Below are 54,030 nucleotides of genomic sequence, written 5' to 3' on the forward strand. Positions count from 1 at the left end.
CGAACGCGGACGTGGAGGCGAACGGGAACCCGACGCTCAGGGGCGCGTTCGTGTTCGAGCGGCTCGATCTCGGCGGCGCGTCCTCGATGGCGTACGACGCCGATCTGCGCGACCTCGAGTTGACGATCTCCGGCGGTCCCGGACAGAACCCGATCACGTATCTCCACGTGAGCCGGAACGAGGTCGCGGTCCGGTTCGACTGACCGCGCGGCTTCGGCGGCCCGCGGCCGAGCCTCGTCGGCTCACCGCCGGTAGGAGACATCCACCACGATCACGCGCACGTACACCGCCGAGTCGCGGTCGACCTCCGCGACGACGACGTCGCCGGACGTTTCCCCTGGGTCGATCGTGAACCCGTCCGTTTCGGCGAGGTACTGCTTCCACGCGTCGGCCCGCGGCGATTCGATCCGAACCCGGATCGCGTGGGGATCGAGACCCGACTCCGGAAAGGCCATCCAATTCACTCCGCCGACCTCGGCGGCTATCTGTACCGTCCCCCCACCGTTGATCGCGGATGGGCCGTTCTCCGAGTGCGTAGTCCGGACGATCGGAATGACCGTGCGGTTCGCCGTTGGGGAGGAAGCGAACCGGGGCGTCGAGCGAAACAGCGTCGTCTCTCCGTCGGTTCGGAACTGCGCGCCGGCGTCGTATCCGATCGTCGTCTCACCGCGAGTGTACGTCACGGCGTCGACCTCCGCGGTGGAATTGTTGCCGATCCGCGTCCCGCTCGAATCGACCTGTTCGACGGTGATGGTCGTCGTCGACGACAACGAGAGCTCGCCGCCGCTGAGCCGGATCTCGGTCGCCCGGCTGGGATCGCCGTACCGTTGGATGTCGCGAAGATTGTCGTCGAGGACGTCGAACGCGCGCTCGACGTTCTCGACGCGCTCGGCGTTCCGTCTGTCCTCCAGCCCCGCCATACCGACGGCGAACACCGACGCGATCGTCGCCGTGACGAGCGCGAACACCAACACGTAGCCGACGACGTCGCTCACGCCACGGTCGTCGGAAAGAGAGGGGCGTCCGCGGATCCCCTCCGACCCGGAGTGACGGTCGGGGCTCACCGTTCCGTCACCTCTAGCGTACCGGCGCTCGGGTCGTCCCCGTCGGCGACGTACGCGATCCGGACTGGCCCACCCCGAACCGTCGTCCCCTCGACGGTCGTGTTCGACCGGTACGGAACCCGGAGGCTCGCGTCCGGCCGCGTCGTCCGGAGGATCACGGCGGAGTCGGCGTCGGGATCCGGACCGTCCACGATCTCGACGGTGTACGGGACACCCGCCACCCGCGTCGGGAGGTCGACGTCGACGGTCGCGACCGCGGTCCCGTCGGCAGGGTCGACGTCCGGGTCGGTCCGGCCCGCCTCCGCGAGTCGGGCGAGCCGGTCCGCGGCTTCGAGGTTCGCGGCGAGCGACTGTCCCGTGACCTCGAGGTCGCCGTGGACCGCCCGTTCGGTCTGTGCGTCGATCACGCCGCCGACGCCGATCACGACGCCCGAGAGCAGCACCGCCCCGATCGCGAGCGTCAACACGTAGCCGACGGTCGTGCTCACGCCCCGGTCGTCGCGGGAGATCGAGTCGCCCGAGCCGAGCGGCCCTCCCGAGGGGATCCGGTCACGCACGCGGCTCACCCGGCGCGACCCGAACGGTGGTCTCGAACCGGAGGTCGGCCGTCCGGTAGCGGAGGTCGACCGTGGCGTCGTAGACGGCGGGCGAGGTCCCGTCGTGGTCGGCACCGGGATCCGACCCCGCCGGCCGCGGTCGAACGGTCGCGGTCGCGGTGCCGTCGGCCGCGTCGGCGTTCCCGAACCGGATCGCGTACGCGTCGGACGGAGCGAACAGTTCCGCCGGCCAGACGCCCGGACAGGCGGTCTCTCCGAGCCGCTCGGCGGTGAGATCGAGGGTCGCGTTCTCGTCCGACGCGGCCGCGATCGAGCACCGGACCGTCGGGTCGCCGCCGCCGGTCCCGTTCGCGACGACCACGTCGTCGGTCGCGTTCCGATAGACGTACACCTCCCGACTCTCCGAGAGCGCGGGTCCGTCGAAGACGACGTGGAACGCCTCGCCGGTCGCGTCGCTCGGGGTCGTCGTCGCGAGGTCGTCGGCGGAGAGCGACAGCGAGAACCCCCGCGTGCGGTCGATCCCGTCGACGAACGCGTACGCCGTCGCGTCCGTGTCGTTCGCGAGCGACGTGGCGTTGCCCGCGGTCGAGAGGTACTCCCCCCTGGTTACCCGTGATTCGTTGGTCTCGAGATGGACCACGCCCCCACGCTCCGCGTAGCTCCGCGCCATCCGCGCGTCCAGGGCGGCGACCCCGTCGGTCACGTTCGTCACCTCGTGTGACGCCCGTTCCTGCCGGTTCGTCGCGTCGACGAGTTCGCCGACCCCCCCGACCGCGGTCGCTCTGACCTCCGTCGCCTCGCCGTCGGCCGCCTCGATCCCGCGAGTCGCGAGGTTCTCGGTGAATATCGTCGCGTTCAACAGGACGACGAGTGCCACGAGCGAGACCGCCATCACGAGTCCGGCGACCACCAGCAGCTGGCCGCGGTCGGCCTCGCGAAGTCGCCTCCCGTCGGGAGGGCCGAGGCTCACATCCGCCATACGACGATTCGCACCTCCAGGTGGTTGTATATCGGGCCGTCGTCGACCGGTGGCGCGTAGAACCGCTCGTTCGGGTCGGCGTCCACCGCTTCGAGAGTTCGCTCCTCGAACCCGTCGGCGGTCAGCGTGGCGTCGTTCGACACCGTGATCGACCGGCTCGCCGTCACCGCGTTGTCGCTCGGTGACCCCATGTCCACCATGACCTGTCGTTTCACCGGCTTGTCGCCGCCCTTCGCCGAACTGTCGTGATACTGAACGTACACGTTGAACGCGATCCGCCGGTCGAGAAAGGTCCGGTCGAGGGCGTCACCGAAGGCGTTCGGCGGGCCGCCCCCCGTGTAGTATGCGCGCTCCTCGGTGCTCGCGTCGAACCCTCGCTCGACCGTCGCGTTGCCGGGATGCCAGTCGAGGACCGCATCCCGCAGATCCCCGTTCGCGGCGCTCGTCTCGAGGAGGCCGGTCGCGGCCGCGCGCTGCTGGTTCTCGATGTGCTGGTTCGACGTGCTCGCCGACAGGGGCGTCACCGCCGTCGCCTGGAGCGCGAACGTGAGCCCGGCCACGAGCAGGATCGCCGCCACGAACGCCTCCAAGGTGTGCGCCTGGCCGCGGTCGTCGGGGGCGGTCGGAGGGCGGGCGAGAGGCGAGCGGGACATCGTCACCACACCCGCACCGTCAGGCGGTACTGGTCCCCCCGGAGCGAGACGACGCGGCCGGAGACGGTGACGTCGTCGGCCGTCGCGGTCGGGTCCGCGGTCGATCGGTTCAACGTCGTCCCGACCGTCCCGTGTCGGGTCTCGAACTCGACGGTCGCCGGGTTCCCGGCGCTCTCGTCGAGTTCGTGGATCACCACCTGGACGTCGTCGTCGACGCCGAACGGCGCCGCTGGACCGGTCTCGGCGTCGAACGGGCAGCCGGCGTCGTCGGCGAGCGTTGCGTTCCCTTCCGCCTCGAAGAACGCGACCGTACACGCCGGCGAGAGGACGCCCGGCTCGGTCGGCGCGTGGACGGCGGCGGGGTCTCCCGAGGCGTTCGCGGAGACGCCGAGTGAGTCGACCGTCCCGGCGGCGATCCGGTCGGCGACGAGCGGCGAGGCGGTCTCGCCGGCCGCGAAGGGCTCGAAGAGCGTCGGAACGAACGCGACCACGAACGCGAGCGCGATCAGGAACACGCCCGCGCCGACGGCGAAGTCGATCTGGGTCTGCCCGCGGTCTCCCCGACGGATCTCGCCCGCAGCGGCGTCCCTGCGGGATCGGTCACCCGACATAGATCCACACCCCCAGCGCGAGCGTCATCAGGACGACGGCGAACTTCAGCCCGGAGAGGAGCCGAGCGTCACGGATGTAGCCGGCGATGAATCCCGAGAGAACGGCCTGGATCGTCACCGCGTGAAAGAACAGCATCGAGAGGACCTCGGGGTCGACGCCGCCGCCACCGCCGCCGAACCCGCCGCCGGCGACGCCGCCGGAGGTCCCCGACGCGCCCTGTGCGAGCCCGCCCATCACGTCGATGAACTGCGTCTGGAGGATCGCCATCACGCCGAGGAGGGTCACGTACGTCATGACGATGATCGCCACCTGCATCCGGGTCCGCGACCGGCGCTCGCGCTCGATGTCGTCCTGGTTCTCGGAGGCCTGCGCCGCGGTGGTCAACACGTCCGTGATCTGCGAGGACGCCTCCTGGGCCTCCGAGATCAGTTTCACCGTCCGTGCGAGCCGCGGGACCGCGTACGTGTTGTTGAACTCGACCATGGCGTCGCGCAGGCTCATCCCGTAGTTCACCTTCGCGTGGATCACCTCGAACTCCTCGGCGAGCGTCCCCGAGGAGGTGTCCGCGACCGTCCGGATCGACTCCAAGAGCGTCTGGCCCGTGTCGTTGGCGGAGGAGAGCTTCCGGAGGTTCTCCGAGAGCTTCCCCGTGACCGACCGCTTGGCGCGCTGGTCCCACTCGTAGAACGCCGTGAGCGGCACGAGCGTCAGATACGCCGGGACGTACACCCAGATGAACGCCGACCAGACGGGGCTGTCGATCCAGCCGTCGACGGTCGTCGGCGCGGACCCCGACGTGACCGCCACGACGACGAGCGCCAGCGCGGCGGGGACCGTCATCGCGAGGGTGTACAGCGGGTTGTCCCGCAGGAAGTGGTGCGGGGCGGCGAGGATCCGCTTCGTCTTGTAGGTCCCCTCGCGGTCGCGGATCCGGTCGAAGACGCTCGCGCGACCGACGAACGCCTCGATCAGCCCGAAGTGGAGCAGTCCCTCGCGGCTCGTCTGCCGGAGCCGGTCGCTGCCGCCGTCGGGCCGGAGGTAGCCGTCGCCCGGCTCGTCCTGTTTGACGGTCGAGACCAACACGAGGAAGCCGATTCCGGTAAGCGGGATGAGGAGGTACACCGTCGCGTACAGCAGGAAGTCGTCGGCCTCGCCCATCATCCCCATAATGACGAGGATGATGATGAGAAGCAACGGAAAAAGCGAGAGCGTCATGTACATCTCCCCGAACAGCTCCAGCGTCTCGAGGGTCATCTCGCGCTCCTGTTTGGACGTCCGGAGGTGTTTCTCCTTTTTGTCCTTCAGGAACGGCTCCATCTCCCCGCCGGAGTTGACGATGGAGAGCATGTCCGCGAGGAACTGTGAGAGCTCCTCGGAGGGCGTCTCCATCGACTGCGTCCGGATCGCGTTCCGGTAGTCGGTCCCGAAGTACTCCGTCTCGTTGATGATGTTCTGGAACTCCCGCGACACCTCCCCGTAGGTGTCCTCGGCAGTCGCCATCGCCCGGAGGATCTCCAGTTGATTGAGCCCGCCGACCGAGAGGGCGTACATGAAGGAGACGGAGTCGGCGAGAAGCAGGTTGATCTCTCGCTCCCGGCTCGCCGACCGCGAGTACGGGACCGCGAGGAGTCCACCGAACCCCGTCGCGAACCCGATCGACCCGAAGACGACCCCGCTCGTCAGGACCGCGACCGGCACCACGAGCGACCGTAGCAGCTGCCGGGTCCCCTGGTTCGGAACGGGGATCCCGAGCGAGAGCGACTCGGCCGAGATCACCCCGAGCGCGAACACGCCGTATCCCAGGAGCGTTCCGACGACGGCGAACGCGAACCCGACCAGCACGCCGACCCCGAGCGCCCTGGAGACGTACATCTCGACGGGGTCGGTCATTCGCGCCTCCGCGAGCTTGCGCTCGACGTCGCCGACGAGGTCGCCGTCGGGGTCGAAGAGCAGTCCGAAGGCGGGGTAGAACAGCTGCCCGAGGAGGTCCCCGTCGACCGAGTCGCCTCCGACGCCCGCGTCGAGACTCATCGACGCCTCCGATGGGAACTCACGGCGTCACCCCTCCTCCTCGGTGGGCTCGACGGACTCGAACCCCCACCCGTCGTCGGCGGGGCCGGCGTCGTCCGCGTCCTCGTCTGCGCGTTCGGTCCAGTCCTCCTCACCTTCGGTCCAGTCCTCCTCACCTTCGGTCCAGTCCTCCTCACCTTCGGTCCAGTCCTCCTCACCTTCGGTCCAGTCCTCCTCACCTTCGGTCCAGTCCTCCTCACCTTCGGTCCAGTCCTCCTCACCTTCGGTCCAGTCCTCCTCACCTTCGGTCCAGTCCTCCTCACCTTCGGTCCAGTCCTCCTCACCTTCGGTCTCGCTCTCGTCCGAGTCCACGTCTCCCTCGTCGGTCGCGTCGTCCCACCCGCGATCGATCGAGTCCGCCGGCGTTCCCTCGATCGACGCGCCGCCTCCGACGAGGTCGTCCGCCCCGGCGTCGGCCTCGGGAACCGGTCCGACCACGTCGATCCCGTCGCCGAACGGGCGGCCGAAGTCGATGTCGCCGTCGGCGGAGCCGTCGTCGGAGGGAACGTCGCTGCCGCCGGTCGGCCCGCTCGCCTCGGACGGGGCGCCCGCTCTCGCCTCGGACGCCTCGTTTGCCTCCGCCTCGATCGCGGCGGCGTCGGCCGCGATCGCCTCCAGGGCCTCCCGCTCGTCGTCGGGGCGGGCCTCGACGCCGCGGGCGGGATCGACCGCGAGCAGCGCGTCGGCGACCGAGTCGGGGACCGACCCGCGGTAGGTCTCGAACACGTCCTCGGCGTCCGCGAGGATCGCCGCCGCCTCCTCCCGTCCGTCCTCGTCGGGATCGGGTCGGGGGACCATCTCCTCTTTGTCCCGGTCGACGTCGATCAGGACCGACTCCATCTCCCGGAGGTCCTCCAGCGAGCGCTCCAGCTCGTCGTTGGCCATCAGCGCGAGGACGGTCTCGGGATCGTTGATGAACGCCTGGAACGTCGCGGCCACCTGCGCATAGCTGTTGAGTCCGCGGTCGATGAGGTACGCCAAGACGATCCGGCGCTTGCGAAGCTCCTCGTCGAGGGTGGCCCGGCTCCACCCCCGGTCGAACATGATCTCCTCGAGGACGTTCGAGTCGCCCATCCGGAGGAACTCGTCGGTCTCGGCCTGCCACTGGAAGACGTCCTGGACGTTGATCTCGTCGTTCTCGGCGTCGTAGTGGTTGATCTCGGTGAGCGACTTGTTCCGACGGACCTTCCGTCCCTTGACCCGCGTCGACGTCTGGATCGACACCAGATCGAGCGCCGTGAACATCGTCTTCGAGACGTTGATCGGGTCGGTGGTGAACCGCTTGAGCACCTCGCCGACGGAGTCGGCGTGGAACGTCGTGTAGGTGGTGTGGCCCGTCGACATCACCTGGAAGGCGGTCCGGCCCTCCTCGCCGCGGATCTCGCCCATCACGATGTAGTCGGGGCGCTGCCGGAGCGCGGCCTCGAGCAGGTCGAACTCGTCGACGTCGCCCTTGTCGTCGTCGGAGAAGGACGGGCGCGTGACGGAGGCGATCCAGTTGCGCTGGGGGAGTTCGACCTCGCGGGTGTCCTCGATCGAGACGATCTTCGCGTTCGAGGGGATGAAAAGCGAGACCGCGTTCAGGCTCGTCGTCTTCCCGGAGGCGGTCCCGCCCGCGAAGATCAGGTTCTTGTTGTTCTCGATACACAGCCAGAGGAACGTCATCTGTTCGAGGGAGAACGTCCGCCAGTTGATGAGGTCGATCGGCGTGAAGGGCACGTCGTTGAACTGCCGGATCGTGTAGTTGGTTCCGTGATCGGAGACCTCCCTGCCGAGCGTGAGCTGCGCCCGCGAGCCGTCAGGAAGGGTCGCGTCCACCTGCGGTCGGCGCTTCGAGATCCCCTTGCCCGAGCGCTGAGCGAGCTTCACCACGAAGTCGTCGAGCTCGTCGGTCCCGTGGTAGACGTTGGTGATGATCTGCTCGTAGTCGGCGTGGTAGACGAAGACCGGCGAGTCGTACCCGTCACAGGAGATGTCCTCGACGTTGATGTCGTGTTTGATCGGGTCGATCCGCTCGTACCCGATGAAGTCGCGTTTGAGGTAGTACAACAGCTTCTCGACCTGGTACGCCGAGAGGGTCCGTGCGTCCTCCTCGAGCACCGCCGGCTCCGGACGCGCGCTGATGGTCACGGGGGCGCCCTCACCCGCGGCGTTCCCGTCCTCCGGCGGACGGTAGCCGACCGCCCCGGCGAGCCGTCCCGGAAGCCCCTCGGTCGGGTCGATCCCGAACCGGTCGAGGTCGATCCGGCCGAGGAGGTCGCTCACGAACTCGTTCGTCCCGGACGTCTCCTCGTAGAGGCCGTACCGGTCGAGCAGGGTTCGGGTCTCCTCGGCGATGACGCCCTCGCGGAACGCCTCGTCGCCGCCCGCGATCGACTCGTCGGCGTACTTGATCGACGTCCGGAGCTTCCCCGTGAGGAACTCGATCAGGTCCGTCTCGATCCGCGTCAGGTACGGCTGGACCGCGTAGTACTTCCGCTCGTTCTCCTTCGTCGAGCGGAAGACGATCACGAACGCGTACGGCTCGTTCACCCAGTAGCGCTCCTCCTCGCGGAAGTGCGTCTTCTTCGGCATCGGGACCGCCTTCTCGAGGTCGTACCGGTTCACGAAGGTGGTCGCCCCGTCGGCCGTGGAGAAGAACGCGTCCTCGTCGACGTCGGGGTTCACGTCGACGGTTCGCTCGTCGACCAGCGCTGCGAGGTCGCTCGCGGCGTCCCCGCCGGCAGCGAGCGCCTCGCCGATCCGGTCCGGATCGAACCCCAACGCGTCGACCTTGTCCTCGTGGGTGAACGCCAGCGGCTCGCCCTCCTCGTCGGTCGGGGGGGTCCCCTCCTCGTCGTGGAAGTACTCGTCGGCGTAGTCGTCCCACGTGTAGTACCCCTTGAGGACCGGCATCTCGTAGAGGTCGTACCGGGCGTGACACCGGTCCCACAACACCTCGCCGACCGCGGCGGCCGACCGGACCCGACCCGCGGCCTCCGTCGGGTGGAATCCGAGGAGTTCGGCGGGATCGAACGCGACGCGGTCCCAGTCGAGATCCGTCGGCGGGCCGGCCGGAACCGGCTCGACGTCCGTGCCGGAGACGACGACCGACTCAGACGCGCCGTCCGTTTCGGCCGGCTCGTCGTCGGGGTCGGGATCCCCGTCGTCGGGGTCGGGATCCGACCCGCGGGCGTCCCCGTCCCCGGAGCGGTCGTCGAAAGCAGTGCCTTCCTCGAAGGCGGCGCGGTCCTCGAAGACGGCACGACCGTCGACGACGACATCGCGGTCGCCGACGACGAGCGTCCCCTTCTCGGGCGTTCCGTGGCCGTCGACAGCGGTCTTGCCGTCCGCCAGGAAGGGCTCCACGACGCCGACCGCCCGGAGGGTCCCCGTACGGTTCGCGTCGTCGAACCGCCCCTTGACCGCGCTCGCCGGCACCGAGGGAACGTTCGGGACCCACTCGTACAGCGTTTCGGCGATCCCGTCGTCGCCGCGCCCCTCGAGGAACTCCTGCCAGGTGTACCGGCCGACCCTGACGGGGTCGCCGGAGGTCGGCACCGTGCTCGTCCTCCGTGTCGTACTCGTCGTGTTCGTCGCACTCGTACCGTCGTCTGACGCGGGCGTCGCTTCCGCCCTCTCCCCCCCGTCACCGTCCCCGTCGGTGACGGGGTCGTTCCCCGCGTCCCCTCCGTCCATAGAGCGAACCACTCGTCTCCCGTTGAAAAAGGTGTCTCGCAAATATCCGGGTTTGATAACCTCGGTGTCGGGAGCGTGAACTTTTAGCCGTTCCTCCGCGCACTCGGGGACGTGACTCGTCTCCGTCGGCTGCGCGATCGGGCGGTTCGCCGACGGGTGCGCGACGCGATCGCGGAGGAGCTGCTCGGGGATCCCCGCAGCCTCGCCGTCGTGTTCGCGCTGACGGCGTTCATGTTCCTCATCGGCGTCGACTACTACGCCGGCACCCTCGGAGAGGTCCCGACGGTCCTGTGGCCGCTGTACGCCGACTCCGCGGTGGCGGTCGCGCTCGGCGCGCTCTCGCTCGCGACGCTGCTTCCGACCGTCGGCTCCGGCGAGCCGGTGACCGAGACGCCGACGAACCGTCCCCTCGCGTACCTCCACACGCTCTCGTTCGTCTGGCTCGTCCAGTTCGGGCTGTGGCCGCTGGTCTCCCTGAACCTGGCGTTCGAGTCGTACGTGACCGCCCCCGACGCGTGGATCTACTACTGGGGCGTGTTGGGGACGCACCTGTGTTTCGTCGGCCTCGCGCTGCTGTTCCCCGCGTTCGGCCGGACGACTCGCGGTGCGCTGGCTGTCGCCGGCGCGCTCGGCGTCGCGAACGTCGTCGTCGACTACTGGGCCGGCTACTACCCACCGCTTTTGTACGAGCCGGGCGTCGGCCTGGCACTCGCCACCCTCGGGATCGCCGGGCTCTGCGTGTGGCTCGCGAGCCGGTCGTTCCGGCGGCTGGACGCCGAGTCGGCGTGAGACGCGAGCGGCGCGGTGAGACTCGCTTACACTAGCGGTCGATGCGTTCAACGAGGACGACCATCGACGCGAGATTCGCGCCTTGAAGAAAGATAATTATACGGCGTACGTCATATGACAGGAGACAGCAGTTCTAACCGGGTCCCCAGTCAACCGGTTGTCGTCCAAGAGGATACTCATCAGAACGAGATCCCAGAGAACAGTGACTCAGCGCTGTATTCAGTGGACGGCCCGGCCAACTCGTTCCACGAATTCAAAATCGAGCCCGACGATGCGCTCGTTGAAACACTTCGTGTTGACATCCTCCCGCGCCCGAAGACGCGGGAGTCCCACGGCACCGCTGAGATGGGATATTACCCACGGTAAGTGACCTCCCTTGCCGAGAGTTCACTCACCCGCCCCCAATTCGACCGACCACTTGCGGCAGACATTCTTCCTCCGGTTGAACGTACGAGTAGTGGTCCGCAACCAGATCGGTGACGTCGACATCCGCGTGCCCGGCCGGCGCGGTCGCCGACGCTGCGAGACTCCCATGACCGATTGCGCGAGTCCGATCCGAAGCGCGATACCCTCACTCCACGACTTCGACGATCCCGCGCATTCCCTGCGTCTGGTGCGGCGTACAGACGTACTCGACGGTCCCGGTCTCCTCGAACGTGTACTCGAAGGTGTGGCCGGCCTCGTCGGTCAGTTCGGACTCGAACGCGTCGTCGACGTCGACGACGTTGTGCCCGCCGCCCTCGCCGGTCCACTCCCAGATCACGGTCGTCCCGACGTCGACCCGGACGTTCGCGGGAGCGAACGAGAGCCCGTTTTCGGCCCCGACGGCGACCTCGACCGTCTCCCGGCCGGTCCGGTCGACCGGGTCCGCGTCGGTCCCGTCACCACCGCCCGATCCGCCGGTCAGTCCGGCACAGCCGGCGAGAAGGGCGATCGAGGCGGCACCGCAGGATCCGACGAGCGCGCGACGGCTTCGTTCGACCATGTCGCGGGGGAGGGCGGCGATCGAGTAAAACGTCTCGACCGCTCCCCGGCGATGGGAACGGGTTTTTCACCGACAGCGCCGAAGGAGCCGGTATGAGCGAATGGACCGACGCGATCGTCGGCGAGCGGATGACCGTCGACACCGAGTTCAACGACCGCGTGATGGCCTCCCGGTTCTCCAGCCAGGAGTGGGGACTGATCATGACCGCGGCAGAGTTCGAGATCGAGAACTCCGAGGACCCCGAGGCGGCGCGGATCGTCGCCGACACCTCGAACCTCCCGGCGATCATGCCCGAACTGGAGAACGTCCGGTCGCAGGTCGCCGCGATAGGCGGCGGGGGCGGTCCCGACGGCGCGAGCCGCGGCTCCGGCGGCACGGGAGACGGGATCCTCGACTCGATCAAGGGCGCGCTCGGCCTCGGCGGGAGCGGCGGGAGCGGCGGCACGACCGACGAGGAGCTGGAGGCGGCCGAACGGCTCCTCGAGGAGTACGCCGAGGAGCTTCAAGCGCACCTCGAGCAGGTCGGCAAGTGGGATCAGGTACGGGTCGCCTACCAGGAGTGACCGACGTCTGCGGCCCGCTGCCGCGGCCGACGGATACAACCGCCGAGCCGGCGAACGGCTCCCCATGACCGATATCCCGCTCGAACACGTTCACGTCGCTCCCGATGACGACGCCGCTCCCGCTCCGGCGGTCTTCGTGCTCCACGGTCGCGGTGCCGACGAGGAGGACCTCCTTCCCGTCGCGGAGTCGCTCCCCGACGACCTCCACGTGATCAGCCTCCGCGCGCCCGACCCGCTCCAGGGCGGCTACACGTGGTACGAGCTCGACCTCTCCGGCGGCGGGCTCCACGAGAGTCAGCCGCACGCCGCGGACTTCCGGCGGAGTCTCGATCTGGTCGACGAGAGCGTCGCGGCCGCGATCGACGCCTACGGCCTCGACGCCGACCGGATCGGCTTGCTCGGGTTCAGCCAGGGTGCGATCACGAGCCTCTCGCTCCTCCTCGAGGGCCCCGACTCCTACGACTGGGTCGTCGGGCTCCACGGCTACCTCCCCGACTCACACGCGGAGCTGGCACCCGACGGGATCGAGGGGAAGCCCGTCTTCGTCGGTGCCGGCACGGGCGATCGGGTGATCCCCGAATCGAGAGCCGAGGCGGCCGTCGACCGGCTGACCGAACTCGGCGTGGACGTGACCTACGAGACGTACGCGACCGGTCACGGGATCGGCCGGGAAGAACTCGCCGACGTGGTCGCGTTCGTCGGCGCGCGGGTCGCGTGAGGACGCACCGATGCCAGGCGGGAGGACGACGACGCGCGGGAGGGTGAGGGACGGCGGATCCGGGTCACTCCGCCGGCCCGTCGGGAGCGTCGAGCGGCTCGGTACACCAGTGACAGAAGTCGAGATCCGCGTCCGTTTTGCGCCCGCAGTTGGGACACTTGATCGTCGACGGGACCGCCCCCGGCGGCTTCCCCTCGGCGTCGGTGCCGGTTCGCCTCGCCCTTCTCTCGCCTTCTGGACCGGCGGACCCGGCGTCGGACTCGTCGGTCACGGTGCCGTCCGCCCCGGCCCGCTCGACCGTCCCGGTTCCCGTCTCCCCGGCTCCCGTCCTCCCAGCTCCCGTCTTCCCTCCCGTCTCCACGGTGCGCTCGCCGCCGGCTCCCCGTTGTCGGTCGTAACGCCGGTTGTTCCGGACCGCGAGGACGTACGCATCGACGACGCTGGCGAGCACCGCGAGCAGGCCGGGCGCGATATCGGCGAGCGGCGGTGCCTCGCGGGCCAGCAGCCGATCGACGGCCGCGTCCGGCACGAGGAGGACGAGCGTCGCCGTGATCACCACGTACCACCCGAACGCGCGGGCCCACCGTCGGAGGTACGCGTGGCCGAGTCCGGATATCAACAGCGCCAACAACACGGCGAGCCACGGTCGCCGTCGACGGATCTCGCTCATGCGTCGCCGGTACGGACTCCGGGGCCGTGTAGTTGTCCCTCCCTCGGAGCGTTTATGCCTCCGAGACGCCGAGTCGACGTATGGTCGGGATCCCGACGACGGAGCTCCTCACGGGGTTGCGGATGGCTCTCCTCGCCGTCGCCTACTGGGGCGGCGGGTTCGTGGTGGCGTACCTCCTGTACAGGCGGTGGCGCGGCGACGGACCGCGCGACACCGACGGCGAGGCGGACGACTAGCCTCGACGCGGCCCGCGGACCGCGGAGACGATCCCCGATTCCGCATCGGCCACGCTTTTGTCGACGCCCGCCGGAGGGGCGGTATGACCGACACGGCGCTCGTCATCGGCGGCACGCGGTTCATCGGCCGACACGCGGTCGCGGACCTCACCGAGAACGGCTACCGGGTCACGACGCTGACCCGCGGGAACCGAGAGGACCCGTTCGCGGACGACGACCGGGTCTCTCACGTCGAGGGCGACCGCACGAACGACCGCGACCTGGAGGCCGCGAGGCGCTCCGCGGAGCCCGACGTCGTGATCGACTGCGTGGCGTACCACCCCGCCGACGTGGAGGCGGCGACCGATATCTTCGCCGACGTCGACGCCTACGTGTACGTCTCCTCGGGAGCCGCCTACGCGGCCGAGCACGTCCCGAAACGCGAGGGCGAGACGCCGCTCGAGGGGTGTACGCCCGAACAGGCGACCGACGACGGCGACGCCACCTACGGCAACCGGAAGGCCGCCGGAGACCGGGCGGTCTTTTCGGCCGCCGAGGACGGCGTCAACGCCATGGCCGTCAGGCCGTGTATCGTGTACGGTCCCCACGACTACACCGAGCGGCTCGACTACTGGATCGACCGCGTCCTCACCTACGACCGCGCGGTCGTCCCCGGCGACGGACAGAACCTCTGGCATCGGGCGTACGTCGAGGACGTGGCGAGCGCGCTCCGGATCGTCGCGGAGCGCGGCGAGGCGGGGACCGCCTACAACGTCGGCGACCGCCGGGCGCTCACCCTCGAGGAGACGTTGGAGACGATCGCCGCGGTCGCCGACACGACGTGTACGGTCGTGCCCGCGAGCGCGGACGCGCTCGCCGCCGGCGGCCTCGAGCCGACGGACTTCACGCTCTACCGGGAGTACCCGCACCTGCTCGACACCTGCGCGCTCGCCGACCTCGGCTGGGAGTCGACGCCCGTCGAGGAGGCGATGGCGCGGAGCGTCGCCGACCACCGCGACTCGGACCGCGACGGGAGCGAGTGGGACCCAGGACGCGACGCCGAGGAGCGAGTACTCGGCGTGAAAGACACGTTGTAGCTCTGCGGTCGGCGTCGCCGGACGTAGTCCGGCTTCCAGAGGCGCGTAGCGCCTCGCTGTCGCCGGCGGCTCTACCGCCGGATTTACGCGAGAGCGAAGCTCTCTCCCTGCGCCTGCGAGCGCCCGGTAGGGCACGAGCAACGAGGCCGGGGAGGCGTGAGGTGCGGGGCCGTGCGGTCGGGTGGGGCTTTGGTGGAGTCGACCGCGCCGGCAACCGCGTACAGCCGAGCGGCCGGGGCCCTCCAAACCGCCATCGAGCGGGCAACCACGGAGGAGATCGGAGCGGCGTCGACTCGTCAGTACGCCGCGTCCCACCGCGCCGCCTTCCGTCGGTTCTCGCAGTCGAGACACTCGACGGCGTCCATCGTGTCGATCGCGACGTTCGTCCCCTCGCAGTTCCCGCAGAAGTAGCCGTAGCGAGTCTCGTGGTCGGCGTCGGCGTACGCGACGTAGAAGGGCGCTTTCGAGCCGCGCTCGCTCTCGTCGAAGGCGACGTACACCGTCTCGCCGTCGGCCGTCTCGTAGATCCCCTCTCGAAGTCCCCCCTCGCGGCCGATCCGCTTGCGGTAGAGTCGTTCGCGGAACTCCTCGTCGCCGATGTCGACGACGCGCTCGCCCGAGAGGTCGTACCCCTCGCGCTCGTAGAAGGCGGTCCCGGCCTCGTTGTCGACGAGGACCTTCCCCTCGATGCTGTCGACGTCGCGGTCGCGCAGCTCGTCCTCGACGCGTTCGAGCAGTGCCGAGCCGATCCCCGACTCGCGGTGGTCCGGATGGACGTGGAGCCAGTCGATCTCGCCGACTCGCTCGCGGCGGTCGACGACGTAGCTCTCCGCGAACGCGACGACCGCGGCGTCGACGACCGCGACCGGAAAGACGGTGTCCGGGTCGGCGACCGCCTCCCCCACGTCGTCAACCCCGTACCAGTTCTCGACGGCCTCCGACAGCAGCGCCTCGTCGACGGCGTGGCCGTACGAGGCGGAAAGCGACGCTAGCGCTACCTCGCGGATCGATCCGACGTCGTCGACGGTTGCGGCTCGCAGGTCCATACGGAGGCGTGTCGCCGCGGCTACAAAAAGTTCCGCGCCGAAACGAATCCCGGCGTCCGGCTCACGACGGGCACCGTCGTTCCCGCGACGCGCTCACGGGACGCTCACGAGATCGAGTAGGCGGCCGCGGCCATGAGCAGCATGGTCAACGCGAGCGCGAGCCCCATCAGGTACGTCAGCGAGGGGTTCTCCCAGCGCAGGTGCTGGAAGTACGCGACGATGAGCACCGTCTTGATCACGGACAGGAGCATCGTTCCGGCGAACGCCTCCCAGTACGTGAAGCCGAACAGCTCGACCTCGAAGAGAACGAAGTTCAGAATCGCCGCGAGCAGGAGCGCGACGTATATCGCCGAGTACAGTTTGACGGAGTCGGACGACATTTCTTGAGAGCACCTTCGTCCGCGTGCTTAAAGAAGTAACCATCCGAGGGGAGGAATCGCCCGGAGGTGGCGGTGGCCACGTCCGTGGAAGACGGGCCTCGTCCGTGAGCGATCGACGACCGACCGCAGGCCGCCGCCCGAAACGCCTATGCCCGAGACGCACCGATCCGTCATCGATCGCGAACCCGGAGACCCCATCGTGGACCCGATCGAACCCGACGACGACCTGCTCGAATCGCTCTACGTGGTGAACAAGGTCGCGAAGCGGCTCGCCGACGAGGCGACCGCCGCCTACGACCGCGGCGACGTCACCGAGAGCAACGTCGCTTCCGCCCGGAAGGACGCGCTGTACCGGACGAAAACGGAGGTGTTGAATCGTATCGTCGCCCGCAATCCGGACGCCGTGGCCGGGGAGTACCACGCGGTCCACGGCGACGTCTGGCTGCTCGTCACCGTGAACGGCTGGGAGTTCCACCAGCCCCCCTACGCGTTCGGGAGCGACCTCACGGACCGGATCGAGATCGCGAACTCGGCAGCGGAGCCGCGGGACGTGCCGTACGTCCGCGACGCCAGCGTCGAGCGGTCGGAGCGCTCGCTCGAGGAGGCCCTTCGGGGACTCGCCGACCGCGGCGTCGACGCCAACGACCACCTCGCGCGGCCGACGATAAGCGGGGAGCGCGACCAGCTCGTCGACGTGCGGTGGGCGTTCCTGCGGTAGGTCTCCAGGAAACCGACGCCTACTCCGGCGTCGGCGCGCCCGTCTCGAGCTCCGGAAGCCCGGCCTCGATCTCCTCGCGGCGGCCCTCCAGCCAGTCGGGTAAGACGAGCCGCTCGCCGAGCGACGACCGCGGCTCGTCGACGTCGTAGCCGGGCTCGGCCGTCGCGAACTCGAAGAGCACGCCGCCGCGGGTGCGGGCGTACACCGACCGGAACCACTTCCGGTCGATCACCTCGCTCGGGCTGAGCCCGTGTTCCCGAAGCAGCCCCCGCCACTCCTCCTGCTCTTCGTCCGTGACGCGGTAGGCGACGTGGTGAACCGTCCCGGCACCCGGGGTCCCCTGCGCGGTCGCGGGATCGGTCACGACGTCGACGACGAAGCCGCGGTCGCCGTCGGCCTCGAACCGACGGCGGTGGCTCGCCTCGTCGCCGTCGGTCTGCTCGTATCCCATCGCCTCCAGGAGGTCGATGGTGGCGTCGGCGTCGGAGAGCGAGAGGTCGACCGAGAAGAACCCCCGGATCGCGTGTTCGGCGGGAACGGGGCCCGCCGGCGGATCCCCCGCGGGAGCGTCCTCGCGGCCGACGATCTCGAGCGGGAGCCCGTCGGGATCGGCGAAGGCGACGACCGCGTCGCCGAACCGCTCGCCCGTCTCGACGTCGACGCCGCGGCCGGCGAGCCGCTCGGCCCAGTAGTCGACCGACGCGGCCGGGACCGTGAACGACACCGTCGAGGCCTGCCCGGTGCCGACGCGGCCGGATCGGGCCCCGACGTACGGGAAGAACGTCATGCTCGTCCCCGGCGACCCGGCGTCGTCGGCGTAGAACAGGTGGTACACGCCCGCGTCGTCCTGGTTGACGCTCCGCTTGACGAGTCGGAGGCCGAGCGTCTCGGTGTAGAAGGCGTGGTTGGCGTTCGGGTCGCCGGCGATCGCGGTCACGTGGTGGATCCCTGGCGTCCCGAGGGTCTGGGTCATACTCGTACTACGCGCCGAGAGCACTTGTACACGCGCTGACGGGATCGAAACCGGCTGACGTCGGTGTTACCCCGCGACTTCGCGGCGGCCGTCGATCGACAGGTTTCGACTACTCGACGATCTCGATCGCACCGTGCATCCCGTTGGTCTGGTGTGGGGTACAGTAGTACAGCTGGATCCCGGCCTCCTCGAACGTCTGCTCGAAGGTCGTCCCCTCCTCGTCGACCGCGTCGCCGCTGTCGAAGTCCGACGCGGATCCCTCCGCGGAGGTGACGTTGTGTGCGCCGCCCTCGCCGGTCCACTCCCAGACGACCGTCGTTCCGGCGTCGATCCGGATCGCGGCGGGGTCGAACGCGAAGCCGACCTCGCCGGCACCAACGTCGACGACGACCTCGTCCTGCCCGGTGTAGTCGGCGATCGTCCCCTCGTACAGGCGCGCCTCGTTCTCGGTGAGGTAGTCGTCTATCTCGCCCGGCACGTCGTCGGCGGGCTCGCCGGCGGAGCCGTCTCCGCCGCCGTCCCCTCCGCTCCCGTCGCCGCCGCCCGAGCAGCCCGCGAGCGCACCGGTGGTCAGCGCCGCGCCGGTTCCGACGACGTACCGCCGTCTGGACAGTCTTCGTGTCATCTGCCGATCGTAGGGTCCGAGGACAGACAAACCCCTTGATACCCCCACTTCGTGAGAACCGCCATCGCCGAACAACCATCTACACAGAGTATCGATCTGGGGAGCGATCGCCGGCCCGTCAATCGACGGGCGTGGCCGCCACGGACCGAAGCGGACGCTTAAGCGTCGCCGCTCCCTGACCCGATCCATGCGGGAGGACGACCTGGCGGCGCGGATCGTCGACCACTACGAGGCCGTCCACGACGACCCGGAGATCCGGCTCGAGGAGCCGTACGACGCGGAGGGGCGTCGCGGGGTCGTCGACGTCCACGTCCGGCTGCGAACGCCCGAGCCGGTCGACCACGTCATCGAACTCAAATGCGACGCCGCCGTGCGCCGCGTCACCGGCGCGAACGAGGTCCTCAGACAGTACCGCCGGATGGAGCGGTACTTCCACGCGGACGAGGCCCACCGGCTCCGCCCGAAGCTCGGCCGGTCCGGTCCGGGCGCGTGCTACCTCCTGTTTTTCGCGCCGACGCCGACCTGCGTCCACCACGTCGCGACCCACCGCACCCTGTACGCCTCCGTCGACCCCGCCGGGAGCGTCGGCGACGTGCCGACCGCGCGAACCGTCGGCTTCCTCACCGGCCTCGACGGCGACCCGGCCGATCTGGGATACCTCTCCGTCAACGGCGAGGCGTCGTTCGGCTCGCCGGCGTTCCTGGCGTCGGTCCCCGAGGACTCGCGGCTCGCCGAGAGTCTGCGGGCCGTCGACGACGACCTCGTCGCCTTCGACGACGGGTCAGGTACCGACGACTGACGCCGCCGGCAGGACGCCGGCCGGGTCTAGAGGCCGAGCTCCCGGCCGAGCACGACGTGTTGGATCTCGCTCGTCCCCTCGCCGATCTCCATGAGCTTCGCGTCGCGGTAGAACCGCTGGGGGGCGAAGTCGGTGGTGTAGCCGTAGCCGCCGAGGGTCTGGACGGCCTCCTCCGCGACCTCGCGGGCGGCCTCGCTGGCGTCGAGCTTCGCGAGCGCGGACGCCTTCGTGACGGGCTCGCCGGCGTCGTACCGGGTCGCCGCCTTGTGCGTCAACAGTCGTGCGCGCTCGGTCTGGCGGTACATGTGGACGATCTTGTCGCGGATCGCGTCGAACTCCGCGATCGGCTTCCCGAACTGCTCGCGTTCGCCCGCGTACTCCCTCGCCGCCTCGTAGGCGCCCTGTGCGAGCCCCACGGAGAGCGCGGCGATGGAGATCCGGCCGCCGTCGAGCGTCTTCATGGTCTGTTCCCACCCCTCGCCCTCCTCGCCGAGCAGACGGTCGGCCGGGAGCCGGAGGTCGTCGAGCCGGATCTCGCAGGTTGGCGAGCAGTTCAGCCCCATCTTCTCCCAGACCGTCGTCACCTCGAAGCCGTCGTCGTCGGGGTCGACGATGAACGTCGAGATGCCGTCGTAGCCGGCGTCGGGGTCGGTGACCGCCTTCACCAGTACCGAGTTCGCGACGCTCGCGTTCGTGATGAACTGTTTCGTCCCGTTCAGGACGTACTCGTCGGCGTCGTACTCGGCGGTCGTCTCCATGTTCGAGGCGTCCGAGCCGCTTTCCGGCTCCGTCAGCGCCCACGCGCCGATCCCGTCGCCCTCCGCCAGCGGGCGCAGCCACTCCTCCTTTTGCGCCTCGGTCCCGAACGCCTCGATCGGCTTCGCGCCGAGGGAGGTGTGGGCCGCGTACGAGAGCCCGATCCCCCCGGAGACGCGACCCAGCTCCTCGGTCACCAGCGCGTACGTGAGCTGGTCGCCGTCGAGCCCGCCGTACGCCTCGCTCACGGGTACCCCCATCATATCGAGGTCGGCGAGCGACGCGAACACCTCCTCGGGGAACCGATGCTCGTCCTCGATCTCCTGGGCTATCGGGCGTATCTCGGCCTCGCAGAACTCCCTGACCGCGTCCCGTATCATCCGGTCTTCCGCGGACGGCTCGAACTCCATGGCGGAGGAGTTCACCCGCCGCGAGCATAAACGACACGACGGTCACGATCGATCGTCGGCATTCTGACGGTTCGTCGATCGTCGGCATTCGGACGGTTCGGACCGTTCGCGATCATTTATCAGCCGCGGGCGCGTGGACCGGATCGTATGGAGTTCCGCCGACTCGTCCGCGGGACGGTGAGCTGGCCCGAGCTGGAGCGGGTCGTTCGCGAGTTGGCGGATCGCTACGACCGCGAGAGCGTGCGCGTCGAGTTCCTCGACGCCGACAACTGGCTGTCGATCCCGTTCGTGCTCGACGACGATCTCTTCGTGAAGGTGATCACGAAACAGAACACGCTCGTCCACACGCTCTTCACCACCGGACGCAACCTCGGGGCCTTCTCCGCCGGCACCGAGGGCTTCTTCGAGCGCCACGAGACGCCCTACGAGATGGCCCGTCACGAGCTCGAGGCCACCCGGAGGGTCCGCGAGATCGGCGTGAACGCGCCGGAGCCGATCGAGGCGTTCGAGGTGGGGGAGTTCGGCGTCCTCGTGTTGGAGTACCTCCCCGAGTTCCGCACGCTCGACGAGGTCGACCACGAGCGGGAGCGCGAGCTCGCGCCGGAGCTCTTCGCCACCCTCCGGCGGATCCACGACGCCGGGCTCGCACACGGCGACGTGCGCGCGGAGAACGTCCTGGTGCTCGACGGGGAGATATACGTGATCGACGCGACGAACGTGAGCGGGGACGGTCGAACGGACGCCCGCTCGTACGACCTCGCGAGCGCGCTCGCCGCGCTGGAACCCCTCATCGGCGCGCCGGCCGCGATCGACGCCGCGCTCGCGAGCTACGACCCCGTGGAGCTGCTCGCGGCCCGCCGCTTTTTGGACTTCGTTGCGATCCGGCCGGACCACGACTTCGACGCCGCCGAACTCAAAGGCGAGATCGAGAAGCGCGCGGCCGCGGACCGCGAGACCGGAGGGGCGGGGAGCGGCACGGCGGACGCCGAGGGGGAGATCTCCTCCGGAGCCGACGGCTCGACGTAGTCCGACGGTCGCGTCGGCCGGTCGTCGACGCGTCGACGACGGTCACCCGTCGAGCGACTCCCGCACCGCGTCCGCGACGCGCGAGAGCGGCGGACCGCTCAGCGGGGCGGCGGCGACGACCCGCTCGCGCGGGCGGCCGACCGGCCGAGCGACCCGCTCGGTCTCGACGAGGCCGGCGTCGATCAGTCGGCGCTTGATCCGGGTGAACGTCGAGGGACTTCCCAGTCCGGCGTCCTCGCAGGCGCGCCTGAGAGTGCGGTCGTGGGCTCCGTGGCGCGCGCCGACGACGTACGCGCGGAGCCGCGGACCGACCGGATCGCTCGCGGGGAGGGGGGGACCCGGATCGAGCAGGCGGACGACGTCGACGGCGACCGCCTCCCCGAACCGGTCCTCGAAGGCGGCGTACACGCGACGCCGGCTCGGCGTGCGGACCCGGTAGGGGTCCGCGTTCGCGACGGTCCCCTCGTACCGGTCCCGGAGCGTCGGGTCGTCGCCGACGCGACGCCACCGCGCGTCCTCCTCGCCGGCGACGCCCACGAGGACGCAGCCGGTCTCGTCGCCGGCGAGGAGGGCGTTCGGCTGGGGCTCCGCGAGCGTCAGGAGGTCGAACGCGTCCGCGTCGGCGAGCGCCGCGAGGCGGCTCGCGGCGCGGAACCCGCCCGCGATCGACCCGAACGCGGCGGGGGTGGCGAGGACGGAGATCCGCGGGAGTTCCGGCGGCGTCGTGGACGCCCCCGACTCGCCGCCGCTCGACTCGTCGCCGTCGAGGGCTCGAAGCGCGGCGACGTCGGGATCGACGAGATCCGGCGCGGCCTCGCGGTACGCCTCGACGACCGCGGAGAGGAGCGGCGGCTCCGGGTCGACGAGCAGCGGGTCCGCGAACGACTCGAGCGACAGCGACCCCCCCGCGATCGGGATCGCCGGTTCGGGAGGCATGGCTCACGGTTCGCGGCGGTCGAAGTAAACGCGACGGTGGCCCCGACCGGCGTGCCGGCGAAGCGGGAGTCGAGACGACCCCGCTACTCCTGGACGGTACCCCTTCGTTTCGACCGTCTCGCTCTCGAACGCGCCGTCGGCGCGTGAGACGTCGTGGTCGCCGCCCCCGCCGGTCCACGCCCGGACCACCGTCGTGCCGGGCGCGACCGCCACCGCGGCCGGGCCGAACGACGACCGCTTCGGGAGGGGGTTCGCGGGCGAGGAGGTCCGGTCGGTCGCGACGGAGCACGACGTCGAGCGACGATGCGGCCGCTCCGCCACCGCCGACGGCGGTCCCGGATCGGCACGTAAAAACTCCGGGACGACGTGCGATCGAACGATGGACGACGATACCGGCGGAAACGCCGCCGCCGAGGAGCGGCTCAAACGACAGCGGGACGACCTCAGACTGTTGAACCAGGTGATGCGTCACGACATCCGCAACGACCTCCAGCTGATCGGGGCGTACGCGGAACTGCTCGAAGAGCACGTCGACGAGGGCGGAGAGGAGCACCTCGAGATCATCCGGGAGAACACCCAGAGCGCGGTCGACCTGACCACGACGGTTCGGGACCTCGCGCAGGTCATGCTCCGGGACGACGCGGAGACGCGGCGCGTTCCCCTCGACCGGATCCTCACTCAACAGCTCGAGGAGGTTCGATCGGCGTACTCGACGGCGGTGTTCACCGTCGAGGGATCGTTGCCGGACGTGGGAGTCCTCGCCGACGAGATGCTGAGCTCCGTCTTCCGGAACCTCCTGCGGAACGCGGTCCAACACAACGACGAGACGCCGCCGAAGGTGGCGGTCTCTGCCACCGTCGTCTGCGAGGAAAACGGCGACGGCGGCGGAAACGACGACGGCGCCCGCGACGTCGTCGAGGTGCGTATCGCCGACAACGGGCCGGGGGTCCCGGAGGACCAGCGCGAGGAGATATTCGGGAAAGGCGAGAAGGGTCTCGACAGCCCCGGTGCGGGGATCGGACTGTACCTCGTCCGGTCGCTCGTCGAGACCTACGGCGGGGCGGTCCGGGTCGAGGACAACGAGCCGAAGGGGTCGGTCTTCGTCGTCGACCTCCGGCCGGCGGCGTGAACGGTCACTCCCCGTCGAACTCCATCGCGACGGAGTTGATACAGAAGCGCTTGCCGGTCGGTTCCGGCCCGTCGTCGAAGACGTGCCCGAGGTGCGAGTCGCAGGACGCACACCGGACCTCGGTGCGGCGCATCCCGTGGCTGGTGTCGATCGTCGTCGTCACCGAGTCCTCCTCGGCGGCGTAGAAGGCGGGCCAGCCGCAGCCCGACTCGTACTTCGTCTCGGCGTCGAAGAGGACCTCGCCACAGGCCGCACAGCGATACTCGCCGTCCTCGGGAAGGTGGTCGACGTACTCGCCCGAGAAGCGCGCCTCGGTGCCGCTCTCGCGGAGCACGCGATACTCCTCCTCGGAGAGCCGCTCGCGCCACTCCTCGTCGGTCAGCTCCGTGGAGTCCTTCTCGCCGGTCGAGGCCGCGTCGGTGTCGCTCATGGGTACCGGTACGGTCCGCGTCGGTAAGGCTGTTTCCCGCGGCCGTCGACGGGAGCGTCGGCGACTCGAGGATGCGTTTCCATCGAGACGGCGACTGTGGATCTCGAAGCGTGGCAGGATCGCCGATCCCCGACCGTGGACACCTCGCCGCCTCCGCGACCCGAGGGATTCAAGATACTGCCGAACGCCTTCTCCGACGATGCGTCAGGACCACCTCATCACCGCGACCCAACTCTCGCGGGATGACATCGAGGCGGTGCTCGATCGGGCCCGCGAGGTCGCCGCCGACCCCGAAGCGTACGCGGGCCGACACGCGGGGACGATGCTCGCGCTCTGTTTCTTCGAGCCGAGCACGCGCACGCGGATGAGCTTCGACGCCGCCGCCCAACGGCTCGGGATCGACACGATCGACATGGGCGACGTGGACTCTTCGTCGGTCTCGAAGGGCGAGTCGCTCGCCGACACCGTCCGCGTCATCGAAGGGTACGCCGACTCGATCGTGTTGCGCCATCCCAGCGAGGGCGCGGCGACGCTCGCCGCGGAGTTCGTCGACGTCCCCGTGATCAACGCCGGCGACGGGGCCGGCCAACACCCCTCCCAGACCCTGCTCGACCTCCACACGATCCGGGAGAACCACGGCCTCGACGACCTCACCGTCGGGATCATGGGCGACCTGAAGTACGGCCGGACGGTCCACTCGCTCGCGACCGCGCTGACCAACTTCGACGCCCGCCAGCACTTCGTCAGCCCGGAGTCGCTGCGGCTGCCCCGGTCGGTCCGGTTCGACCTCCACGAGACGGGCGCGCAGGTGCGCGAACACGACGACCTCGAGGCCGTCCTCCCCGAGCTCGACGTGCTGTACGTCACCCGCATCCAGAAGGAGCGGTTCCCCGACGAGAACGAGTACCACCGCGTCGCCGGCGAGTACCGGATCGACGCCGACACGCTCGAGGCCGCCCCCGACGACCTCACCGTGATGCACCCGCTGCCCCGCGTCGACGAGATCGCCCCCGACGTCGACGACACCGACCACGCCCGCTACTTCGAACAGGCGCACAACGGGATCCCCGTCCGGATGGCGCTTCTCGATACCGTACTGGAGAACGCCGAGGCGGACGAGGGTGTGGAGGTGGACCGATGAGCGACCACGAACTGCGCGTCTCGAAGATCCGCGACGGCACCGTGATCGACCACGTCGAGGGCGGCCAGGCGCTCAACGTGCTCGCGATCCTCGGCATCGACGGCTCCGAGGGGCTCGGCGTCTCCGTCGGGATGAACGTCCCCTCCGACCGGCTCGGTCGGAAGGACCTCGTCAAGGTCGAAGGACGGGAACTCTCCCAGTCGGAGGTCGACGTCCTCTCGCTCATCGCGCCGGAGGCGACGATCAACATCATCCGCGAGTTCGAGGTGGTCGAGAAGAACCGCGTGACCCGGCCCGACCGCGTCGCGGGCGTGCTCTCGTGTCCGAACCGGAACTGTATCACCAACGCCGACGAGCCGGTCGAGACCCGGTTCGAGGTCGTCGCCGACGGCGTCCGCTGTGACTACTGTTCGACGGTCCTGCGGTCGGACATCGCCGACCACATCGACGTCTAGCTCACGGCCCTCGCACTCGTCGGCTCTCCTCGCCCCGTCGCGCTCGTCGGGTCTCCCCATCCGACCGGCCGAACGTCGGTAGTTTTTAGCGGCCGCCGGTCGACGGTACGCACATGGGAACGAAAGCGAAACTCGTCGTCGTACTGTCGCTCGTGGTCCTCGCGTACGTCCTCCTGTCCGGCGATAAACAGCCGGTCGAAGTGGAGTAAAGGACCCGCGGAGGCGTCGATGCGGCCTCCAGGGAGGTATCGCCGCGAACGCGCGACCGCTCGGGCGCAAGCCCGCCGTTTTTACCTGTCACCCGCGTAGCGACTCGTATGTACGGGGTCGTCACGCGGAACGCCGACGAGGTCGACATGGATCCGTTCGATCTCGGGTTCTACGAGGTCAAGGACGTCACCGGACGGGCGGCCGCGCCCCTCCCGAACGCCGTCAACATGGTGTCGTGTTTCGGGGACAACGCGGCCGCGGGCGAGAACCCGGAGCTGGTCCCGGTCGACGACCGCGGCGAGCCCGCGACCCGCGACCGCGAGTACTTCGACTGGGCGTACGTCTGTCCGACCCACCCGGAGTACCGCGAGGGACTGCTCGAGATAATCGAGGACTGCGCCGACGAGAGCGACGACGTGCGCCTCGACGACGTGGGGTTCCCGCGGGAGGGGTTCTGCCGGTGTGACCGCTGTGAGCGGCTGTTCGCCGAGAGCGACCGCGAGGAGTGGGTCGACTGGCGCGCCGACGTCATCACGGCGTTCGTCGCGGACGCGGCAGAGCGGGTCCCCGGCCGGACGCTGCTCACCCTCTATCCCGACCCGTATCCCGGTCACCTCCGCACGCGCTCCGGGCTCGAACTCGACGCCCTGACGGCACACGTCGACGAGTTCGTCGTCCCGCTGTACGACACCGAGTACGCGACCACCTACTGGCTGGAGTCGATCCTTCGCGGCTTCCGGTCGCGGCTCGGCGGCGACTACGACGTCCACGGCGCGCCGCCGGAGACCCCCGTCTCGGCCGAGCTCTACGCCGTCGACGTCGGCGTCGACGAGTTGATCCACGCCGCGGAGGTCGCGGAGACGTACGCGAAGGACGTGTTCTTCGGCTACGACGCCAACAACGCGGCCGCGGCGCTCCGTCGGAAGGACGCCGACGGCCGCGAGGGGAAGGTTCACCGGCCGGACTGACATCCTCCCCCGTTAGCGCGAGGCGTTCCCCTCGATCTTCTAAGGATGGTCGGGAGAGCTCCCCTCGCCTCGCGGGTGACTCGGATTTATGCCTCCTCGCCGGCATCACCCGACATGACCGACCTCCCGACGGTGATCGGGATCGCCGCGGTGACCGGACTCGTGACCGGACTCGGCGCGCTCCCGGTGTTCGTCCGCGCCCGCGTGAGCCACCGGACGTACGACGCCGCCCTCGGCCTCGCCGCCGGGCTGATGGTCGCCGCCAGCGTCTTCGGGCTGATCCTCCCCGGCACCGAGGAGGGAAGCCTCACGGCGGTGCTCTTCGGGCTCCTCGTCGGCGGGTTCGGGCTCCTCGTCGGCAACCGACTCATCCCGCACCTCCACGCCCGCTACCGGGGCTGGCGCGCGGAGGGCGGGGCGACCCGCGCGGACGTCGCGGGGATGGCGGGTACCGGAGGGGCCGCCGAGGACGGGCCCCGTGAGAACGGCGACTCGACCGCGACCATCGACGCCACGCTCCGCCGGGCGCTGCTCGTCGGCGGGGCGATCACCCTCCACAACGCGCCCGAGGGACTCGCGATCGGCGTCGCGTTCGCCTCCGGACTCGAGGAGGTCGCGCTCGTGTTGGCGATCGTGATCGGTCTCCAGAACGTCCCGGACGGGTTCGCGTTCGCGATCCCGATGGCCGAGACGGGGATGAGCAACCTCCGAGTGTTGGCGTACACGGCGCTCTCGGGGACGGTCCCGCAGGTGATCGCCGCGACGATCGGCTTCTCGCTCGTCTCCCTGTCGACCGGGCTCTTTCCCGCCGCTGCCGGGTTCGCCGCGGGCGCGATGCTCGCGGTCGTCTTCCGCGAACTCGTTCCCTCCTCGCACGGCCACGGGTACGCCGACGCCGCGACCGCCGCCTTCCTCGGCGGGTTCGTCCTGCTGGTCGTGGTCGACGCCGTCGTGACGGTGTGAGCGAGCGACCCCTCAGTCGCGATCGACGCCGGTGAACTCGAAGCGGGCGCCGCCCGCCTCGCCTTCCGTCACGGAGACCGTCCACCCGTGCGCCTCGACGATCCGCTCGACGATCGCGAGCCCGAAGCCGGTCCCGTCCTCGGCCGTCGTGTGACCGGACTCGAAGGCGTCGTCGCGCTCGTCGTCCGGGATGCCCGGACCGTCGTCCTCGACGTAGAACCCGTCCGGGAGGTCGTCGACTGTCACGGTCGCGTTCACCCCGCCGTGTTCCACGCTGTTTCGGAACAGGTTGCCGAACAGTTGCCGAAGGCGAGCCGGGTCGGCGCGCACCGTGCCCGACGCCTCGTTTCGAAGCGTCACGCTCCGTGTGGCGACCGTTTTCCAGCAGTCGGACACGAACGCGTCGAGGTCAACCGACTCCGTCTCGTCGATGACCTGTCCCCGTTTCGCGAGCGAGAGGACGTTCGTGATCAGGTCTTCCATCCGCGTGTGAGCGTTCGCAACCGCCTCCACGTGCGGATCGTCGTCACTCTCCGGTTCGATCATCTCCAGGTGGCCGATGGCAGTGTTCAGAGGGTTCCGGAGGTCGTGGCTCACGACCTCCGCGAACCCCTCGAGGTGGCGGTTCGTTCGGCGAAGCTGCTCTTCCGCTCGCTTGCGGTCGGTGATATCGAGGTACGCACCGAGCGCCTCGTCTCGGTCGTCGCTGGCGAGGTGAGTCGCGACGAGCAGGAAGGTGCGACACTCGCCGCTCGCGGTTCGTCGGACGACCTCTCGGTGGACTCGCTCACCCTCCCGGATCCGCTCGTTGATCTCGTTTGCGATATCCGTACCGTCCTCGTCGACGATGTACTCGTCGAGCGACGAGCCGGCTAGCAGTTGCTCGTCGAAGCCGAACTGCTCTCTGAACGCGCTGTTCGTCTGCTCGACCAGCGGTTCTCCGTCGCTGAACTCGGACAACACGATCGGCACCGGCACCGCGTCGAGAAGCCGTTCGAAGCGGTCGCGCTCCTTTTCCGCGCGCTCCCAGGACGCGCGCAGTTCAGTGATGTCCTCGTTGATCGCGACGAACCGAACGATCGTTCCCTCGGAGTTCGTGACGGATGAGATCGTCTGTTTCACGACGTAGCGTTCGCCGTTCCGCCGTTCGTTGATTATCTCTCCGTTCCAGACCTCGCCGGAGAGGATCGTATCCCAGAGCCGCTCGTAGAACTGCTGGTCGTGTACGCCCGACTGGAGGAGGCTCGCGTTGCTCCCGACGGCCTCGTCGGCGCTGTACCCGGTCTGTTCTTCGAACGAGGCGTTTACGTACTGGATCGTGCCGCTGGTGTCCGTCCAGTATATCGAGTGTCCCGCGCTGCGCACGACCTCTCGGAACGTTCGAAGCTCCACCGCCGTCGGCTCGTTTCCGGGACCGCTCGATTCGTTCCGTTCGACGGAATCGCACTCGCTCCGGACCGCGCCGTTCTCGCCGGGAGAGGCACCGTCGCCGGCGGAGTCGCCGCCTGGGTGCGGGGGATCCATCGTATTGGTGCGCCGTTTCGGCCGGAGATCTATACAACCATTCATTTCCGCGAGGGGACGTTTCCCCGTCCGCCGGTCGAGCTACTCGTTCCGCGGGCTGCTCGGGTGGTACTCGGTGTGGTACTGGCCGGGGTTCGCGTCGACGCGGTCGGGATTGATCCGGCCGGCGAGAAGCATGAAGTCGAGGACGGTACAGTAGAGCATCGCCTCGACGACGGGGACGGCCCGCGGCGGGAGCACGGGGTCGTGTCGGCCGACGACCTGGATCTCCTTCTCCTCGCCCGTCTCCCAGTCCGCGGTGTGCTGTTTCTTCGGGATCGAGGTGGGCGCGTGCCATGTCGCCTCGCCGTAGATCGGCTCGCCCGTGGTGATCCCGCCCTGGAGCCCGCCGTGGTCGTTGCCGACGGGCACCGGGTCGCCCTCCTCGCTTTCGACGTGCGCGAACGACTCGCCGTCGTCGAACGTCCAGTCCTCGTTGCGGTCGCTGCCGGAGACGCCGACCGCGTCCTTTCCGAGGCCGAACTCGACCGCGGTCGTCGCCGGGATGGAGAACATCGCCCGTCCGAGCCGGCTCGGGAAGCCGTCGAACCGCGGCGCGCCGAGCCCGCGCGGGACGCCCCGGCACTCGAAGTAGATCGAGCCGCCGATGGAGTCGCCGCGTTCCTGATACTCCCCGATCAGCTCCTGCATCTCGGCGGCGGCCTCGGGGTCGGCACAGCGCACGTCGTTCTCCTCGCTGTTCTCGAGGAGCTGCTGGAAGCTCACCTCGTCCGCCTCGACCTCGCCGATGCGGTTGACGTGGGCTTTGATCTGAACGTCGTACTCGGACGCGTCGAGGACCTGTTCGGCGACCGCGCCGGCGGCGACCCAGTTCACCGTCTCGCGCGCGGAGGAGCGGCCGCCCCCGCCCCAGTTGCGCGTGCCGAACTTCGCGGAGTAGGTGTAATCGCCGTGGGAGGGGCGCGGTGCGGTGACGTACGGTTCGTACTTGCCCGATCGCGCGTCCTTGTTCTGGATGGTCATCCCGATCGGGGTGCCGGTGGTGTAGCCGTCCTGGACGCCGGAGTTGACGACGACCTCGTCGGGCTCCCCGCGCGAGGTGGTGATCATCGACTGGCCCGGCTTTCGCCGGTCGAGCTGCGCCTGGATCGCGTCCTCGTCGAGATCGACGCCCGCGGGCACGCCCGAGACGGTCACACCCATCGCGTCGCCGTGGCTCTCGCCGTAGGTGGTCACCTGAAAGAGGCGACCGAACCGGTTCCCGTTCATACTCGTCCGTGAACGCGAGGGCATATAGGGGTTGCAATCCGCGAACACGCTCGCGCCGGTCGTCCCCGACGAACCAATGCCGGTTTATCGGGCGACTCCGTGGGTCGTATCATGCGCGACCGACTCACCTCCGATCTCGGCGTCTACGCGCTGTCGGGACTCCTCTCGTTTCTGGTGTTCCTCGCCGCGCTCGTCGTCCTGTCCGCGACGCTCCCCGGCGGGCTCGACGCGCGGCGCACCGTCGGGCTCGTCGTCGGCTACCTGCTGTTCTTATCGGCGTACACCGCGGCGTGGTACATCTACACCGGGATCGACGCCCGCGAGGAGGTCTGAGGTCGTCGTCGATCCCTGCCACCGCTCCGCACGAGACCCCGCAACCGCCACGCTTTATTAACCGCCACGAGTACCGGCGACATGGACCAGTTGCGGCAGTCGCTCCTCGACGCGCCGATCATCGAGAAAGGCGAGTACCAGTACTTCGTCCACCCGATCAGCGACGGCGTTCCGATGCTCGAACCCGAGCTCCTCCGGGAGATCGTCATCCGGATCATCCGGAAGGCGGAGCTGGAGAACGTCGACAAGATCGTCACTCCCGCCGCGATGGGGATCCACATCTCGACCGCCCTCTCTCTCATGACCGACATCCCGCTCGTCGTCATCCGCAAACGCCAGTACGGCCTCGACGGCGAGGTCCCGCTGTTCCAGGAGACGGGGTACTCGGAGTCGGAGATGTACATCAACGACGTCGAGGAGGGCGACCGCGTGCTCGTCATCGACGACGTGCTCTCGACGGGCGGCACGATGAAGGCCATCCTCGACGCGCTCACCGACGAGGTCGGCGCGGAGGTCGTCGACGTCGTCGCCGTGATCAAGAAGGCCGGCGAGAACGAGCTCGACGACACCGACTACGACGTGAAGACGCTGATCAACGTCACCGTCGAGGACGGCGAGGTCGTGATCGTCGACGCCCAGGGCGACGAGTAGAACGCGGACGGTCCTCCTTTCGAACGGACGGTGGTCGATGAGGGGCAAAACCGATCCGAACGCACCCACATCGCTCGCGGCTCACGTCTTGCGGCTTTCCGCTCGGGTTCGCCGCGTCCCTCGCGCGATGCCGCTCGTAGCGGCGTTCACACTGGGGCCGAACCGAGCAGTCGTCGGGGCCCCGCCGTGCCGGATCCGGGTACCGCCGCGCGTCTCGTTTCGACCGCGTCGGAGCGGAACGAAGTTGTCACCGGCCGGAACACGATCGCGTTCGACGGGAGTCAGGACGCGTCGACCGCGCTGCCGGCCGCGATGAGGAACCCCGTGATCGCGGTGATCAGCGCGACGGTGCCGACGGCGACGACGCCGATCCGGAGCGTGTCGCCGGAGAGACGGTTGACGATCAGAAACAGGAAGACGGTGGTGACGAAGCCGATGAGCGCGAGCGTCCGCCCGAACCGAGCGAGATCGATGCCGGGCTCGACGTCGCTAGACACGGTTCAGCAGCTCCTTGAGGACGCCCTGGTACTCTTCCTCGGTGGCGGCGTTCCCGAGCGAGTGGATCGACTGAGCGATCCACAGCCCGGCGGTGAAGTTGATGAACGCCGTCATCGAGATGATACCGAGCTGTCCCTCGACGAACAGCCCCGAGACGACGGCCCCGACGAACCCCAGCGCCATGAACGTGTGCGTGAGCAGCGAGCGGGTACCGAAGTCGGCGAGCTGTAACGACAGACGGGTGCCAACGGCCATGCGTACGGTTGCGGCCGGTGACGTAAAGAGGTACCGCGACTCGCATCCGCCACCGACCGATCGATCCCGCCCGCTTACCCCTCGCGCCGCGTAGTGGCGGACGAGCATGACCGACACCGACCGGACCCACGACGTCGTCGTGTGGGGCGCGACCGGGGTAGCGGGGCGGTTCGCGGCCGAGTACCTGACCGAGCGATACGGTCCCGACGAACTCTCGCTGGCAATCGGCGGGCGGAGCCGGGACCGGCTCGATGCGCTCGCCGCCGACCTCGCCCGCTGCAGCGACGCACGGGACGACGTGCCGGTCGTCGTGGGCGACGCGACGGATTCCGAAAGCCTGCGCGCGGTCGCCAGGGAGGCGCGCGTCGTCTGTACGACGGTCGGCCCGTACACCCGACTCGGGACGCCGCTGGTCGAGGCCTGCGTCGAGACCGGCACGGACTACTGCGACCTCACCGGCGAGGTGAACTGGGTGCGCGAGACGGTCGACCGGTTCCACGAGCCGGCGGTCGACGCGGGCGCGCGGATCGTCCACAGCTGCGGGTTCGACTCCGTGCCTGCCGACGTCGGCACCCTGCTCGTCCAGTCGTTCGCGAGGGAGACGTACGGCGCGGCCTGCGACACGGTGCGGATCTACTTCGACGGCGGCAGCGGGAGCGTCAGCGGCGGCACGCTGGCGAGCGTCGGCGAGCTGTTCGAGGCGGCCGCGACCGACCCCCTCGCGCGGGAGGCGCTCCGGAACCCGTACTCGCTGGCGCCGCGGGGCGAGCGGAGCGGCGTCGATTCGGGAACACAGCGTTGGCCGCGGCGCGACCCCCTCCGCGGGACCTGGACCGCCCCCTCGCCGATGGCCCCGGTGAACGAGCGGGTGGTCCGGCGGAGCAACGCGCTCCTGGGCTATCCGTGGGGCCGCGACTTCCGCTGTAGCGAGGTCGTCCCGACCGGCGGCGGCCCCGCGGGCGCGGCGACCGCGGGGGCCGTCGCGGGCGGGCTCGCCCTGTTCACGGTCGCGATGTCCGTGGGACCGCTGCGCTCCGCGCTCCGCCGCTACGTCTTCCCCGCTCCCGGCGAGGGGCCGACGCGGGAGGAGGCGGACGCCGGGAGCTTCCTGATCCGGATCCTCGGACGCGGTACGGGCGCCGACGGTCCCTTCGCGGTCGAAGCCGAGTTCGGCGCCGACCGCGACCCAGGGTACGGCGCGACCGCGCGGATGCTCGGCGAGTCGGCCGTCAGTCTGGCGCGCGGCGACGTCGACTCGCCGTTCGACGGGGGCGTGTTGACGCCGGCGTCGGGGATCGGACTCCCGCTCGCGGACCGGCTCCGCGATGTCGACTTCACCGCATCGGTCCGCGAGACCGCGGCGAGCGAACGCGGATAGTCGACCGCGGGCACGGGCTCCTTTTCCGTCGGGCGCCCGAACGGCCGGGTACACATGAGCAGCGCGCTGTTCGTCGTGAGCGAGGAGGGGTACTGGGCCGAGGAGTGTATCGAGCCGCTTTCGACGCTCGAGAGCGAGGGCGTCGACGTGACGGTCGCGACGCCCTCGGGCTCGCCGCCCGTCGTCGACGAGCGATCGCTGGATCCGGACGCGGCGGGCGGCGAGGACACGGCGGCGGAGTACCGCGAGGTCGACGAGAGCCACCCGGAACTGAACGATCCCGAGCCGCTCGCGACCGTCGAGGCCGCCGACCACGACGCGGTCGTGTTCCCCGGCGGCCACGGGACGGTGTGGGACGTGAACCAGGACCGACACGCCCGCCAGCTGCTGCTCGACGCGGTCGCCGGCGACGAGGGCGTCGCGCTCGTCGTCTGTCACGCGGTCGGCATCCTCGCGTTCACGCGCGAGGCCGACGGGACGCCCCTCGTCGAGGGGCGCGCCGTCACCGGCTTCCCGAACGAGTGGGAGGAGGGGATCGTCGACGACGCGGACGTGCTGCCCGACGGCCGGAAGCTCCCGTACTGGGTCGAAGACGAGGTCCGGCTGGCCGGCGCGGAGTGGGACGCCGAACTCGACGCCGACGAGAGCGTGACCGAGGACGGCGATCTGCTCACCGCCCGCGGACCCGGATCGTCCTCGGCCGCCGCGGCGGCGCTGCTCGAGCGGCTGTGACCCGCGGGTAGCCTACCGGATCACGAACGCCGGCTCGTCGATCCGCTCGCTCTTACACTCGGGACATCGCGAGGGCGCGTTGAGCGGGTCGTCGAAGCCGTCGAACCCGCAGTCGCGACACGTCGGCGGGGCCACGAGGAACTCCTCGTCTTCGTCGTCCTCGCCGACCGACCGGGAGACGTGTTCGAGATGTTCGTAGACCGTCGGCGTCGGCAGCGAGAGTTCGACCGCGATCTCGCTCGCGGTCGCCGGCTCCGCTCGAAGTCTCGCCGCGATCCGCTGGCGGGTCGTCTCCATGGCTCCCGCTGGCGGGCGGGAAATAAAACGGCGACGGAGTCTCTCACCGTTGGCACAGACACAAGAAGTATGTCGCTCGCCCTCACGGGTACGTGTATGAAAGCAGTGGTACTTGCCGGCGGATACGCGACGAGGCTCTGGCCGATAACCAAGGACCGCCCGAAGATGTTCCTCCCCGTGGGCGAGCGGACCGTCATCGACGAGATCTTCGCCGACCTCGAGGGCGACGACCGGGTCGACGAGGTGTTCGTCTCGACGAACGAGCGCTTCGCCGACACCTTCTCCGCGTACCTCGCCGAAAGCGAGTTCGAGAAGCCGACGCTCTCGATCGAGGAGACGGTCGAGGAGGACGAGAAGTTCGGCGTCGTCGGCGCGCTGGCCCAACTGGTCGACCGCGAGGGCGTCGACGACGACCTGCTCGTCGTCGCCGGCGACAACCTGATCAGCTTCGATCTGGCCGAGTTCACCGACTTCTTCGAGGAGAAGGGGACGCCGACGCTCGCCGCCTACGACGTGGGATCGCTCGAGCGCGCCAAGTCGTACGGGCTCGTCGAGCTCGAGGGCGATCGGGTCGTCGACTTCCAGGAGAAGCCCGAGGACCCCAAGAGCACGCTCGTCTCCATCGCGTGTTACGCGTTCCCCGCCGGGACGCTGCCCGACCTCGCGACGTACCTCGAGGACGGGAAGAACCCCGACGAGCCGGGCTGGTTCCTCCAGTGGCTCCAGTCGCGCGAACCGGTTCACGCGTTCACCTTCGACGGCGCGTGGTTCGACATCGGCACCGCAGACAGCTACCTCGACACCGTCGAGTACGCGCTCGACGGCGGCAGCCTCGTCGCCGACGGCGCGACCGTCGAAGACTCCGAGATCGGCGACGTCGTCCACGTGATGGACGGCGCGGAGGTAACCGACTCCTCGCTCGAGCGCGCCGTCGTCTTCCCCGAGGCGACGATCACGGACAGCGCCGTCAAGAACACCGTCGTCGACGAACACGCCGTCCTCGAGGAGGTCGACCTCACCGGATCGCTGATCGGTGCGTACACCTCGATCACGAGCGGCGACGACTTCTAGCGGACGTTCCTCCCGACCGGTTCATTCCACGCGCTCCTCGCGAACCGCGTCGGCGACGCGGCACGCCGTCCCGTACTCCGCCTCGGAGTGGGCGATGAAGCGCACGTCCCGCAGGGTCTCCGGGTCGTACCCGCGGATCTCCTCCACGACGATCCGTGCGCCCTCCTCGAGGTCGAACCCCGCAACCCCACAGCCGAGCGCGGGGATCACGAGCGACGCACAGCCCCGCTCGTCGGCCGCCGAGAGCGCGTTTCGGGTCGCCTCGCGGATGCTCTCTTCCGTCGCGCGGCCGTCCCCGTAGTGGGGCATCGCCGCGGCGTGGATCACGACCTCGGCGTCGAGGTCGAACGCGTCGGTGACGGCGACGCCGCCGAGATCGACAGGCCCCTGCTCCGTCGCCGCGTCGGTTATCGGGCCGTTCGCCGCGCGTCTGAGCGCGCCCGCGACGCCGGAACCCATCCGCAGGCTCGTCCCCGCGGCGTTCACGAGCGCGTCCGCCGACGCCTCCGCGATGTCGCCCTGAACGACAGTGAACTCCATGCGCGGACGGTCGATCGCCGCGGTCAAGAGCGTTCCGCGGGGACGACCGCGTCGGCGTCGGTGTCGGGATCGGCGTCGGCGGAGCCGCGTTCCGCCGCGTCGCGCGTCCCCGTCCCCGCGTCCGCGTGCGTGTGGTGGTAGCAGTCGAGCGCGGGGTCGCCGTCGGCCGTCGCCGGGTGGAAACACACCCGCCGGTAGCGCCCGTTGTCGAGTAAGTTGACCGCGAAGCCGCCGGCGTGCCGCGACACCGACTCGTAGGGGTCGCCGCAGGCGGGACAGGCCGCCGGTGGATCGTCGGGGACGTACACGCGTGTCACCGGGTGTCGGATACGGTCCGCGGCGACTAAACGGGTTCGGCGACCGGGTCGACGGGGCGGTCGGCGGGGCCGCGGTCGGGCTCCGGGTCGGGCCCTCACTCCCGACGCGCCTCCCGGAGGCGTCCCGACCGCCAGCTCTCGAGGAAGGCGCTCACCGGGTGGTAGTCGGGCTCGACGGCCGGCGGCTCCGGAGCGACCGGATCGCCGCCGGCGGCGGGCGCGAGACGCTTCTCGTACCAGACGCCGGCCGGCCCGCGATAGTCGTCCGCGAGGTCCACGAGACGGCCGTGCCACCGATCGAACCGGTCGACGTCGACCGCGACCGGGTCGTTCCCGGCGTCGACGGTCCCGTGGCCCACCGCAGCCGCCTCGACCGCGTCCGGATCGACCCTCCCCGCGTCGGCCCGCTCCGCCAGCGCCGCGGCCGCGCCGATCCCCTCGGCGAGCGCCCACCCGTAGCGGTCGGGGACGAGGACGTCGCCGTCGGCCTCGACGGTGTAGACGAACCCGTCCCCCGTCCAGCCGAGGTCGACGGCGGCCGCGAACAGCTCGGCCGCGCGCGACGCCCAGCCGCCCGCGGGCGCGCAGCCGGCGTCGTACCGGTCGAGCAGCGCGAGGAGCGTCGCCCACTCGGCGTGGTGGCCCGGCTGGTAGCCGGGCGGTCGGAATCGGTGTCGCGGCGCGTCAGCGTTGTACGCGAAGTCGTGGTCCCACCCCTCGGTGTAGTGTTCCCAGAGGAGCCCGTCGGTCTCGGCGGCGAGGTCGACCGTGATCCCGCGGGCGACCCGTCGGGCACGTTCCAGGTATCGCCGGTCCCCGGTCGCCTCGTGGGCGGCGAGGTACGCTTCGCAGGCGTGCATGTTGGCGTTCTGTCCGCGGTACGGCTCGCGTTCGGTCCAGTCGGGGTCGCAGTCGCTCCGGAGGCGGCCCGTCCCGTCGTGGAACCGCTCCTCGAGGAGGGCGGCCGTCGCCTCGAGTCCGGCCTCGGCACCGTCGACTCCAGCGGCGGTCGCGCGGGCGTACGCGAGCAGCACGAAGGCGTGGCCGTACGCCGACCGGGTCCGGTCGACCGGGTCGCCGTCGGCGTCGACGACGAGGCGGTAGCCGCCGGCGTCGGCCCGATGTGCCGACTCGAGAAAGTCGATCCCGCGTTCGGCGGCGTCGACGCACCAGTCGGGGCCGCCCGCGACCGCGCCGGCCGCGAAGTTGGCGACCGACCGGCAGGTCGCGACGAGGTGCCGCCGGCCGTCGGCGCAGGGCTCGCCCGTGACCGGGTGGAGCGGCCGGAATCCCGCCCCGCCGAGCACGTCCGGGTACTGGACGCGGAGCGCGGCGAGGAGCCGACCGCGGGCGGTCGCGGACGCGCGCTCGATCACGGCTCAGGTCCCGGATCGCCGGCGGAACCGTCGTCATCGTCGCCCAGTTCGGAGTCGTCCGCCCCGTCGTCATCGCCGCCGACGTCGTCGCGATCGGCGACGCCGTCTCGGTCGGCCGGTTCCGGGTCGGCCGGTTCCGGATCGGCCGGTTCCGGATCGGCCGGTTCCGGATCGGCCGGTTCGAACCCGGCGCTCCCGAACTCGCCGCGCGGGTCGTGACCCGTCTCTCGGAGCCGCTCCCTGACCGCGTCGCGGTCGATCGTTCCCGAGACGGTTCGCGGGAGTTCGTCGGTGTACGCGACGGTTTTCGGGATCTTGAAGCCGGCGAGCCGGTCCCTAGCGAACTCGAGAAGTGAGTCGTCGAGGTGGTCTGCGGTGGCCGAACCGGCGTCTCCAGCGGCCGCGGGACCGGCGTCGCCCCCGGTCGGCGTATCGACGTCACCGTCCGCTTCGGAGGCGCTCTCGACCTCGACTTCGTCCTCGCCGCCGTCGCCAGTTCGCTCCGGACCGTCCTCGTCGATCGCATCAGTCGCCGATTCCGCGTCGACTCCCGATTCCGCGTCGACTCCCGATTCCGCGTCGGTTGCCTCCGTCGTCTCGATCGCGGCGGGTCGGTCCCCGACGGCGACGAGCGCCGCGACGCGTTCGCCCCACTCGTCGTCCTCGAGGCCGACGACGGCGACGTCGTCGACCGCGGGATGTCCCCCCAACACGTCGGAAACCTCGCCCGGCTCGACGTTCTCGCCGCCGGAGATGATCCGGTCGTCGAGCCGGTTGAACACGTAGAGGTAGCCGTCCTCGTCGAGGGTTCCGACGTCGCCGGTGTGAAGCCCGTACGGTCCGAACTCCTCACCTGCCGCGTCCGGACCCAGATACCCCGACGTTATCGTCGGGCCGTCGACGACGATCTCGCCGGTCTCGCCGGCGTCGACCGGGTCCCCGTTCTCGTCGACGACGACCACGTCGGTGCCGAAGACCGGGCGACCGACCGTGTCGGGCCGGTCGCGGGTCGCACTCGGCGTGGCCGTCGCGACCTGCGAGGCGGCCTCGGTCATCCCGTAGGTCGGGTACACCGGAACCGAGTAGTCTCGGCAGCGCTCGATCAGCTCCTCGGGGGCCGGCGCGCCGCCGAGGAGCACGACCCGCAGCGTGTCCGCGAGCGTCCCGCGGCGGTCGAGCATGCGCTCGAGCATCGTCGGCACGAGCGAGACGCCGGTCACGTCGTACCGGTCGATGTCGTCCGCGGTGCCGCCGGGATCGAATCCCTCGCGAAGCACGAGCGTCGAGCCGTAGAGCACCGCCCGGTACACCGGCGCGAGCCCGCCCATGTGGTGGAGCGCGAGCGAGACGAGCCAGCGGTCCTCGGGGTCGACGCCGAGCCGAAACGCGGACGCGACCGCCGACGAGTAGACGTTGCCGGCGGTGAGCGGGACCGGCTTCGGCGCGCCGGTCGTCCCCGACGTGAAGAGGATACACAGCGGATCCTCGAACGTCCACGCGGCGGGTTCGACCGGCTCGGGATCGACGTCGTGGACGGCGGTGACCGTCGCGTCGGTGGGCTCGTCGACGGAGAGGACCGGAACGTCCTCGACCGCGTCGAGCGCGTTCGACTCGGTCGACTCCGCACAGACCACCGCGTCGAGGCCGACGCGATCGACGCGTTCGCCCAGTTCGCGCGGAGTGAGCTCCTCCCCGAGCGGAACGAGCGTCGCACCGAGACGCATCGTCGCGTGGACGAGCCCGACCGTTCCGACGTACGGCGGCGTGAGCACGCCGAGGCGGTCCCCCTCGGCGATCCCGTGTGCGGCGAGCCGACCAGCGGTCTCCGAGACGAGTCGATCGAGGTCGGCGTACGTCCACGCCTCCCCGTCCTCCGCGCGGATCAGTCCGACCTCGTCCGGCGAGGAGACGACCCGGTGTGAGAGCCAGTCGCGCATGATCAGGCGAACGGAAGCCGACGACGTGGGTCACTCATCGTCGTACCTACTCATCGCTCGGCTGTCGGACGGTCAACACCGGGACGTCGGCGGTTCGAACCACCCGCTCGGTCACGCTCCCGAGCAGGTACCGGTCGAGCCCCTTCCGTCCGTGAGTCCCCATCACGATCATGTCGATCCCGTGTTCGTCGACGTACTCGCGGATCGATCGGTAGGCGGTCCCCGACGCCACCGTCGTGGTCGCCTCCACGCCGGCGTCCGCCGCGGCGTCGGCGACGCGCGCGGTCGCCTCCTCTCCTTCCGACTGTAGCGCGTCGATGACGATCTCCGAGCCGGCCTCCAGCGTCGAGTACGCGGAGCCGTCGACGACGTAGAGCGCGTGGAGTCGGGCCCCGTACCGGTCAGCGAGGTCGATCGCGTGTTCGATCGCGGCGTCGGAGGCGGGACTCCCGTCGGTCGGCACCAGAATGTCGTCGTACATCTCATCGAGCGATACGCCGGGTGCCGATTAAAAACCCGATCCTCCGGCGGCCGCCGGCGAGCGATCGACCGCGAGCTAGCGGAAGCCCATCGCTTCGATCTGCTCCTGATAGCGGTTGCGGATGGTGACCTCGGTGACCTGGGCGACGTCGGCGACCTCGCGCTGGGTCTTCTTCTCGTTACACAGGAGCGAGGCGGCGTAGATCGCGGCCGCGGCGAATCCGGTGGGAGACTTCCCGGAGAGCAGTCCCTGCTCCGCGGAGACGTCGATGATCTCGGTCGCCTTCGACTGAACCTCCTCGCTGAGTTCGAGCGAGGAGGCGAACCGCGGGACGAACTGCTTCGGATCGACCGGTTTGAGCTCCAGTCCGAGCTCCTGGGAGATGTAGCGATACGTCCGGCCGATCTCTTTTTGCGGAACCCTGGACACCTCCGCGACCTCGTCGAGCGAGCGGGGGATCCCCTCCTGTCGACAGGCGGCGTAGAGCGCGGCGGTGGAGACGCCCTCGATCGACCGGCCGCGGATGAGGTCCTCGCTCAGCGCGCGTCGGTAGATGACCGAGGCCACCTCGCGGACCGACCGGGGAACGCCGAGCGCGCTCGCCATGCGGTCGATCTCCGAGAGCGCGAACTGGAGGTTCCGCTCGCCCGCGTCCTTCGTCCGGATCCGCTCTTGCCACTTCCGCAACCGGTGCATCTGCGAGCGCTTCTCCGAGGAGAGCGACCGACCGTACGCGTCCTTGTCCTTCCAGTCGATCGTCGTCGTCAACCCCTTGTCGTGCATCGTCTCCGTGATCGGGGCGCCGACGCGGGACTTCGACTGCCGTTCGGAGTGGTTGAACGCCCGCCACTCCGGCCCGCGGTCGATCGTCTGTTCGTCCAAGACCAGCCCGCAGTCCTCACAGACGAGCTCCTGGTCCGCGTCGGTGACGATCTCGGCGGAATCACACTCGGGGCAAGCGATCGCTTCCTCGTCCGATTCTCGCTCGGTGTCCCGCTCCCGTTGGCGCTGCCGGCTCGGACGTTCCATTATAAGGTTTCTGGTCACTGCCGTATTTAAGACTTGTTCACAAATATTGGAGAGGAAACACGATCGAACGCCGAAGATGAGAGCCGAATACCCGACGTACAGCGTCTCTCGATCCGTATTACGCCCGATCAGTGTGAAAGTCGAAGGTGCGGCGGTACTCGAAGGGCGGCTTCCGTCGTCCGCGTCCGAACACGAAACGTGACCGACGCTCCGTGACGCACGAATTATTACTATCAAACATTCAAAAAGGCTTTTGTATAACTAGAAACTATGACGTGTATGAGCACGACGGAGCCCCACGGGATCGACGCCGCGATAGACGGCTGTCGCCCCGCCGAGATAGACCCCATCGTCGTCGACGCGGCCGACCTCGAGAGCACCGCGCCCGAGTACCTTCGAGACCTCAAATCCGGCCTCTCCGCGCGCGGATACCACCCGGCGACGCTCTCCGTCGACGCCTGCTTCGCCGACGACTGCCCGCTCGCCGCCGGCGAGGAGGCCGACCGGCTGCGCGGGTTCGTCCGCGCGGCCGCGTTCCTCGGAGCCGGCCGGATCGAGGTCCGCCTCGACGAGGTCGCGAACGCCGAGACGGTCGAACCGACGCTGTCGGCGCTGGCCGAGCGCGCCCGCCGCGAGGGAGTCGAGTTCGTCCGGGTCGACGACATCCCGACCGACGGCGACCCGACGGCGGCCTGAGCGCATGGCGACGAAGCGATCGCTCGCGACGAAACTCGGCGTCATCGCCGGATTCGAGAGCCCCCGCGCGGCCCTCGAGCAGTACCCCACCCCGCCGGACCTCGCCGCCCACGTCGTCCACCTCGCGGACCTCCAGGGCGACGTCGACGGCCGGACGGTCCTCGATCTGGGTGCCGGAACGGGGATGTTCGCGCTCGCTGCCGCGCTCCGCGGGCCCGCGCGAGTCGTCGGCATCGAACTCGATCGCACCGCCCTGACCACCGCGCGCGACAACGAGCGCCGTGTCGCCGCGAGCGCCCCCGTTCACTGGATACAGGGGGACGCGACGCGAGCGCCGGTGAGCTTTCGAGAGCCGGTCACCGTCGTGATGAACCCGCCGTTCGGGGCGCAGGACGGCAACCGCAACGCGGACCGGTCGTTCCTCGCGACCGCGAGCGACCTCGCGAGCGTCTCCTACTCCGTCCACAACGCCGGCAGCCGCGACTTCCTCGAGGCGTTCGCCGCCGACAACGGCGGCGAGGTGACCCACGCGTTCGCGGCCGACTTCGCGGTCGACGCCCAGTTCGACCACCACGCCGAGGACTCCCGCGACCTCGACGTCGAGGTGTACCGGATCGAGTGGGAGTCAGTGACCCACGACTGAAGTCGTGGGCTTTCCTTGGTCCTCCGTGAACCGCCCGCTCGTCGATCTCTCCGCCCGCCGTCAGCTCCGTTCGCGCCCCTCGTACCGCTCCCGCTCCGCGATCCGAACCCTCGAGTCGCCGCGTTCGGCGTAGATCGCTTCCGTCTCGCGGTGGAACTCGACCTCCTGGAGCGTCACCGACCCGTTTCGCGGAGGGATCGACGCCGTCGCGTTTTCGCCCTCGTGAGCGACGCGGAGGTCGAAGCCGCCCTCGACGGCCGCGACCGTGACGTTCCGACCGTCGAGGACGGGTTCCGCGTCGACCGCATCGCTCACGAACAGCGTCGATCGGCCCTCCTCGCGAACCGCGTCGACGCGGTAGGTGGCGTTTCCGCCGACGGCGACCCACCCGGTGCGCTGTACCCACACCGTCTCGCGCCAGCCCGTCCCGCCCACGTCGACGGCGCGGTACCCCCAGAAGGCGAGGTTCCCCTTCGAGACCGCCGTGGTCCAGATCTCCCGGTCCGGGTTCGCGACGATCACCCCCGAGGTCCGCACCGACGTGGAGCGACCGAACGCCTCGACGTCGATCGCGCTCACCGTCCGGTCCTCGACGTCCTCGGCGTAGGTCACCTGGTACCCCTCGACGTCGACCGGATCGCCCGGAAGGCCCGCCTCGTCGACCGCGACGAGGTTGGGAACGACCGCGGGGCCGGCGACGGCCGCGAACGCGGCGAGGAGCAGGAACAGTCCGAGCGCCGCTGGCGTCGCGGACGCGACGCTCTCGCGTATCGTTCTCGGGTTCGGCACCGCGATCGCCGGACGGATCGGCCGCTCTCGTCCCGCGACGGCGACGGCGACGATCGCGGCGAGCGCGAGGACGCCGGCGAGTCCTAGCGCGCGGTACAGCTCGTACCGCTGATCCCCCAGGTACCAGTAAACCGCCCACAATCGGCGCGACGCCCCGAACAGCGCCACGGCGGCGAAGACGGCGAGCGCCGAGACGTGCGAGGGACCGGCGTGCCCCCGCGATCGTCGGCGGAGGAGCCAGACTCCGACGAGCGCCCCGGCGATCAGCCCGAGCGCGTGTCCCTGGATCGCGACGTTCGCCCAGCTCGGCGGGCCGAACGAGGGGGTCGCCTCCGCGATCTCCACCGGCGTTCGGACCGCCTCGTAGACGACGCTCACGAGGGTCGCCGCCGTCAGCGACGCGATCGTGCCGATCGGGTAGTGAACGAGCGCGAATCCCCACAGCGCGAAGACGACGCCAGAGAACCCGATCACCGGTCCGAGCGCGAAGAGCGAAGAGACGACCCCGAAGGCCAGTATCGCGCCGGGGACGACACAGAAGGCCCGAACGTACGGGTTCTCTCGGAGCGATCCGAACGCCTCGCGTCCGCGCTCGCGCGGGAAGTGACCGTACGCGTACTCCGCGAGCGTCCCGGCGACGAGCGTCGACAGCAGGTTGCCGGTGACGTGCCCGCGGCTCGCGTGTGAGAAGCCCGCCCAGAGCATTCCCTCCGGGTAGAAGTACGACCACGCGCGGAACGGGATCACGACCGGGCGGTTCGGGTTCTCGATCCCGCTCTGTACGAAGAGGTAGACGCCGATCACGAACCCGACGGCGACGAGCGTGCCCCACGGAACGCCCAACAGCAGCCGCGACCGGAGCCGCCGCCCCCACGATCCGGCGGGGCGGTCCGAGGCGTACACCGCCGCCAGCGCGGCGATCGACGCCGCGCCCGCGAACAGCAGGTGAGCGGCGTCGACCGGTAGCGCCTCGAGGGCCATACACCCACTACAGCGACCGATCGCATATCAATTCGCGGGTCGCCGCGGCGAGTGCGCGGGGCGCGGCGGGTGCGAGGAGCGTGACGAGCGCGACGGATGGAGTCGACGTGGGGGGATGCGGGGGGCGCGGTGAACCCTCCGAGAGCTCCCTCAGATCTTGTTCTCGGCGTCGTCGGCGAGCTCCTTCATCCGCTTGCCGACCCGGCCCGCGGGCGAGAACTCGTCCTCGCTCATCGCGTTCGCTAAGGCGTTCCCGAGCACGAACACGGCGTGTTTGTGCTCGCTCTTCGATTTGTGGACGTGCGAGGGGTCGACGTCGAGCTCGTCGTACGGGTCGAAGAGCCCCTCGTCGACTGTCTCCTGTGCCCGGAAGTGTTCCATGATCGTCACCATCTGTTCGTGAAGCTCGAGCAGTTCGTCCTTGTGCATGGAGCCAAATACGGGTCGGAGTCGGTTTAAGCGTTGTTGAGGGTGAGACGCACGGATCGGGAAAAAACGGGCGCGTCACGCCCCGACTACCGGTCAGAAGACGTACTCGTCCTCGTGACCCATCATCCCCTCGTCTTCGAATCCGCCGGAGTCGTCGTCCTCCATGGGTCCGCTCGTCTTGTACGCCTTGATTCCGGTCGAGAGGAGCTCCTCGACGGCCTCCTCGCGGTTGAGGAACTCGCCCTGTTCTACCATCTGCGTGATCTGCATCTCCAAGTGTTCCGGGACGGTTATCTTCACTCGTGGCATTCTCTTGGCCGCGTCTAACAGGATAGTGTATATAAATGTAGCGTCGGCTCTCGGGTGATCCGAAACTCGATCTATTTACTTTCAAAACAATACTTTCGGATCACACATCGTCGGTACGGGGTTTCCGAAACGAGCACGTGAGATCCGAACGGTACCCATACGGTTCCCGAGTCCGTATCCGGGGTATGACCGAGACACGGACGGAGGAGAGTGAGAACCCGGTAACCGACGGTATCGAGGACCTCACCGGCCTCTACCGCGAGTACGGCGACGACCGGCTTCCGCCGGGACAGCGCGAGACCGACCGGTTCCCGGTGCTCTCGAAGAGCGGCACGCCCTCGTGGAGACCCGACGAGTCCTTCGAGGTCTGGGGGGCCGTCGACGACTCGCTCTCCCTGTCGCTCGAGGCGGTCACGGAGCTTCCCGCGGTCACCCAGCGACAGGACTTCCACTGCGTCACCGGCTGGAGCAAGTTCGACTGTGAGTTCACCGGGGTCGAGTTCGCCGAGATCGTGGAGCGCGCCGGCGTCCGCGAGGACGCCGACCACGTCATGTTCCACGCGCTCGACGGCTACACGACCGACCTGCCGCTCGCGGAGTGTACTCGAGACGGCGTCCTCTTCGCGTACGAATACGACGGCGAGGACCTCCCGCCGGACCACGGCGGTCCGCTCCGCGTCGTCACGCCCCACAAGTACGCCTACAAGGGAGCGAAGTGGGTCTCCGGCGTCGAGTTTCTGACCGAACGCGAACTGGGCTACTGGGAGAAGCGCGGCTACAGCGACACCGCGAACCCCTGGAAGGAGGAACGGTACAGCTGAACGGCCGAGGGATCCCCGCGACCGCGCACGGATTCTCGACCGCACACGGATCTCGACCGCACACGGATCTCGACCGCGTACGGATCGGCGTCGCTCCGGTCACGACCCGCCGGAACGCGGGGGGAGTTGACACCCTTAAGAGCCTCCGGACCCGAACTCGCTTCAATGGAACCGGCGCGTTCGACGTCGTCGCCGCCGCTCGTCAGCCGCACGACCGCGGTTTCGTCGCCCGCGTTCGCGGCGGCGTTCGACGCGCTCCCGACGCCGCGGACGGTCTGGAGCGCCCCCGACGACGCGCTCGTCCTGGCGGGCGGTGCGGCCGCGACGCTGACCGCGAGCGGGCCGGACCGGTTCGCCGCGATCCGCGAGGCGACCGACGATCTGTTCGACACCGGCGACGTCCACGCCGGGACGGAGGCGGCCCGACCGCGGGTGTTCGGCGGGTTCGCCTTCCACGAGGGGGCCTGTGCCGGCGACCCGTGGAAGCCGTTTCCGGAGGCGCGATTCGTCCTGCCCCGCGTTCAGGTCACGTTCGCCGACAACGGGACCTGGCTCACGGTGACGGACGCGGGATCGGACGCGTCGGCGGCGGCGGTCGAGCGCCGGCTGGACCGCGAGACGGACCGGCTGGACGGCCGCCCGGCGGACGGGTCGCGGCCCGGTCGACCGGGGATCCGCGGGAAGCGACGGACGACGAGCCGGGAGGACTGGCGGGAGAGCGTCACCGCCGCGCTCGATCGGATCGGCGAGGGCGAGCTGCGGAAGGTGGTGCTCGCCCAGGCGCTCGAGGCCGACCTCGCGAGCGAGTTCCCCAGGGCGGCGACGCTCGAGCGGCTCGCCGCGAAGTACCCCGACTGTCACCGCTACTGTTTCGAGCCCGACGACGGCGGGAGCGTCTTCTTCGGCGCGACGCCGGAGCGGCTCGTCTCGCTTCGCGGCCGAACCGTCGAGACCGACGCGCTCGCCGGAACGACCGGTCGCGGCGAGACGCCCGCGGAGGACGAGTGGCTCGCCGAGGAGCTGCTCGCCGACGCGAAGAACGTCCACGAACACGAACTCGTCGCGGAGACGGTGCGCGATCAGCTGGAGCCGTACGCCGCGTCCATCTCGGCCGGCGAGCGTCGCGTCCGTCGGCTCGCGACGGTCCAACACCTCCACACCCCGATCACCGCGGAGCTGGACGCGGACCGACACGTGCTCGAGCTCGTCGAGGCGCTCCACCCGACGCCGGCGGTCGGCGGGCTCCCGCCGGACCGCGCCCTCGAGACGATTCACGAGACGGAGCCGTTCGATCGCGGGTGGTACGCGGCTCCCGTCGGCTGGATCGACGCCGCCGGCAACGGCGCGTTCGCGGTCGCGATCCGCTCCGCCGTGGCGACGCCCGACCGGGCCACCCTCTTCGCCGGCGTCGGACTCGTCGGCGACTCCGATCCCGACCGCGAGTGGGACGAGATACAGCTCAAGTACCGGCCGATCCTCGACGAGTTGGAGGAACACGACGCGGGCGATCCCGGCGAATCCGCCGGCTTCACCGACGGTGGCCCGGTGGACGACGGAGCGCCCGAACGCGACGACTGACGGCCGTCACTGGAACATCTTCAGCGGCTCCGCCTGCGAGCTCTCCTCGGTCGCCTGTCGCATCCGTTCCGCGAGCTGCTGTTTCGCGTCGCGGATCTCCGTCGCCTGGTCGACGAGGCCGTCCGTCGACGTCTCCGTGCCCGCGATGGGGTCGATCCCGTCGCGGATGAGGATCCGCGCGGCCTCGGGATCGGGGAACTGCGGGTCGGACTCGACGATCAGCCCGACCGCGTCGCGGTCGCGCTCCAGCGACGCCGAAAGCATCGCCCCGGTCGGCCCGGAGACGAGCCCGGACTCGGGCGGATCCGACACCTCGGCGCGCGCCAGGGCGTCGTCGCCCTCTCCGGTCGCGATCCCGTAGATCGACGGCGGCTCCTCGCCCTTCTCACGGCCGAGTCCCGAGAGGAACACGGGGAAGGTGCCGGTCTCGTCGAACCAGCCGTCGAGACAGTTCGCGACCTCGGCGGCGGCGCTCGGGTGGACCGGCACGTCGCTTCGGAGCGCCACCAGATCGCGCTCCGGATCCGCGTACAGCCGCACCGGCGTCGTCGCCGACGAGTCCGACTCCAGGTAGACGGCGACCGGCGGGAGCCCGTCGCAGTGGACGTTCGCGTAGTGGACCATCCCGTGTGCGTCGATCATGTGGTCGGTCGCGATCTTGCCGACGAGCCCGACGCCCGGAAACCCCTCGACCAGGGTCGGTTCCGAGAACGAGACCGCCTCGTCGAGAACGGATATTCGCGCCATGCGCGGCGGTACGACGCGGGGCGACCTAAAGGTAGGCGTGGCGTCGGACGCGGGACGTCGCGCGGGCTCCCGCTCGCACCGATGTCGACCCGAAACCGACTAACCGAGCGGCACGAAAGGGCGCGCATGAACCCGCTCGACCGGTACGAGTCGCTCGTCGACGACGTCGACGCGTTCCGGGCGGCCTGCGACCGACCCCTGCCGTCGGTCGTCCGCACGAACCGGATCAAGGCCTCTCCCGCGCGCGTCCGCGAGGCGTTCGAGGCGGAGGGGGTCGCCCACGACCCGGTCGGATGGCACGACGGGATCTTCCGGCTCCCCGACGGGAACCCCGGCGGGAACTGGCCGCACGCGCACGGCTGGACGCACGGCCAGGAGGAGGTCTCGGCGCTTCCCGCGCTGGCGCTCGATCCGCAACCGGGCGACCGGGTCTGGGACGCGTGTGCGGCGCCGGGCAGCAAGACGACGCAGACCGCGGACCTGATGGACGACGAGGGGACCGTCGTCGCCAACGACAACGACCTCGGCCGCCTCTCGGCGCTGCGGCACAACGCCGAGCGCCTCGGCGTGACGAACGCGATCGTGACCAACCAGGACGCCCGGAACTTCTCTCTGAAGCCGCTCGCGTTCGACGCGTTCGACCGCGCGCTGGTCGACGCGCCCTGCTCGTGTGAGGGGACCTGCCGGAAGAACCCGGACGTGCTGGCGGAGTGGACGCTCGACCACGTCCACGGCGTCGCCGGGATCCAGAAGGGAATCTTGACGCGGGCGATCCAGGCGACTCGGCCCGGCGGGACCGTCGTCTACTCGACGTGTACGTTCGCGCCGGAGGAGAACGAGGCGGTCCTCGATCACGCGCTCGCGAGCGAGGACTGCGAGGTCGTCCCGTTCGACCTGCCCCTCGAGACGGCTCCCGGCGTGACCGAGTGGGACGGCGAGACGTACGACGACAGCGTGACGCGCGCCCACCGGGTGTACCCGCACCACAACGACACGGGCGGGTTCTTCTGTGCGAAGCTGCGCGTCGGGGGGGCGGAGGAGGGTGCCGGCGGGAGCGACGCCGCCACCGCCGACCGCGACGCGGCGGGGGTGGCCCGATGAGCGACGCCGATCCCGACGCCGACCACGGACCGACCAACGACGGTCAGCGGTTCGACCGGCTGCCGGAGACGCCCGCGGACCGCGAGGTGGCGGGGCGGGCCAGCCGCGAGGAGGTCCTCGACTGGTGGGAGACGCGCTTCGGGATCGGCCGGGAGGTGCTGGGTGGATACAGCTTCTGGGAGAAGGGGGCCGGGAAGGTGTGGGTGTTCAACGGCGAGGCCGCCGATCCGAGCCGGGTCGAGACGATCGGGATGACGTTCCTGCGGACCCGCCAGGAGCACTGGAAGCCGACAACCCGCGCGGTCCAGCGGTTCGGCGAGGACGCGACCCGGAACGTCGTCGAACTCGGCCCCGAGCGCGCGAGCCGGTTCGTCGCCGGCGAGGACCAGGACCTCCCGGAGTGGGACGGCGACTGGGGGTATCTGATCGTCTCCCACCGGATCGCGGGCACGAGCGCCCCGATCGGCGTCGGCCTCTACCTCCACGGCGAGTTACGCTCCGTGGTGCCGAAGGGGAGCCGGGCGGACCTGCCGGTCGTCGAACGGTGAGGGTACGGTCCGAAACGGAACGGTTCGAGACTGGCGTCCCCGTCCGCCCGCCTCAGATCGACGTGTCCGCCGGGGGCTCGCGGGCCACGCTCGAGGCGGCGTACGCCCCCCACAGGAGCAGTCCGAGGAGCATGACCGACGACCGGATCGAGAGCGGAACCAGCGTCTCGTGAACGATCTGGCCCTCCCCCGTCACCGGGTGCGGCGTGCCCGCGACTATCTCGAGCAGCCCGATCCCGAGCGTGCCGATCAGGAGCAGGCCGCCGCCGCCGTACAACGCGATCCGTTCCGCCGTGGTGAGTTGAGTCATGGTGTCCGTTAGCCGATGAAGTGCCGCAGCCGCGGGTGTTCCTTCACGAAGTCCGTCCGCGCGAGGTAGGCGTCCAGCCCGAGCACGCGCCCGGCCCCGAGCGTGGCGATCATCGCGAAGATCAACAGCCCGAGCAGGTCGCCGGTGATCACGCCGTGTGACCAGCCGCCCGTCTCGCCGTTGACGAAGTAGAAGAACACCATCAGGAACGCGCCGAAGAAGGCGGCGAGCCGAGTGAACGCGCCGACGATCAGGCCGAGACCGATCAGCACCTGCCCGACCGGGACCATCACGTTCGTGAACGAGAGCAGTATCCCCTCCGAGAAGAGGACGAGGATCGGTCCCAGCGTCGTCTGGGCGGCCGCGCCGCCGACGAACCAGCTCGCGTCGAACGGCCACGCGAGGAACTTGTCCAGCCCCGCGTGGAGGAACCACCAGCCGACGATCAGCCGCATCACGACCAGCCAGTAGGCCAGCCGCGACTCCTCGACCGGGAACGATACGTCCTGTCCCAGCAGCCGCGTTCGTATGTTCGCTACCATATGTATTCCAGATTACACTGCGACGGCCGAACATATATAAGCATCCGGTACTTGTCACCCTTCGAAAACGTCGGACGCGCCCGCTCACGGCCGTCGCTCCCGGCCGCGATCGCCGCACCTGTCGCCGTCTCTCACCCGTCTTCGGGAGAAGCCTCCTTCTCCCGAACGGTCCCGCCGCCGAGTCCCTCCCATTCGACGCGGTATCCGAGCGCCGAGAGGGTCGCGCTCGCGTCGTCGATCCCGTACGCGTCGAGCCGCTCCTCGACCGCCGACAGCGACGCCCCGTCGTCGATCTCCTCGCGCAGCCGGTCGAGGACCTGCGGGCGGATCAGCGTCCGTCCCACGAGTTCGTGGTCGGGGAACGGGCCGTCCTCGACGGCCGACTCGCTCACGCCGTGGCGGGCCGCCAGCTCGGCGAGCGCGACGGCGTCGTCGTCGGGCGCGAACGACTCCGGGAGGGCCGCGGCCGCCTCGGCGACGAGGTCGACCTCGTACTCGCGGAGCACGTCGACGACGTCCTTCACCGGAACGGTCCCCGCGTAGGTGAGCACGCGGTGGTCGCGTGCGGCGATCGCCTCGCCGACGCCGAGGCTCTCGTCGGCCGCGACGAGGAGGTCCACGTCCTCGACGTCGGCGAGCTGGCCGAGTTTCTTCTCGACGTACTCGGGGGTCCAAAACCCCATGATTTCGAAGAACAGCGTGAAGTCGGCGTGGTCGTACGTGAACGCGAAGTCGGGGATCATCACCCGCGTCCCGGTCGCGAGCGGCTCCGGCTCGCGGACGAGCGTCCAGTCGAGGTCGAGTCCGCGGAAACGGGCGGCGAAGTCGGCCTCGACGCCGCTGTCGAAGTCGGGCTCGGCGACGGGCTCGACGCCAGGAACGCTCACGTCGCTCCCGGAGAGCGTCATCGTCCGCTCGGTCCCGCGATCATCGATCGTCGCCTCCAGGTGCCACTCGGCGGTGCCCGCGACGGTTCGGAGGAGTCGGGCGAACGCGGTACCGTAGCGTCTCGTCCGCCGGAAGAGCGCGTCCGGGCCGGTGACGACGAGTTCCCGGCCGTCGTCGGTGCGTCGGAGCTCGTACATCAGCCGGAGCCGCTTGACCGCGTTCACGAGCGCCTTGGGGTCGACGGAGCGCACCCGGATCTCGGTGGCGTCGAACAGCGCGGTCTGTGCGAGAGAGAGGTTGTACTGTTCGATGAGCGCGTCCGGATCCCAGCGGACGTCGGCGTCGACGAGGACCTCCTTGCGCTCGCGGTCCGCGTACAGGTCGTCCTCGACGACCGCGGGGCCGACGCCGAGGCGGTCGGCGGCTCGGTCGATCGCCCGCGTTCTGTCGCTCTCGTCGGCGACGCCGACCGACTCGGCCGCCTCGAAGGCGGCTCGGCGGACGCGCGGCGGCGGGACCGTCGACCGCGCCTCGAAGACGCACTCGCGCTCGACGAGGGCGGCGAGCCCGCGGACGAGCTTGAAGTCCTCCGACTCCGCCTCGAGCGCGTCCGTCGCCGCCGTCACGGCCGATCGGGGCTCGCCGACGGTGGACTCGAAGGCCCCGAGCACCTTCGCGGCGAGCGGGCGGCGCTCCCGACCGACGAACCGGGGGCGGTAGCCGCCGCCCGCACGGGAGACGCGCAGGAGGTCCTTGCGTAACACGCCGTCCGGTAGGCGGTGGGGAGGTTAATACCCGACGGAGGGCTCGGCCGGTCGGTCGCGGGTCGACCCGCCGTCCTCACTCCGTCGTCAGTCGCCGTTTCAACTCGCCGCTCACGGGCGGGAGGTCCTCGACGAACTCGCGGACGATCGTCCGTTCGACGCGCTGGAGCGTCTCGCTACACGTCGACTTCGCGATCCCGGCCGCCTCGGCGACCTCGGTCAGGGTGCTCTCGCGGGGCACGTCGTAGTAGCCGGCCTCCACCGCGGTCAGGAGGAGGTCGAGCTGGTTCTCAGTGAGGAGCTGGCTCGGGTTCACGCGCTGTTGGACGAACTCCACCTCGTAGTCCAGTCCCATCCCGGCGAGCTGGTCGCCGAACGTCGAGAGCCGGTCGTGCGCGCCGGTCGCGTCGAGCGTGGCGATCCCGTTCGTGATCTCGACGGGCATCTCGATGGGCACGCCCGCGCCCTGCGCGGCGAGCAGCAGGATCGGCGAGGACGCCTCGATCTGGACCGTCGTCTCGCCGGATGAGCGCGTCATCACCGAGACCTCGGCGAGGCCGGAGTGGGCCTCCATCGCCGCGAGCACGTCGTCGACGGCGTCGGTAGTGATCCGGACGAGCGCGAACCCCGCCTCGTCGCCGGGGGTCGCGGTCAACACGCGGAAGACGGCGTCGGGGAACGCACGCGAGACGTCGGCGATCCACGGTCCGTCAGGCAGGTCGACGAGGAGGCGTATCTGTGCCATGGTCTCCACCCGATCCCCCCGGTGGCCGGGGCGGTCGAACGCCGAGGTATCGGATCCCTCCGGACATAAACGTGTCCGAGCCTCTCAACAACAGAACATGAACGGGTACACTAACGCGACGCGGTCCCCCTCCTCGAGTTCGGTGTCGAACCCGCGCTCGTTCTCGTTGAACCGGCCGTTCACGAGGATCCGGGCGTAGGCGATGGTCTGTTCGCCGACCGGGTTCTTCGTCCACGTGCCGGGAAGCTCCTCGGGCGTCGGGGCCCAGCCGCCGTGGGTGGCGTCCGCCTCCGTCTCCGCGATCAACAGCTCTTGAAGCGCCGGGTAGTCCTCGAAGAGGTCGTCGAGGAACTCCCGGAGCGTGTCTCCCAGAAAGGTGTACTCGAACTCGTAGGTCCCGTCGAGTTCCGTGCGGACGTGGCCGGTACACCGGACCGTCACCGTCGTCTCCGGCGGTTCGCCGGCGGTCGTCGCCCCGTCTCCGGTCGCGGCGTCCGCCTCGCTCACGGCGTCGCTCTCGCTCGCCCGGTCGTCCTGGCGCTCCTCTGCGGTCGTGCTCATGGCCGACGGTAGGACGCCGTCCCCCGTAAACGGCGACCCGAACACGTTCGCCCGATGGACGTCGGTGGGTCGACCGAGCGCGATCGCGGATCGAGCGGCCGGATCGTCCCCCGACGAACGCGTTCGTCACCGACGGTTCAGCCGAACGTCCGTTCCATCGTGTCGTCCACGAGGATGGCACCGTCCCCGACGATCCGTACGGAGTGGTTCGGAAGGTCGAACTGGAGCGTCCACGAGTCCCTCTCGTGGGCGTCCAGCTGGCGTATCGCGGCCGT

At 69.7% G+C, this 54,030-nt stretch carries 62 protein-coding genes and 2 pseudogenes (2 of these 64 running past the window's edge); 25 read left to right on the forward strand and 39 right to left on the reverse strand.

Annotated features, from left to right (window positions below):
• A protein-coding gene (locus tag NO889_RS04780; RefSeq protein ID WP_256411124.1) for a DUF7289 family protein crosses the window boundary here: on the forward strand, positions 1–203 show its end. 1,210 nt of this gene lie to the left of the window's left edge; the window shows 203 of its 1,413 coding nt (coding positions 1,211–1,413); its start codon lies off the left edge, out of view; the stop codon is at positions 201–203.
• A gap of 39 nt (positions 204–242) precedes the next feature.
• Here NO889_RS04780 and NO889_RS04785 read toward each other — a convergent pair whose 3' ends face one another.
• The 7 genes from NO889_RS04785 to NO889_RS04815 form a co-directional block, all read right to left on the reverse strand.
• The gene (locus tag NO889_RS04785) at positions 243–995 is read right to left on the reverse strand and encodes a DUF7289 family protein (RefSeq protein WP_256411125.1); all 753 of its coding nucleotides are present in this window, start codon (positions 993–995) and stop codon (positions 243–245) included.
• Positions 996–1,060: 65 nt separating this feature from the next.
• Positions 1,061–1,630 (reverse strand): DUF7266 family protein, encoded by a 570-nt coding sequence (locus NO889_RS04790; RefSeq protein ID WP_256411126.1) that lies wholly within the window; start codon positions 1,628–1,630, stop codon positions 1,061–1,063.
• The gene (locus tag NO889_RS04795; protein ID WP_256411127.1) at positions 1,614–2,600 is read right to left on the reverse strand and encodes a DUF7261 family protein; all 987 of its coding nucleotides are present in this window, start codon (positions 2,598–2,600) and stop codon (positions 1,614–1,616) included. Before NO889_RS04795 ends, NO889_RS04790 begins: the two co-directional genes overlap by 17 nt.
• Entirely contained in the window at positions 2,588–3,253 is a 666-nt protein-coding gene (locus NO889_RS04800; protein ID WP_256411128.1) for a DUF7288 family protein, read from the reverse strand. The genes NO889_RS04795 and NO889_RS04800 overlap by 13 nt, the downstream gene beginning before the upstream one ends.
• 2 nt (positions 3,254–3,255) lie before the next feature.
• Positions 3,256–3,864 carry a DUF7287 family protein gene (locus NO889_RS04805; protein WP_256411129.1) on the reverse strand — a complete coding sequence of 203 codons (609 nt, stop codon included), beginning with the start codon at positions 3,862–3,864 and terminating at the stop codon, positions 3,256–3,258.
• Positions 3,854–5,896, reverse strand: coding sequence for a type II secretion system F family protein (locus tag NO889_RS04810; protein ID WP_256411130.1), 2,043 nt, complete (start codon positions 5,894–5,896; stop codon positions 3,854–3,856). Before NO889_RS04810 ends, NO889_RS04805 begins: the two co-directional genes overlap by 11 nt.
• Before the next feature lie 27 nt (positions 5,897–5,923).
• Complete coding sequence (locus NO889_RS04815) at positions 5,924–9,397, reverse strand: ATPase, T2SS/T4P/T4SS family (protein WP_425498814.1); 3,474 nt, start codon at positions 9,395–9,397, stop codon at positions 5,924–5,926.
• A gap of 327 nt (positions 9,398–9,724) precedes the next feature.
• Here NO889_RS04815 and NO889_RS04820 point away from each other — a divergent pair, with 327 nt between their 5' ends.
• A complete protein-coding gene (locus NO889_RS04820; RefSeq protein ID WP_256411132.1) occupies positions 9,725–10,402 on the forward strand; it encodes a DUF1405 domain-containing protein in 678 nt (225 codons plus the stop codon).
• Positions 10,403–10,793: 391 nt separating this feature from the next.
• On the opposite strand, the pseudogene NO889_RS04830 reads toward NO889_RS04820, so the two are convergent.
• A pseudogene (locus tag NO889_RS04830) lies at positions 10,794–10,970 on the reverse strand (DUF726 domain-containing protein); the annotation flags it as partial.
• A 3-nt stretch (positions 10,971–10,973) separates the two neighbouring features.
• The gene (locus NO889_RS04835) at positions 10,974–11,387 is read right to left on the reverse strand and encodes a halocyanin domain-containing protein (protein WP_256411134.1); all 414 of its coding nucleotides are present in this window, start codon (positions 11,385–11,387) and stop codon (positions 10,974–10,976) included.
• A 92-nt stretch (positions 11,388–11,479) separates the two neighbouring features.
• On the opposite strand from NO889_RS04835, the gene NO889_RS04840 reads away from it, so the two are divergent.
• Positions 11,480–11,950: a DUF5799 family protein gene (locus NO889_RS04840; protein ID WP_256411135.1), complete on the forward strand. Its 471-nt coding sequence runs from the start codon at positions 11,480–11,482 to the stop codon at positions 11,948–11,950.
• A 64-nt stretch (positions 11,951–12,014) separates the two neighbouring features.
• Positions 12,015–12,668 carry an alpha/beta hydrolase gene (locus tag NO889_RS04845; RefSeq protein ID WP_256411137.1) on the forward strand — a complete coding sequence of 218 codons (654 nt, stop codon included), beginning with the start codon at positions 12,015–12,017 and terminating at the stop codon, positions 12,666–12,668.
• A gap of 64 nt (positions 12,669–12,732) precedes the next feature.
• Here the strand turns inward: NO889_RS04845 and NO889_RS04850 are convergent, their stop codons facing one another.
• Entirely contained in the window at positions 12,733–13,338 is a 606-nt protein-coding gene (locus tag NO889_RS04850; protein WP_256411138.1) for a zinc ribbon domain-containing protein, read from the reverse strand.
• An 80-nt stretch (positions 13,339–13,418) separates the two neighbouring features.
• On the opposite strand from NO889_RS04850, the gene NO889_RS04855 reads away from it, so the two are divergent.
• Positions 13,419–13,574: a hypothetical protein gene (locus NO889_RS04855; RefSeq protein ID WP_256411139.1), complete on the forward strand. Its 156-nt coding sequence runs from the start codon at positions 13,419–13,421 to the stop codon at positions 13,572–13,574.
• 83 nt (positions 13,575–13,657) lie between these two features.
• Entirely contained in the window at positions 13,658–14,650 is a 993-nt protein-coding gene (locus NO889_RS04860) for an NAD-dependent epimerase/dehydratase family protein (protein ID WP_256411140.1), read from the forward strand.
• 296 nt (positions 14,651–14,946) lie between these two features.
• Here NO889_RS04860 and NO889_RS04865 read toward each other — a convergent pair whose 3' ends face one another.
• On the reverse strand, positions 14,947–15,696 hold the full coding sequence (locus NO889_RS04865) for a GNAT family N-acetyltransferase (protein WP_256411141.1): 750 nt from the start codon (positions 15,694–15,696) through the stop codon (positions 14,947–14,949).
• Between the two features lie 104 nt (positions 15,697–15,800).
• Positions 15,801–16,076, reverse strand: coding sequence for a cytochrome C oxidase subunit IV family protein (locus tag NO889_RS04870; protein ID WP_256411142.1), 276 nt, complete (start codon positions 16,074–16,076; stop codon positions 15,801–15,803).
• A 199-nt stretch (positions 16,077–16,275) separates the two neighbouring features.
• Between NO889_RS04870 and NO889_RS04875 the strand changes: the two genes are divergently transcribed.
• Positions 16,276–16,794, forward strand: a complete 519-nt coding sequence (locus NO889_RS04875; RefSeq protein WP_256411143.1) for a hypothetical protein — start codon at positions 16,276–16,278, stop codon at positions 16,792–16,794.
• A 19-nt stretch (positions 16,795–16,813) separates the two neighbouring features.
• Here the strand turns inward: NO889_RS04875 and NO889_RS04880 are convergent, their stop codons facing one another.
• Together NO889_RS04880 and NO889_RS04885 are read right to left on the reverse strand one after the other, a co-directional pair.
• Complete coding sequence (locus NO889_RS04880; protein ID WP_256411144.1) at positions 16,814–17,767, reverse strand: VOC family protein; 954 nt, start codon at positions 17,765–17,767, stop codon at positions 16,814–16,816.
• Positions 17,768–17,876: 109 nt separating this feature from the next.
• Positions 17,877–18,392: a halocyanin domain-containing protein gene (locus NO889_RS04885; protein WP_256411145.1), complete on the reverse strand. Its 516-nt coding sequence runs from the start codon at positions 18,390–18,392 to the stop codon at positions 17,877–17,879.
• 187 nt (positions 18,393–18,579) lie between these two features.
• Between NO889_RS04885 and NO889_RS04890 the strand changes: the two genes are divergently transcribed.
• On the forward strand, positions 18,580–19,191 hold the full coding sequence (locus NO889_RS04890) for a hypothetical protein (RefSeq protein WP_256411146.1): 612 nt from the start codon (positions 18,580–18,582) through the stop codon (positions 19,189–19,191).
• Between the two features lie 26 nt (positions 19,192–19,217).
• Here the strand turns inward: NO889_RS04890 and NO889_RS04895 are convergent, their stop codons facing one another.
• The gene (locus NO889_RS04895; RefSeq protein ID WP_256411147.1) at positions 19,218–20,357 is read right to left on the reverse strand and encodes an acyl-CoA dehydrogenase family protein; all 1,140 of its coding nucleotides are present in this window, start codon (positions 20,355–20,357) and stop codon (positions 19,218–19,220) included.
• Between the two features lie 147 nt (positions 20,358–20,504).
• On the opposite strand from NO889_RS04895, the pseudogene NO889_RS04900 reads away from it, so the two are divergent.
• A pseudogene (locus tag NO889_RS04900) lies at positions 20,505–21,299 on the forward strand (RIO1 family regulatory kinase/ATPase domain-containing protein); the annotation flags it as partial.
• A 126-nt stretch (positions 21,300–21,425) separates the two neighbouring features.
• Here the strand turns inward: NO889_RS04900 and NO889_RS04905 are convergent.
• Positions 21,426–22,319, reverse strand: coding sequence for a transcriptional regulator TbsP domain-containing protein (locus tag NO889_RS04905; protein WP_256411148.1), 894 nt, complete (start codon positions 22,317–22,319; stop codon positions 21,426–21,428).
• Between the two features lie 3 nt (positions 22,320–22,322).
• Positions 22,323–22,640, reverse strand: coding sequence for a cupredoxin domain-containing protein (locus tag NO889_RS16510; protein ID WP_425498813.1), 318 nt, complete (start codon positions 22,638–22,640; stop codon positions 22,323–22,325).
• 58 nt (positions 22,641–22,698) lie between these two features.
• Here NO889_RS16510 and NO889_RS04915 point away from each other — a divergent pair, with 58 nt between their 5' ends.
• The gene (locus NO889_RS04915) at positions 22,699–23,448 is read left to right on the forward strand and encodes a sensor histidine kinase (RefSeq protein WP_256411149.1); all 750 of its coding nucleotides are present in this window, start codon (positions 22,699–22,701) and stop codon (positions 23,446–23,448) included.
• A gap of 4 nt (positions 23,449–23,452) precedes the next feature.
• On the opposite strand, the gene msrB is transcribed toward NO889_RS04915, so the two are convergent.
• Positions 23,453–23,878, reverse strand: a complete 426-nt coding sequence (gene msrB / locus NO889_RS04920; RefSeq protein ID WP_256411150.1) for a peptide-methionine (R)-S-oxide reductase MsrB — start codon at positions 23,876–23,878, stop codon at positions 23,453–23,455.
• A gap of 199 nt (positions 23,879–24,077) precedes the next feature.
• Here msrB and pyrB point away from each other — a divergent pair, with 199 nt between their 5' ends.
• The 4 genes from pyrB (at position 24,078) to NO889_RS04940 (ending at position 27,615) form a co-directional block, all read left to right on the forward strand.
• Positions 24,078–25,019: an aspartate carbamoyltransferase gene (pyrB, locus tag NO889_RS04925; protein WP_256411151.1), complete on the forward strand. Its 942-nt coding sequence runs from the start codon at positions 24,078–24,080 to the stop codon at positions 25,017–25,019.
• Positions 25,016–25,474 carry an aspartate carbamoyltransferase regulatory subunit gene (pyrI, locus tag NO889_RS04930; protein ID WP_256411152.1) on the forward strand — a complete coding sequence of 153 codons (459 nt, stop codon included), beginning with the start codon at positions 25,016–25,018 and terminating at the stop codon, positions 25,472–25,474. The genes pyrB and pyrI overlap by 4 nt, the downstream gene beginning before the upstream one ends.
• A 317-nt stretch (positions 25,475–25,791) precedes the next feature.
• On the forward strand, positions 25,792–26,652 hold the full coding sequence (locus NO889_RS04935; protein ID WP_256411153.1) for a family 10 glycosylhydrolase: 861 nt from the start codon (positions 25,792–25,794) through the stop codon (positions 26,650–26,652).
• A gap of 114 nt (positions 26,653–26,766) precedes the next feature.
• Positions 26,767–27,615 carry a ZIP family metal transporter gene (locus NO889_RS04940; protein WP_256411154.1) on the forward strand — a complete coding sequence of 283 codons (849 nt, stop codon included), beginning with the start codon at positions 26,767–26,769 and terminating at the stop codon, positions 27,613–27,615.
• Positions 27,616–27,627: 12 nt separating this feature from the next.
• Here the strand turns inward: NO889_RS04940 and NO889_RS04945 are convergent, their stop codons facing one another.
• Both NO889_RS04945 and aroC read right to left on the reverse strand, forming a co-directional pair.
• A complete protein-coding gene (locus NO889_RS04945) occupies positions 27,628–29,139 on the reverse strand; it encodes a PAS domain S-box protein (protein WP_256411155.1) in 1,512 nt (503 codons plus the stop codon).
• Positions 29,140–29,220: 81 nt separating this feature from the next.
• Positions 29,221–30,408 carry a chorismate synthase gene (gene aroC, locus NO889_RS04950; protein WP_256411156.1) on the reverse strand — a complete coding sequence of 396 codons (1,188 nt, stop codon included), beginning with the start codon at positions 30,406–30,408 and terminating at the stop codon, positions 29,221–29,223.
• 111 nt (positions 30,409–30,519) lie between these two features.
• Here aroC and NO889_RS04955 point away from each other — a divergent pair, with 111 nt between their 5' ends.
• Together NO889_RS04955 and hpt are read left to right on the forward strand one after the other, a co-directional pair.
• Positions 30,520–30,741 (forward strand): hypothetical protein, encoded by a 222-nt coding sequence (locus NO889_RS04955; protein ID WP_256411157.1) that lies wholly within the window; start codon positions 30,520–30,522, stop codon positions 30,739–30,741.
• Positions 30,742–30,822: 81 nt separating this feature from the next.
• Positions 30,823–31,392, forward strand: a complete 570-nt coding sequence (gene hpt, locus NO889_RS04960) for a hypoxanthine/guanine phosphoribosyltransferase (RefSeq protein WP_256411158.1) — start codon at positions 30,823–30,825, stop codon at positions 31,390–31,392.
• A gap of 281 nt (positions 31,393–31,673) precedes the next feature.
• Here the strand turns inward: hpt and NO889_RS04965 are convergent, their stop codons facing one another.
• The gene (locus tag NO889_RS04965) at positions 31,674–31,889 is read right to left on the reverse strand and encodes a hypothetical protein (RefSeq protein ID WP_256411159.1); all 216 of its coding nucleotides are present in this window, start codon (positions 31,887–31,889) and stop codon (positions 31,674–31,676) included.
• A complete protein-coding gene (locus NO889_RS04970) occupies positions 31,882–32,145 on the reverse strand; it encodes a hypothetical protein (RefSeq protein WP_256411161.1) in 264 nt (87 codons plus the stop codon). The genes NO889_RS04965 and NO889_RS04970 overlap by 8 nt, the downstream gene beginning before the upstream one ends.
• A 106-nt stretch (positions 32,146–32,251) precedes the next feature.
• Between NO889_RS04970 and NO889_RS04975 the strand changes: the two genes are divergently transcribed.
• Complete coding sequence (locus NO889_RS04975) at positions 32,252–33,523, forward strand: saccharopine dehydrogenase family protein (RefSeq protein WP_256411163.1); 1,272 nt, start codon at positions 32,252–32,254, stop codon at positions 33,521–33,523.
• A 54-nt stretch (positions 33,524–33,577) separates the two neighbouring features.
• Positions 33,578–34,255 (forward strand): DJ-1/PfpI family protein, encoded by a 678-nt coding sequence (locus NO889_RS04980; RefSeq protein WP_256411164.1) that lies wholly within the window; start codon positions 33,578–33,580, stop codon positions 34,253–34,255.
• 12 nt (positions 34,256–34,267) lie between these two features.
• Here NO889_RS04980 and NO889_RS04985 read toward each other — a convergent pair whose 3' ends face one another.
• Positions 34,268–34,552, reverse strand: coding sequence for a transcriptional regulator (locus NO889_RS04985; RefSeq protein ID WP_256411165.1), 285 nt, complete (start codon positions 34,550–34,552; stop codon positions 34,268–34,270).
• A gap of 96 nt (positions 34,553–34,648) precedes the next feature.
• On the opposite strand from NO889_RS04985, the gene NO889_RS04990 reads away from it, so the two are divergent.
• Positions 34,649–35,623, forward strand: a complete 975-nt coding sequence (locus NO889_RS04990) for a nucleotidyltransferase family protein (protein WP_256411167.1) — start codon at positions 34,649–34,651, stop codon at positions 35,621–35,623.
• A gap of 21 nt (positions 35,624–35,644) precedes the next feature.
• Here NO889_RS04990 and NO889_RS04995 read toward each other — a convergent pair whose 3' ends face one another.
• From NO889_RS04995 to NO889_RS05020, 6 genes are all read right to left on the reverse strand, one after another.
• Positions 35,645–36,163, reverse strand: a complete 519-nt coding sequence (locus tag NO889_RS04995; protein WP_256411168.1) for a macro domain-containing protein — start codon at positions 36,161–36,163, stop codon at positions 35,645–35,647.
• A 23-nt stretch (positions 36,164–36,186) separates the two neighbouring features.
• Positions 36,187–36,471: a DUF8145 family protein gene (locus tag NO889_RS05000; RefSeq protein WP_256411307.1), complete on the reverse strand. Its 285-nt coding sequence runs from the start codon at positions 36,469–36,471 to the stop codon at positions 36,187–36,189.
• A 104-nt stretch (positions 36,472–36,575) separates the two neighbouring features.
• Entirely contained in the window at positions 36,576–37,856 is a 1,281-nt protein-coding gene (locus NO889_RS05005) for an AGE family epimerase/isomerase (protein WP_256411169.1), read from the reverse strand.
• A complete protein-coding gene (gene menE / locus NO889_RS05010; RefSeq protein ID WP_256411170.1) occupies positions 37,853–39,793 on the reverse strand; it encodes an o-succinylbenzoate--CoA ligase in 1,941 nt (646 codons plus the stop codon). The genes NO889_RS05005 and menE overlap by 4 nt, the downstream gene beginning before the upstream one ends.
• Before the next feature lie 46 nt (positions 39,794–39,839).
• Complete coding sequence (locus NO889_RS05015) at positions 39,840–40,274, reverse strand: universal stress protein (protein ID WP_256411171.1); 435 nt, start codon at positions 40,272–40,274, stop codon at positions 39,840–39,842.
• 75 nt (positions 40,275–40,349) lie between these two features.
• Entirely contained in the window at positions 40,350–41,303 is a 954-nt protein-coding gene (locus tag NO889_RS05020; protein ID WP_256411172.1) for a transcription initiation factor IIB, read from the reverse strand.
• A gap of 279 nt (positions 41,304–41,582) precedes the next feature.
• On the opposite strand from NO889_RS05020, the gene NO889_RS05025 reads away from it, so the two are divergent.
• Together NO889_RS05025 and NO889_RS05030 are read left to right on the forward strand one after the other, a co-directional pair.
• On the forward strand, positions 41,583–41,999 hold the full coding sequence (locus tag NO889_RS05025; protein ID WP_256411173.1) for a DUF7961 family protein: 417 nt from the start codon (positions 41,583–41,585) through the stop codon (positions 41,997–41,999).
• Positions 42,000–42,003: 4 nt separating this feature from the next.
• The gene (locus NO889_RS05030) at positions 42,004–42,642 is read left to right on the forward strand and encodes an METTL5 family protein (RefSeq protein WP_256411174.1); all 639 of its coding nucleotides are present in this window, start codon (positions 42,004–42,006) and stop codon (positions 42,640–42,642) included.
• A gap of 60 nt (positions 42,643–42,702) precedes the next feature.
• On the opposite strand, the gene NO889_RS05035 is transcribed toward NO889_RS05030, so the two are convergent.
• The 3 genes from NO889_RS05035 to NO889_RS05045 all read right to left on the reverse strand — a co-directional run bounded on the left by NO889_RS05035 (position 42,703) and on the right by NO889_RS05045 (position 45,150).
• The gene (locus NO889_RS05035; RefSeq protein ID WP_256411175.1) at positions 42,703–44,412 is read right to left on the reverse strand and encodes a rhomboid family intramembrane serine protease; all 1,710 of its coding nucleotides are present in this window, start codon (positions 44,410–44,412) and stop codon (positions 42,703–42,705) included.
• Between the two features lie 150 nt (positions 44,413–44,562).
• Positions 44,563–44,841 (reverse strand): UPF0058 family protein, encoded by a 279-nt coding sequence (locus NO889_RS05040; protein ID WP_066415056.1) that lies wholly within the window; start codon positions 44,839–44,841, stop codon positions 44,563–44,565.
• 93 nt (positions 44,842–44,934) lie between these two features.
• A complete protein-coding gene (locus NO889_RS05045) occupies positions 44,935–45,150 on the reverse strand; it encodes a ribbon-helix-helix domain-containing protein (protein WP_066415053.1) in 216 nt (71 codons plus the stop codon).
• Between the two features lie 185 nt (positions 45,151–45,335).
• On the opposite strand from NO889_RS05045, the gene NO889_RS05050 reads away from it, so the two are divergent.
• Both NO889_RS05050 and NO889_RS05055 read left to right on the forward strand, forming a co-directional pair.
• Entirely contained in the window at positions 45,336–45,971 is a 636-nt protein-coding gene (locus NO889_RS05050) for a molybdopterin-dependent oxidoreductase (protein WP_256411178.1), read from the forward strand.
• Positions 45,972–46,136: 165 nt separating this feature from the next.
• Positions 46,137–47,549: an isochorismate synthase gene (locus NO889_RS05055; protein ID WP_256411179.1), complete on the forward strand. Its 1,413-nt coding sequence runs from the start codon at positions 46,137–46,139 to the stop codon at positions 47,547–47,549.
• A 6-nt stretch (positions 47,550–47,555) separates the two neighbouring features.
• On the opposite strand, the gene NO889_RS05060 is transcribed toward NO889_RS05055, so the two are convergent.
• Positions 47,556–48,296, reverse strand: coding sequence for a proteasome assembly chaperone family protein (locus NO889_RS05060; RefSeq protein WP_256411180.1), 741 nt, complete (start codon positions 48,294–48,296; stop codon positions 47,556–47,558).
• Positions 48,297–48,422: 126 nt separating this feature from the next.
• Between NO889_RS05060 and NO889_RS05065 the strand changes: the two genes are divergently transcribed.
• A complete protein-coding gene (locus NO889_RS05065) occupies positions 48,423–49,397 on the forward strand; it encodes an RsmB/NOP family class I SAM-dependent RNA methyltransferase (protein ID WP_256411181.1) in 975 nt (324 codons plus the stop codon).
• Positions 49,394–49,945, forward strand: coding sequence for a DUF7122 family protein (locus NO889_RS05070; protein ID WP_256411182.1), 552 nt, complete (start codon positions 49,394–49,396; stop codon positions 49,943–49,945). The genes NO889_RS05065 and NO889_RS05070 overlap by 4 nt, the downstream gene beginning before the upstream one ends.
• Positions 49,946–49,997: 52 nt before the next feature.
• Here the strand turns inward: NO889_RS05070 and NO889_RS05075 are convergent, their stop codons facing one another.
• The 6 genes from NO889_RS05075 to NO889_RS05100 all read right to left on the reverse strand — a co-directional run.
• Positions 49,998–50,255, reverse strand: coding sequence for a hypothetical protein (locus tag NO889_RS05075; protein WP_256411183.1), 258 nt, complete (start codon positions 50,253–50,255; stop codon positions 49,998–50,000).
• 8 nt (positions 50,256–50,263) lie between these two features.
• A complete protein-coding gene (locus NO889_RS05080) occupies positions 50,264–50,797 on the reverse strand; it encodes a DoxX family protein (RefSeq protein ID WP_256411184.1) in 534 nt (177 codons plus the stop codon).
• A 131-nt stretch (positions 50,798–50,928) separates the two neighbouring features.
• Positions 50,929–52,449: a DUF790 family protein gene (locus NO889_RS05085; RefSeq protein WP_256411185.1), complete on the reverse strand. Its 1,521-nt coding sequence runs from the start codon at positions 52,447–52,449 to the stop codon at positions 50,929–50,931.
• Between the two features lie 76 nt (positions 52,450–52,525).
• Entirely contained in the window at positions 52,526–53,194 is a 669-nt protein-coding gene (locus NO889_RS05090; protein WP_256411187.1) for a helix-turn-helix domain-containing protein, read from the reverse strand.
• 84 nt (positions 53,195–53,278) lie between these two features.
• Positions 53,279–53,755 carry a MoaD/ThiS family protein gene (locus NO889_RS05095; RefSeq protein WP_256411188.1) on the reverse strand — a complete coding sequence of 159 codons (477 nt, stop codon included), beginning with the start codon at positions 53,753–53,755 and terminating at the stop codon, positions 53,279–53,281.
• A 137-nt stretch (positions 53,756–53,892) separates the two neighbouring features.
• Positions 53,893–54,030: the 3' portion of a HalOD1 output domain-containing protein gene (locus tag NO889_RS05100; RefSeq protein ID WP_256411189.1), read on the reverse strand. Its footprint extends 90 nt past the window's final position; only the last 138 of its 228 coding nucleotides appear in the window; its start codon lies beyond the right edge, outside the window — the gene reads right to left on this strand; the stop codon is at positions 53,893–53,895.

The sequence above is a fragment of the Halorubrum rubrum genome, from assembly GCF_024494685.1.
Lineage (GTDB): Archaea > Halobacteriota > Halobacteria > Halobacteriales > Haloferacaceae > Halorubrum > Halorubrum rubrum.

Coding starts and splice junctions, on each gene's coding strand:
- NO889_RS04795 (WP_256411127.1), bottom strand. CDS start 2,600: ATGGCGGATGTGAGCCTCGGCCCTCCCGACGGGAGGCGACTTCGCGAG.
- NO889_RS04800 (WP_256411128.1), bottom strand. CDS start 3,253: ATGTCCCGCTCGCCTCTCGCCCGCCCTCCGACCGCCCCCGACGACCGC.
- NO889_RS04805 (WP_256411129.1), bottom strand. CDS start 3,864: ATGTCGGGTGACCGATCCCGCAGGGACGCCGCTGCGGGCGAGATCCGT.
- NO889_RS04810 (WP_256411130.1), bottom strand. CDS start 5,896: ATGAGTCTCGACGCGGGCGTCGGAGGCGACTCGGTCGACGGGGACCTC.
- NO889_RS04835 (WP_256411134.1), bottom strand. CDS start 11,387: ATGGTCGAACGAAGCCGTCGCGCGCTCGTCGGATCCTGCGGTGCCGCC.
- NO889_RS04840 (WP_256411135.1), top strand. CDS start 11,480: ATGAGCGAATGGACCGACGCGATCGTCGGCGAGCGGATGACCGTCGAC.
- NO889_RS04845 (WP_256411137.1), top strand. CDS start 12,015: ATGACCGATATCCCGCTCGAACACGTTCACGTCGCTCCCGATGACGAC.
- NO889_RS04850 (WP_256411138.1), bottom strand. CDS start 13,338: ATGAGCGAGATCCGTCGACGGCGACCGTGGCTCGCCGTGTTGTTGGCG.
- NO889_RS04855 (WP_256411139.1), top strand. CDS start 13,419: ATGGTCGGGATCCCGACGACGGAGCTCCTCACGGGGTTGCGGATGGCT.
- NO889_RS04860 (WP_256411140.1), top strand. CDS start 13,658: ATGACCGACACGGCGCTCGTCATCGGCGGCACGCGGTTCATCGGCCGA.
- NO889_RS04865 (WP_256411141.1), bottom strand. CDS start 15,696: ATGGACCTGCGAGCCGCAACCGTCGACGACGTCGGATCGATCCGCGAG.
- NO889_RS04870 (WP_256411142.1), bottom strand. CDS start 16,076: ATGTCGTCCGACTCCGTCAAACTGTACTCGGCGATATACGTCGCGCTC.
- NO889_RS04880 (WP_256411144.1), bottom strand. CDS start 17,767: ATGACCCAGACCCTCGGGACGCCAGGGATCCACCACGTGACCGCGATC.
- NO889_RS04885 (WP_256411145.1), bottom strand. CDS start 18,392: ATGACACGAAGACTGTCCAGACGGCGGTACGTCGTCGGAACCGGCGCG.
- NO889_RS04890 (WP_256411146.1), top strand. CDS start 18,580: ATGCGGGAGGACGACCTGGCGGCGCGGATCGTCGACCACTACGAGGCC.
- NO889_RS04895 (WP_256411147.1), bottom strand. CDS start 20,357: ATGGAGTTCGAGCCGTCCGCGGAAGACCGGATGATACGGGACGCGGTC.
- NO889_RS04905 (WP_256411148.1), bottom strand. CDS start 22,319: ATGCCTCCCGAACCGGCGATCCCGATCGCGGGGGGGTCGCTGTCGCTC.
- NO889_RS04915 (WP_256411149.1), top strand. CDS start 22,699: ATGGACGACGATACCGGCGGAAACGCCGCCGCCGAGGAGCGGCTCAAA.
- msrB (WP_256411150.1), bottom strand. CDS start 23,878: ATGAGCGACACCGACGCGGCCTCGACCGGCGAGAAGGACTCCACGGAG.
- pyrB (WP_256411151.1), top strand. CDS start 24,078: ATGCGTCAGGACCACCTCATCACCGCGACCCAACTCTCGCGGGATGAC.
- pyrI (WP_256411152.1), top strand. CDS start 25,016: ATGAGCGACCACGAACTGCGCGTCTCGAAGATCCGCGACGGCACCGTG.
- NO889_RS04935 (WP_256411153.1), top strand. CDS start 25,792: ATGTACGGGGTCGTCACGCGGAACGCCGACGAGGTCGACATGGATCCG.
- NO889_RS04940 (WP_256411154.1), top strand. CDS start 26,767: ATGACCGACCTCCCGACGGTGATCGGGATCGCCGCGGTGACCGGACTC.
- NO889_RS04945 (WP_256411155.1), bottom strand. CDS start 29,139: ATGGATCCCCCGCACCCAGGCGGCGACTCCGCCGGCGACGGTGCCTCT.
- aroC (WP_256411156.1), bottom strand. CDS start 30,408: ATGAACGGGAACCGGTTCGGTCGCCTCTTTCAGGTGACCACCTACGGC.
- NO889_RS04955 (WP_256411157.1), top strand. CDS start 30,520: ATGCGCGACCGACTCACCTCCGATCTCGGCGTCTACGCGCTGTCGGGA.
- hpt (WP_256411158.1), top strand. CDS start 30,823: ATGGACCAGTTGCGGCAGTCGCTCCTCGACGCGCCGATCATCGAGAAA.
- NO889_RS04970 (WP_256411161.1), bottom strand. CDS start 32,145: ATGGCCGTTGGCACCCGTCTGTCGTTACAGCTCGCCGACTTCGGTACC.
- NO889_RS04975 (WP_256411163.1), top strand. CDS start 32,252: ATGACCGACACCGACCGGACCCACGACGTCGTCGTGTGGGGCGCGACC.
- NO889_RS04980 (WP_256411164.1), top strand. CDS start 33,578: ATGAGCAGCGCGCTGTTCGTCGTGAGCGAGGAGGGGTACTGGGCCGAG.
- NO889_RS04985 (WP_256411165.1), bottom strand. CDS start 34,552: ATGGAGACGACCCGCCAGCGGATCGCGGCGAGACTTCGAGCGGAGCCG.
- NO889_RS04990 (WP_256411167.1), top strand. CDS start 34,649: ATGAAAGCAGTGGTACTTGCCGGCGGATACGCGACGAGGCTCTGGCCG.
- NO889_RS04995 (WP_256411168.1), bottom strand. CDS start 36,163: ATGGAGTTCACTGTCGTTCAGGGCGACATCGCGGAGGCGTCGGCGGAC.
- menE (WP_256411170.1), bottom strand. CDS start 39,793: ATGCGCGACTGGCTCTCACACCGGGTCGTCTCCTCGCCGGACGAGGTC.
- NO889_RS05015 (WP_256411171.1), bottom strand. CDS start 40,274: ATGTACGACGACATTCTGGTGCCGACCGACGGGAGTCCCGCCTCCGAC.
- NO889_RS05020 (WP_256411172.1), bottom strand. CDS start 41,303: ATGGAACGTCCGAGCCGGCAGCGCCAACGGGAGCGGGACACCGAGCGA.
- NO889_RS05025 (WP_256411173.1), top strand. CDS start 41,583: ATGAGCACGACGGAGCCCCACGGGATCGACGCCGCGATAGACGGCTGT.
- NO889_RS05030 (WP_256411174.1), top strand. CDS start 42,004: ATGGCGACGAAGCGATCGCTCGCGACGAAACTCGGCGTCATCGCCGGA.
- NO889_RS05035 (WP_256411175.1), bottom strand. CDS start 44,412: ATGGCCCTCGAGGCGCTACCGGTCGACGCCGCTCACCTGCTGTTCGCG.
- NO889_RS05040 (WP_066415056.1), bottom strand. CDS start 44,841: ATGCACAAGGACGAACTGCTCGAGCTTCACGAACAGATGGTGACGATC.
- NO889_RS05045 (WP_066415053.1), bottom strand. CDS start 45,150: ATGCCACGAGTGAAGATAACCGTCCCGGAACACTTGGAGATGCAGATC.
- NO889_RS05050 (WP_256411178.1), top strand. CDS start 45,336: ATGACCGAGACACGGACGGAGGAGAGTGAGAACCCGGTAACCGACGGT.
- NO889_RS05055 (WP_256411179.1), top strand. CDS start 46,137: ATGGAACCGGCGCGTTCGACGTCGTCGCCGCCGCTCGTCAGCCGCACG.
- NO889_RS05060 (WP_256411180.1), bottom strand. CDS start 48,296: ATGGCGCGAATATCCGTTCTCGACGAGGCGGTCTCGTTCTCGGAACCG.
- NO889_RS05065 (WP_256411181.1), top strand. CDS start 48,423: ATGAACCCGCTCGACCGGTACGAGTCGCTCGTCGACGACGTCGACGCG.
- NO889_RS05070 (WP_256411182.1), top strand. CDS start 49,394: ATGAGCGACGCCGATCCCGACGCCGACCACGGACCGACCAACGACGGT.
- NO889_RS05075 (WP_256411183.1), bottom strand. CDS start 50,255: ATGACTCAACTCACCACGGCGGAACGGATCGCGTTGTACGGCGGCGGC.
- NO889_RS05080 (WP_256411184.1), bottom strand. CDS start 50,797: ATGGTAGCGAACATACGAACGCGGCTGCTGGGACAGGACGTATCGTTC.
- NO889_RS05090 (WP_256411187.1), bottom strand. CDS start 53,194: ATGGCACAGATACGCCTCCTCGTCGACCTGCCTGACGGACCGTGGATC.
- NO889_RS05095 (WP_256411188.1), bottom strand. CDS start 53,755: ATGAGCACGACCGCAGAGGAGCGCCAGGACGACCGGGCGAGCGAGAGC.